Source organism: Cupriavidus laharis, assembly GCF_914271435.1.
In the GTDB taxonomy this organism is placed as follows: domain Bacteria; phylum Pseudomonadota; class Gammaproteobacteria; order Burkholderiales; family Burkholderiaceae; genus Cupriavidus; species Cupriavidus laharis.
Map to the genome: position 1 here is coordinate 55425 of NZ_CAJZAI010000008.1, position 57423 is coordinate 112847.

Sequence of the window (57423 nt, forward strand, 5' to 3'; positions counted from 1 at the left end):
GTACGTTCTGGATAAACGGGTACCGGGCCATCCATGTCGGCTCGCCATTCGGCGGTTACAAGCACAGCGGCTACGGGCGTACCAGCGGCATTGAAGCCCTCTACGAGTACACCCAGACCAAGAGCGTCTGGGTCCAGACTGCCGCTTCGTCAGTCACTGCGATTGGCCGCGCCTGACGGCGTAGATGAATATGCAACACACCGAGACTTTTGATTATGTGGTCATCGGCGCTGGCTCGTCCGGCGCCACCCTGGCCACCCGCCTGGCCGAACGCCATGCAGGCAAAGTCCTGCTGCTCGAGGCCGGCGCGCCGCGCCAGCGGGACTTCTGGGTCACCGTTCCGATCGGAGTCGCCAAGATTCTGCAGAACAGCAAATATGTCTGGCAGTTCTCCACGGAGCCGCAGCCGCAGCTCGCCAACCAGACCATCTACTGGCCCAGAGGGTGCATGCCCGGCGGCTCCAGTTCGGTCAACGGCATGATCTATGTGCGCGGTGAGCCTGCCGAGTTCGACCACTGGGCCAGCCTAGGCAATCGAGGATGGGACTATGTGTCCCTGCTGCTCTACTTCAGGCGGCTGGAGTCAGTGGCATTCGGCGAAGAGGCATACCGTGGCCGGAGCGGGCCGATCCAGGTGTCCTCCGTCTCGGGCGACGCGGCCGGATCGTGCTCGTCTTCTTTTCGCCCACTGCGCAATCTAAGGGCTGCATCCCGTCACGAATGCCACGGACGGGCCTGCCCCCTGCAATGCAGGAAGCAGTATGGTCGGGAGGAATATCCGGTTCAATGACGCCCGATCAGCGATCGTGTTCGAATAAACAGAACGCATATGCAGTTGCCGTGCCGGCGCACCAGGAGCCTTCGTGGTGCCCCGCATTCGAGGCAGGCTGCAAGGGATCCATTGAAAAACCCGGGCCGCGCGCTGGGCGACGGTCCCGGGTCTTTCCCGCGAGATCCAGATGGATCGAGTGTGCGGAACGATGTACAGGCTCCTGACGCGCGGCCTGTCGGTCGAGTACGGCTACGACAATGTCACCCCACGCGCTGCGCCTGCGCCCAGGCGAGGTCCGCCACGCGCGCGAAGCGCTCCCCCATCGCATGCGCCTCCGCGCTGGATGCCGTGCCGCGTGCCGCGCGCCCCTTGACTCCATGCAGAATCGCCGCGAAACGAAACATATTGAAGGCGATGTAGAAGTCCAGATTGCCGATGCCATCACGCCCGGTGCGGCGGCAATAAGCCTCGACGTACGCCGCCTCGTCCGGCAGGCCCGCCGCCGCCAGGTCCCGCCCCGCGATGCCACCCAGGATATCGGGCGGCATGCGGAACATCATGGCGTGGTAGGCGAAGTCGGCCAGCGGATCGCCCAGCGTCGACAGCTCCCAGTCCAGCACGGCCAGCACGCGCGGCTCGGTCGGATGGAAGATCAGGTTGTCGGCCCGGAAGTCGCCGTGGGTGATGGCAACGTCGTCAGTCGCGGGCAGATGCTTCGGCAGCCACTCGACCAGCCGGTCCATTGCCGGATGCCGGCCGGCCAGCTCGTCCTCGAGGTACTGCTTCGACCACCGCGCAACCTGCCGCGCGACATAGCCGCCCGCCTTGCCATAGTCCCCGAGCCCGATGGCCTGCGGATCGATCGTATGCAGGCTGGCCAGCGTCGCGTTCATCGCATCCATGTACGCGGCGCGGTCGTCGCGCGGCACATCGGCAAAGCCGGCATCCCAGAAGATGCGGCCTTCGACCAGATCCATCACGAAGAACCAGCTGCCGATCACCGAATCGTCGGTACAGAGTCCGTGTATGCGCGGAACAGCAAAGCCTGCCTGTCCCAGCGCCGCCATCACCCGGGCTTCGCGTTCGACCGCATGCGCACCTTTGAGCAGTTCGCCGGGCGGCTTGCGCCGCAGCACATAGCTGTGCCCCGGCGTGCGCAGCCGATAGGTCGGGTTGGACTGCCCGCCCTTGAACTGGTCGATCGTCAGCGGTCCGGCATAGCCCTCGACGTGCTGCGCCATCCAGCCCTCAAGCGCCGCCTGATCGAAGCGGTGCTGCTCGCGCACCGGCACCGTGCCGGCGAAATCGTGTGCCTCAGCCATGGCTCGCCTCGCCGTTCAGGGTCCTGCGCTTGATCATCTTCGCGAGCGACCACTTGTGGACTTCGGTCGGACCGTCATAGATGCGGAACGCGCGCACTTCGCGGAACACCTGTTCGACGATCGTGTCGCGCGACACGCCCGTCCCGCCCATGACCTGCACGCAGCGGTCGGCGACGCGATACACCGCCTCGGACACCGCCACCTTGGCCATCGAGCTCTCGTTGGTGCCGAGCACACCGCCATCGAGCACGCCCGCGCACCAGTCGATCATCAGTGCCGCCTGCTGCAGGTCGATCAGGTTCTCGGCCAGCATGAAGCCCACCGCTTCATGGTCGATCAGCAGCTTGCCGAAGGCCTTCCGCCGGGTTGCGTAGGCCGTGGCGATCTCATTGGCGCGCGTGGCGCAACCATGCCAGCGCATGCAATGCGAGAGTCGCGCCGGCGACAGCCGCACCTGCGCATAGCGGAAGCCTTCGTTGACTTCGCCAAGCACCTGGCTCGCCGGCACGCGCAGATTGTCGATGACGATCAGCGCATGGCCACCCGGCATCGAATTGTCGATAGTGTCGAGTACGCGTTCGATGCGGATGGCCGGGTTCGGCAAGTCCACCAGGAACATGGTCGACTGGACCTTGTCGTCGCTGCCCGTGCGCGCCATCACGATGCCGACCGCCGCACCTTCCGCGCCGGTAATGAACATCTTGCGGCCATTGATGACCCATTCGTCGCCCTGCCGCACGGCGATGGTCTGCAGCATCGACGGATCGGACCCGGCGCCGCCTTCTTCCGCCGGCTCAGTCATGAAGAAGGCCGAGCGCGCGTCGCCGCTCACGAGCTTGTCGAGGAACCGCCGCTTCTGTTCCGGCGTGGCGACCTTGCCAAGCAGGTACATGTTGCCTTCGTCGGGCGCCATCGTATTGACGGCAACGGGACCCAGCGGCGACAGCGCGGAGCGCTTGAGCACGGCGGCCGTTTCCAACTGCGTCAGGTGGCCACCGTCGGGGAGGATGTGCGGCGTCATGACGCCGGCTTTGCGTGCCTTGGCACGCAGTTCGCGCACCAGGTCCTCGGTCGGGCCGTGGCCGGCGTTGCGGGGATCGCGCTCGTAAGGCGCGACAACCTCGCGCACAAAGGCCTCGACGCGCTCGGCGATGGCCTTGCTTCGTTCAGTGGGACAGGGAGTGAACATGGAAGCTTGCCTCAAAGCGAATTGATGGAATGGCCGCCGTCGACAGGCAACACCGTGCCGGTCATGAAGTCGGACGCGTCCGAGGCCAGCAGCAGCAGCGCGCCGTCAAGCTGCCGCGGCTGCCCCAGCCGGCGCTGCGGGATGCGGCGGATCAGCGCCTGCCCGCTTTCGGTTTCAAAGAAGCTGCGGTTGATCTCGGTCTCGAAGTAACCCGGCGCGAGCGCATTGACGCGGATGCCATGTCGCGCCCACTCCAGCGCCAGCGAGCGCGTCAGGTGGATCAGGCCCGCCTTGGCGGCCGTATAGGCTGGCACCTGCTGGGCCACGCGCATGCCGAGGATCGACGCGATGTTGATGATGCTGCCGCCCGTATCGGTGTCGCGCATCATGCGCGCGGCGCGCTGGGCGACGCGCCATGCGCCGTTCAGGTTGGTGTCGATGACGCTCTGCCACTGCGCCTCGTTCACTTCCATCGCCGCCCCCGTGGTGGCGATGCCGGCACTGTTGACGACGATCTGCACCGGCCCAAGCTCTCGGTGTGCGGTTTCAAACGCGGCGTTGACCCAGGTGGGGTCCCTCACGTCAAGCGCCACCACGCACCCTTGCCCGCCTCGCCGGCGCAGTTCGGCCAGCACCGCCTCGCCTTCGCCCACGCGCCGCCCGGCCAACGCCACCTTGCAGCCCGCGCGCGACAGGGTCTTCGCGAAATGCAGCCCAAGCCCGCCGAAGGCGCCGGTCACCAGCGCCACCTTGCCCTCCAGATCGGCAAACGGGTTGAGGCCGCGACCATCGTGCTGGTTCATTGCCATGTCTCCTGTGTTCTCTGTTATCTCTGCTGTCTGTGCCGAAGCGCTGCTTACGCGGCCTTGACCATGTCCTCGACCACCTTCTTGGCATCACCGAACACCATCATGGTCTTGTCCATGTAGAACAGCTCGTTATCCAGGCCGGCATAGCCGGCGGCCATCGAGCGCTTGTTGACGATGATGGTCTTGGCCTTGAAGGCCTCCAGGATCGGCATGCCGGCGATGGGCGACTTCGGATCGGTCTTGGCCGCCGGGTTCACCACGTCGTTGGCACCGAGCACCAGCACCACGTCGGCCTGGCCGAACTCGCTGTTGATGTCTTCCATCTCGAAGACCTGGTCGTACGGCACCTCGGCTTCGGCCAGCAGCACGTTCATGTGGCCGGGCATGCGGCCCGCCACCGGGTGGATCGCATACTTCACCGTCACGCCCTTCTCGTTCAGCTTCTCAGTCAGTTCCTTCAACGCGTGCTGGGCGCGAGCTACCGCCAGGCCATAGCCGGGCACGATGATCACGGTCTCGGCGTTGCCCATCAGGAACGACGCGTCATCGGCAGAGCCCGATTTCACGTTGCGCTGGACTTGCGAACCGCCTGCGGCACTGGCTGCCGCATCGCTGCCGAAGCCACCCAGGATCACGTTGAAGAACGAACGGTTCATCGCCTTGCACATGATGTAAGAGAGGATGGCACCGGACGAGCCCACCAGCGAGCCGGCGATGATCAGCATCGGGTTGTTCAGCGAGAAGCCGATACCGGCCGCCGCCCAGCCCGAGTACGAGTTCAGCATCGACACCACCACCGGCATGTCGGCACCGCCGATCGGGATGATGATCAGCACGCCGAGCACGAAGGCAATGGCGAGCATGACCAGGAACGGCATCCATTCCTGCGTCATGAAGAACGCGACGCCGAAGCCGATCATGGCGATGGCAAGCGCCAGGTTCAGCATGTGCTGGCCAGCAAACACCACCGGCGCACCCTGGAACAGGCGGAACTTGTAGCGCCCGGCCAGCTTGCCGAAGGCGATCACCGAGCCCGAGAAGGTAATGGCGCCGACAAAGCAGCCGATGAACAGTTCGACGCGGTTGCCCATTGGAATCTCATGCGAGCCCGCCGGGGCGATGCCAAAAGCCGCAGGCTCCGCTACGGCAGCCACGGCGATGCACACCGCGGCCAGGCCGATCAGCGAGTGCATGGCGGCCACCAGTTCGGGCATCTTGGTCATCTCGACCTTCTTCGCCACGTAGGCGCCGATACCGCCGCCCACCACCAGCCCGGCGAGGATCAGCGACAGGCCGAAGCCCATCTCCGTACCGGCGCCACCGGCCGCAAGGAACTCATTTTTGAGCTTGGCAATCAGCGCCACCGTGGTGAGCGCCGCCACCGCCATGCCGATCATGCCGAAGGCATTGCCCTTGCGGGCCGAAGCCGGGTGCGAGAGGCCCTTCAATGCCTGGATGAAACAGACCGACGCACCCAGGTAGAACAGCGTCACCGTATTCATGGACAGGGCGTTCATCGCGGCATCTCCACCAGTTCGCCGCCGGCGCGCGCGGGCGTCTTTGCGGGCTGCGCCTTGGGCGCCTTCTTGCGGAACATCTCGAGCATACGCTGCGTGACGAGGAAGCCGCCGAACACATTGACCGCGGCCAGCGCCACGGCCAGCGTACCCATCGCGCGGCCCACGCCGCCTTCGGTCAGGCCGGCGGCGAGCATGGCGCCGACGATGATGATGGCCGAGATCGCGTTGGTTACCGCCATCAGCGGGGTATGCAGGGCGGGCGTTACCGTCCACACCACGTGGTAGCCCACGTAGATCGCCAGCACGAAGATGATCAGGTTGATCACCGTGTGGTTCACCATTTCCATGGATGTCTCCTTAGCCGGCCAGCGCCGCTTGTTCGCGCCGCGTCATCAGGCAGGCCGCGACGATGTCGTCTTCGAGGTTGAGCGTGAACTGGCCTTCCTTGTCGATGACCAGCTTGAGAAAGTCCAGTACGTTGCGGGCATACAGCGCCGAAGCGTCGGCCGCGACCATGCTGGCCAGGTTGGTATGACCGATCAGGATGACGCCATGGCGCTCGACCACCTCATCAGCCACGGTCAGCGGGCAGTTGCCGCCCTGCGCGGCGGCCAGGTCGACCACCACCGAGCCGGGCTTCATCTGCTGCACGGTGGCCTCGTGCAGCAACACCGGGGCCTTGCGGCCCGGGATCAGCGCGGTCGTAATGACAATGTCGGCCTGGATGGCGCGCTGGTGCACCAGTTCGGCCTGGCGCTTCATCCAGTCCGGCGGCATCGGGCGCGCATAGCCGCCCACACCCTGCGCGATCTCGCGTTCCTCGTCGGTGACGAACGGGACGTCCAGGAACTTGCCGCCGAGCGATTCGATCTGCTCCTTCACGGCCGGACGCACGTCCGAGGCCTCGATCACGGCACCGAGGCGCTTGGCCGTGGCGATCGCCTGCAGCCCGGCCACGCCGGCACCGAGGATCAGCACGCGCGCCGCCTTGACGGTGCCTGCCGCAGTCATCAGCATCGGCATGAAACGCTGGTAGTGATGGGCCGCGACCAGCACGGCCTTGTAGCCAGCGATATTGGCCTGGGACGACAGCACGTCCATGCTCTGCGCGCGCGTGGTGCGCGGCGCCGCTTCGAGCGCGAAGGCGGTGATGCCGGCAGCGCTCATGCGCGCGTTGTTCTCGGTATCGAACGGGTTGAGCATGCCAACCAGCACGGCGCCGGGCTTCATCTGCGCCAGCTCGTCGGTGTCGGGCGCGCGCACCTTGAGCACCAGCGGCGCGGCCAGCGCGTCGGCAGCGGTGCCGATGGTCGCGCCGGCCGCCTCATAAGCGCCGTCGGGCTGGCTGGCACGCAGGCCCGCGCCTGCCTGCACCACGATCTTGTGGCCTTGTGCGACGTATTTCTTGACTGTCTCCGGCGTTGCGGCGACGCGCGCCTCCCCCGCCCGAGTCTCAGTCGGGATGCCTATCTGCATGGTTCCATCTCCTGTGATCTGCTGCGCCAACCGGCATGGGGACGCTGCGCGCCGGGCACCGCCCGGGGCCCGTGGCGCTTGCGGTGCCGGTCGGGTCGTGCCGCTCAGCGGGGCACTTCGCCTTCGAGCGTCACGCGGTTGAGCACGCGCTCGGCATTGCCGTAGTCATGGACGGCGTAGTGCATGGTGCAGCGGTTGTCCCACATCACCACATCGCCTTCCTGCCACATGTGGCGGTAGACGTTGTCGGGGGTGACCGAATGCTCGTACAGGAAGTCGAGCAGCGGACGGCTTTCCGCTTCGGTCATGCCCTCGATGCACTCCGCGGTGTCCGGGTGGCCGACGTACAGCGCCTTGCGGCCGGTCTCCGGGTGCGTGCGCACGATCGGGTGCACGGCCGAAGGCACTTTGTCCGAGCCGGTCATCTTGGCCAGGCGCGCGCCGCTGAAGCGTGCGCGCAGGCCATCGATCAGCCGTTGCATTGCCGGCGACAGGCGCTCGTACGAGAGGTACTGGTTGCACCACATGGTGTCGCCACCGACCGGGATCGTGACGCCCGACAGGATCGAGATCTTCGGCGGCACCGCCGTGTAGATAGAATCCGAGTGCCAGGCCTCGGTCGAGGCAGTCTCCTTCGGGATCTTGGTGACCTGGAACAGCTCCGGGAATTCCGCCAGCCCCTTGAGCAACGGATTGCCCTGCACCGGCGTGCCCCACAGCCGGGCGAAGGCCACCTGGGCAGCCGGTTGCAGGAACTGCCCGCGGAACACCAGCATGCCGTGCTCCAGGAAGGCCTGGTGCAGGACCTTGAAGGTGGCGTCGTTGATCGGGTCGTTCAGGTTGACGCCGGTTACCGATGCCCCGACCGAACCGGTCAGCGGCTTGATTTCGATGGTCATGATGTCTCCTCTGTAGTCGGATGGATTCAGTCGACCAGCAGCACGATCTTGCCGACATGCTGGTCTTGCTTCATGTACGCATGCGCCGCGTGGATATCGGTCATGGCGAAGGTGCGGTCGATCGGCAGCCGCACACGGCCCGCGCGCAGGAACGGCAGCATGTCGCGCGCGCAGGCCTGGATGCAATCGAGCCGCTCCTGCTCGGTACGGGTACGGAACGTCACGCCGATCAGTTGCAGGCGCTTGAGCCACAACTGGGCCAGGTCGATCTGTGCCGTGGCCGACCCGAGCCGCGCGATGTTCACGAGCCTGCCCTTGACGGCAAGGCTCTTCATATTGGCTTCGAATACCGGGCCGCCGACCGTGTCGATGATCACGTCGACGCCCTTGTTGTCGGTCGCCGCCATGACCGCCTCGACCTGGTCGTCCTTCGACGAGTCGATGCCGACATCCACGCCGTACTGGCTGAGCTTGTCGAGCTTCGCCGCCGAGCGCGACGAGGCAATAACCGGCCTGGCACCCATCAGCGAAGCAATCTGGATGGTGGCCATGGCTACGCCGCCCGACGCGCCATTGACCAGCACCGACTCGCCTGGCTTGAGCTGGCCGTTCGTGACCAGCGCGTCATGCGCGGTGATGAACACGTTCGGAAACGCGGCAGCATCGATCCACGACATGCCGTCCGGCACGGCGATCAGCGCCATCGGGTTCGAAACGACATATTCCGCCTGGCAGCCCTTGCCGTGCCCCATGACGCGGTCGCCCTTGCGCCAGCCGTGCACGCCTTCGCCGACTTCGGCCACCTCACCCGCGAACTCGACGCCCGTGGTGATGGTATTGCCGGTACGCAACTCCTTCGCCTGGTTGATCTCACCGCGGTTCAGGCCTGAAGCCCGCACCCTGACCAGCACCTGGCCCGGCCCCGCGACGGGAACGGGAATATCCTGCACCTCGACCTTGCCGCCCTCCGGGCCCGGCACCACACGAATTGCCTTCACTATTGGCTCCTTCCTTGTTTCGTTCTATTCCTGGCTGACTCTGGCTGTCTCACGCACGGCCCAGCGCCGTCGCACGGATCAGCGAAAGCAGCGTCAGCGCGCGTTCGGCCGCGGCTTCCCCGCCGGGATGGTTACCCCGCACAAACGGGGCACGCGTGTCTTCGATGGCCGCCAGCGCGGCCAGCGGCTCTTCCGCCGCCACCGTCAGCCGCCGGAACTCATTGACGGTCAGCAGGTACGTATGGAAGACATCCTGCTTGGCCGGCGTGGTTCCCAGCTTGTGGAACAGCACGTTCAGCCAGTGCGTCCCGGCGAGCATCGCGGCCTCGATGGTCATCTCGTAGTCGGCCGGTTCGCATTTCTGCAGCGATGCCTCGATGCGGCGGGCAATCGCGATGTGTCCTTCAATGTCCATGTGCCCTCCCGTCCATTCGCTTCGCCAGCAAATCGAGGCAATGCCGCAGCGCCGTGTCGCAGCTGTGGGCAATGGCTTCCGTCGGCACCAGCCCCTCGCGCAGGCATGGGTCGCGGTAATGCTCGATGCGCTCCATGTCTTCCATCATCGCGCCGATGTCTGCAGGGACCGGCGCTTCCACCTTCGGGCGCCCGACATGCAGGACGTCGCCAAGCGGCCGGAACGCCGCCTGAAGCTTGCCGTCCGCCTGAGGCACCAGATAGACACCGGGCTGCGTGGCGAACATATCGTCATCCAGCGTGACCCCGGCCTGATGCAGTGCTGCATTGACCGCATGCGTGCCCGCTGTCATACCGGCCCAGAACCACAGCTCGAAATCCTGGAGCGGATCCAGGCGGTCGCGCAGTGCCTGAAGCTTCGCAATCTTTTCCAGGTGTGACACCACCTTCATGCCTGACTCCTCCTGTCGAATCACATCGGCGCAAAACTGCGGCGCCGTTGACATGACGATAGACATGGGCGAACCCGATGTCAACAACTTCTATATAGGACTTTCATCTAGGAGTAGTGGTTTTCTCGGGGGTATTCGCGATTCGCCTTGACTAAACACCGTTCAATTCCCTACATTGCATCTCAACATCTATACAGGAGTTGATCAATGCCACGAGCCATCGTACTGAACCCAACCGACAATGTGGCCACCCTGCTGGACGCCGGCCACGCCGGCGAAGCGTGCGCCCTGGAAGGCGAGCGATCAGGAAAGCTGGTCCTGCTCCAGGACGTGCCCTTCGGCCACAAGATTTGCATCACCGACACGCCCCCGGGCGTAGACATCGTCAAGTACGGCCAGGTAATCGGCCGCGCCAGCCACATGATCCTCGCCGGCGAACACATGCACGTTCACAACATCGAATCGGCGCGCGCGCGCGGCGACCTGCACAAGGGCTGACACATATGGCTACTACCTTCCTCGGATATCCGCGCGAAAACGGCGCGGTCGGCGTGCGCAACTGGGTCGCCGTCGTTTCGGTCATGGATAACTGCAACCCGGTGACGCGCACCATTGCGCGCACCGTGAGCGGCTGCATCCCGGTCACCACGCTGTTCGTGCGCGGCCAGTTCGGCGCGGATCTCGACTTCGCGTTCGAATCGCTGGCCGGCCTGGGCCGCAATCCCAATATCGCTTCGGTGCTGCTCGTGGGCCTGGAGCCTTCGTCCACGGAAGAAGTGGCGCGCCGCATCCAGGCCAGCGGCAAGCCGGTCGAACGCGTGCACCTGCAGCCCAACGGCACTGTCGACTGCATTGCCGAAGGCACGCGCAAGGCAGCCCGGCTGTCGCTGGCCGCGTCGCGCGCGCGCCGCGTGCCCTGCCCCGTGTCGTCGCTGGTGATTGGCGTGGAATGCGGCGGATCGGATACCACCTCGGGCCTGAGCTGCAATCCGGTCATCGGGCGCATGGCAGATATGGTCATCGCGGAAGGCGGCACGGTCATCATCTCGGAGACCTCGGAATTCATCGGCGCCGATCACCTGTTCGCCGAACGCGCTGCTGACGGCCGCGTGCGCGAAGCCTTTGTCACCGCGGTGCGCAATATGGAGAACCTGGCGATCTCGCGCGGCGTCGACATGCGCGAAGACCAGCCTTCGCCCGACAACAAGCGCGGCGGCCTCACCACGGTCGAGGAAAAAGCGCTGGGCGCCATGGCCAAGGCCGGCAGCACGCCGCTGGTGGGCGTGCTGCGCTACGGCGAGGCACCGCGCAAGCCAGGCCTGCATTTCATGGACGCGCCGGCCGCGGCAGTGGAAAATCTGACTGCACTTGCCGCCGGCGGGTGCCAGCTCACGTTCTTCGGCACCGGCGTGGGCAACCCGATCGGCAGCATGGTGGCACCGACCGTCAAGGTGTGCGGCAACGTCAATACGCTGCAGACCATGGCCGACAACATTGATTTCGACGTGAGCGGCGTCCTGCAGCACGGAGAGAAGATCTCCGACCTCGGCGAGCAGCTCTATGCCTATGCGATGGATATCGCATCGGGCACGCAGCTGACCAGCGAGGTGCTCGATGTCCGGGAGACCGCGATCAGTCGATTCGCACTGAGCCTCTGAGCAACCATGACCAAACTGAACAGCGTCTCCGACGCGATCATCCGCTCCATCGAATCCGGCGCACTGCGCGAGGGCGACCGCCTGCCGTCGGAAGGCGAGCTGGCCGCCATGCACGGCGTGAGCGTCGGCACCATTCAGAAAGCGCTGGTCCGGCTGACGCACTCGGGACTGATCACGCGCGAACAAGGCCGCGGCACGTTCGTGTCCGGCACGCGCGTGGCGCCCGCGGACGTGCGCTACCTGCGCTTTCGCGACGAAGACGGCAACGAACTGCCGTCCTACGTCCACGCGCGTTCGGTCAAGCGCCTCAAGAAGAAGGGGCCGTGGGCGGACTTCCTCGAAGGCGATGGCTATGTGCGCATCGAGCGCGTCATCAACGTCGGCGGCCGCTTTGACCTGTACAGCGAATTCTGGCTGCGCGAGGATGATTTCGCGCAACTGGGCGGGCTGGACCGCGAGGCGCTGGAGAAGAACCTGCGCGAGCTGATCGGCCAGCGCCTGTCGCTGCCGACGCTGCGCGTGGACCAGTGGATACGCTTCGGCCAGGCGCCGGCGGCGGCCGCCCGCGAGCTGGGGCTCGACGCCGACGCGCCTGCCTTCATCATGGAAATGCGCGGCTACACGCTGCGCGACCAGCCGCTCTATTACCAGTCGATCTACGCCGCGCCGTTCACCGAGCGGCTGATGATCGTGCGGGAGAAATCTTCATGACGACCCGATGCAATGTCCAAAGCCTGGAGCAATGGACGTCGGCCGTATTCGAATCGTGCGGCGTGGCGCCCGAGCATGCCGCCGGAGCTGCCACCGCGCTCGTGCGCAGTGAACTGCGCGGCTACAAGACGCACGGCATGACGCGGGTGCCGTCCTACGTGGACCGCCTGCGCGCCGGGGACTTCAACCTGCGCGCCACGATGTCGCACCGGGCCTTCGCCGGCGGCATCGTGCTGGACGCAGACGGCGCCATGGGCCAGGTCGCCGGGCCGCATGCGGTCCAGCTTGGGCTCGAAGCCCTGGAATCGAGCGCCTCGGTGCTCATCGCGGTGCAGTCGTGCGGCCACCTGGGCGCGCTGGGCATCCATGCACTGCTAGCGGCTGAAGCCGGCGCGTTCTGCATGGTCGGACAGCGCACCCCGCCGGTGCTCGGCATGGAAGGCTTCTCCGGCCCGGCCATCGGCCACAACCCCATCGCCTTCGGTTGCCCGCTGCCGGGCCAGGCACCGATCGTGTTCGATGTGGCGTGCAGTGTCGCCGCGCGCGGCCACATCCTGCTTGCCGCCCGCGAGGGCAAACCCATCCCCGAAGGCTGGGCGCTCGACGCCGACGGCCAGCCGACCACCGATGCGCAACGCGCGCTCGCCGGCTCGCTGCTGCCCACGGGCGGCCACAAGGGCATCGGCATCGCCATGATGGTGGAATGCCTGGCAGGCGCGCTGGCCGCCACGGCCGATTCGCTGTCGCCGGAACGCAACCAAGTCGGTAGCGGCGGCGCGGTTGGACGCCAGGGTGGCTTTGTCTGGCTGGTCAAGCCCGAGGCCTTCTCCGGCCAGGGCGTCTTCGCCGACTACATGGCGCAGTGGACCGGCAACTACCTGGCCGCCGGCGGCGGGGATGCAAGGCTCCCCGGCCACCGCGGCGACACGCTGGAACGCGAAGGCCGCGCACACGGCATCGCACTGCCTGATGCCATCGCCCGTGAACTGGGCGCGCTGGGCCAGCAACTGGGCATCCCGCTTCCAGTCCCGCTTTCGGCCTGATCCAACCGCACAGACATTGCAGATATCCGGGCTACCGGCAGACGCTGGCCGTCCCTACCCCATAAAACACACTGGCTGAATCCGCCCCATGAACGCTCCAATTCTCCCCGACGCGGCCCGGAAGGCCATGGAAGCCGTCTCGATCGACGACAAGTACGCGCTCGAAGCCGGCCGTGCCTACATGAGCGGCGTGCAGGCGCTGGTGCGTCTGCCGCTGCTGCAACGCCGGCGCGATGCCATGGCGGGCCACAACACCGCGGCCTTCATTTCCGGCTACCGCGGCTCGCCGCTCGGCAACTATGACCAGGCCATGTGGCAGGCGAAGAAATACCTCGCCGAGAACCACGTCGTGTTCAAGCCCGGCGTCAATGAAGAGCTTGGCGTCACGGCCGTGTGGGGATCGCAGCAGCTGGATTTCGATGCGGAAAGCAAGAAGTACGACGGCGTCTTCGGCATCTGGTACGGCAAAGGCCCCGGCGTCGATCGCAGCGGCGATGCACTGAAGCACGCCAACCTGGCCGGTACGTCGCGCCTGGGCGGCGTGATCGCGCTGGCCGGCGACGACCACGTATCCAAGAGCAGCACGCTGGCGCACCAGAGCGATCACACCTTCATGGCCTGCGGCCTGCCGGTGTTCTTCCCGTCGAATGTGCAGGACATCCTGGACCTGGGCGTGCATGCCTTCGCCATGAGCCGCTTCAGCGGCCTGTGGTCCGGCATGAAGACCGTGCAGGAAGTGGTGGAGTCCGGCTCGTCGGTCGTCACCGATTCGGACCGCGTGCGCATCCTGCTGCCGGAAGACTTCGCCATGCCCGAGGGCGGCCTGCATATCCGCTGGCCGGATGATCCGCTCGCCGCCGAGGCGCGCATGATGGAGTTCAAGTGGCCCGCGGCACTCGCCTATGTGCGCGCCAACCGCCTGAACCGCAACGTGGTGGAAGGCCCGAACGACCGCTTCGGCATCATCGCCAGCGGCAAGGCCTATAGCGATACGCGCCAGGCGCTGCTCGACCTGGGCCTCGATGACGCCACCTGCCGCGCGCTCGGCATCCGCGTCCACAAGGTCAGCGTGGTGTGGCCGCTCGAACCGCTCAGCGTGCGCGAATTCGCGCATGGCCTGCGCGAAGTGCTCGTCGTGGAGGAAAAGCGCCCACTCATCGAACAGCAGCTCAAGGACGAGCTGTACCACTACCCCGAGCAGGCCCGCCCGGCCGTGTTCGGCAAGTACCACCACACCGAAGGCGTGGGCGGCGAATGGAGCCACCCGCGACCGGCCGAAGACTGGCTGCTGCGCGGCAAGGCCGACCTGTCGCCAGCGCTGGTCGCCAAGGCCATCGCGCAGCGCCTCAAGGCACTGGGCGTGCCCGCCGACGTGGCCGCGCGTATGGACGTGCGCCTGAAGGAAATCGAAGCCAAGGAACGCGCCACCGCGCAGGGCGATTCGCGCGCCGCCGACCGCCTGCCGTGGTTCTGCCCGGGCTGCCCGCACAACACCAGCACCAAGGTGCCGGAAGGCTCCGTCGCGACCGCCGGCATTGGCTGCCACGGCATGGTGGTGTGGATGGACCGCTCGACCACGTCGTGGTCGCAGATGGGCGGCGAAGGCGTGCACTGGATGGGCCAGTCGGACTTCAGCAAGCGCAAGCACATGTTCGCCAACCTGGGCGACGGCACATACAACCACTCCGGCCTGCTGGCCGTGCGCCAGTCGATCCACGCCGGCGTGAACATGACCTACAAGATCCTGTTCAACAGCGCCGTGGCCATGACCGGCGGCCAGCCGGTGGACGGGCAGCTCGACGTACCCGCCATGTCGCGCGAACTGGCCGCCGAAGGCGCGCGCCAGATCGTCGTGGTCACGGACGAGCCGGAGAAGTACAAGGGCGTCGCCAACCTGGCAACGGGTGTCACCGTGCGCCACCGCGACGAACTCGATGCCGTGCAGCGCGAACTGCGTGAAGTGAGCGGCGTCACGGCGATCATCTACGACCAGACCTGCGCGACCAAGAAGCGCCGCGAACGCAAGCGCGGCACCATGGTCGATCCCGACAAGCGCGTGGTCATCAACGAGCTGGTGTGCGAAGGCTGCGGCGACTGCTCGGTGGAAAGCAATTGCCTGGCCGTGCAGCCGGTGGAAACCGAGTTCGGCCGCAAACGCAAGGTGAACCAGGACACCTGCAACAAGGACTTCTCGTGCACCAAGGGCTTCTGCCCGAGCTTCGTCACCGTGGAAGGTGGCAAGCTCAGGAAGCCTTCGACGGGCGGCAAGAGCCAGTCGGTACCGACCGACATCCCGCTGCCTGCACTTCCGGAAGCGGCGCGTATCGTCGTGGCGGGCATCGGCGGCACCGGCATCGTGACCATCGGCGGCGTGCTGGGCATGGCCGCGCACCTCGAAGGCAAGGGCGTGATCACGCAGGACGCCACCGGCATGGCGCAGATGGGTGGTTCCACCTGGAGCCACATCCAGATCGCCGCGAGCCCCGATGCGCTGCACGCCAGCCGCGTGGACATGGCCATGGCAGACCTGGTGATCGCATGCGACACGGTAGTGGCGGCCAGCAAGGCAACGATAGCCGCCATGTCGCCGCAGCGCACCTACGTCGTGCTCAACAGCCATGTGACTCCGACCGCCGCCTTTGTACGCAACCCGGACTGGGATCCGCAGACCGAGGAAGCCGTCGGCCGCATTGCACAAGCTGTCGGCAACGGCCAAGTCGGCAGCTTCGATGCCGAACAGGTGGCGAAGCAGGTGATGGGCCAGTCGATCTACGCGAACCTGATGATGCTCGGCTACGCATGGCAGAAGGGCCGCGTGCCGCTGTCGCACGATGCGCTCATGCGCGCTATCGAACTCAACGGCGTGCAGGTCGACAGCAACAAGGCTGCATTTGAATGGGGCCGCATGTGCGCGCACGACATGTCGCGCGTACCGATGCGCGCCGCCAATGCACAGGTGATCCAGTTCGTGCGCAAGCCGTCGCTCGATGACCTGCGCGCCCGCCACGTCGAGTTCCTGACCGGCTATCAGAACCGCGCCTACGCCGCTCAGTACGAGGAATTCATCGACCGCGTCAAGATTGCCGAGTCGGTCACGGGTGGCACGCGCCTCACCGACGCCGTGGCGCGCTCGCTGTTCAAGCTGATGGCCTACAAGGACGAGTACGAAGTGGCCCGCCTGCACACCGACGCCGCATTCCGCAAGCAGATCGAGTCGATGTTCGAAGGCAACTTCCGCCTGGTGCACCACTTGGCGCCGCCGCTGTTCGCCAGGACGAACCAGGACGGCGAGCCGGTCAAGGCGGCCTATGGCCCCTGGGTGCGCAAGGCGTTCGCGGTGCTGGCCCGCTTCAAGGGCCTGCGCGGCACCGCGCTCGACCCGTTCGGCTATACCGCCGAACGCAGGGAAGAGCGCGCGCTGATCGCGGAATACCGCGACTGCGTCGAGGCGCTGCTGCCGAGGCTTTCCGCACAGAACCTGGCGCTGGCGCTCGAGATCGCGCGGCTGCCGATGGACATCCGCGGCTATGGCCACGTCAAGGCACGCAACCTCGCTGCCACCCGCGCGCGCCGGGAACGATTGATGGCGCAGTGGGAAAGCAGCGACGTCCGCAACGACAGGATGAAGCCGACCGTGGCGGCCTGAACCAATCTGGTGTAGCAAGGCCCCCGCTGCACGGCGGCAGGGGCCGCTCAACGACAACGAGGAGACAAGTCATGAAATCCGTACTGCACCGCGTCGGCCATACCCTGGGCGCCGTTGCGCTCGCCGCCTGTGCCGCCAGCGCCCTGGCCCAGGGCGGCTACCCGAACCACCCAGTCCGCATCATCGTGCCTTGGCCGGCCGGCGGCGGCGTCGATACCGTCACACGCACCGTAGCCGAAAAGATGACGGCGAGCCTGGGCCAGCAGTTCGTGGTCGACAACCGTCCCGGCGCGACCGGCAATATTGGCGCCGGCCTGGGGGCCAAGGCGGCGCCCGATGGCTACACGCTGCTGGTCGCCAGCGCACCGATGGCCATCAACGCGAGCCTGCACAAGAACCTGCCGTTTGACCTGGGCAAGGACTTCGCGCCGCTCGGGCTGATGGCGAGTTCGCCTTACATGCTGGTGGTCAATCCCTCCATCGCAGGCTCGGTCAAGGAACTCGTCGCCCGTGCGAAGGCCGAGCCCGGCAAGCTCAGCTACGCGTCGGTGGGACCTGGCACGCAGCAGAACGTGGTCTGCGAGGTCTTCAAGGAGATGGCCGGCGTCAATATCGTCCACGCGCCTTACAAGGGCGGTCCGCAGGCGCTCACCGACATGGTCGGCGGCCATATCCACATGATGTTCCACGGCGTGCCGGCGGTGATGCCGTTCGTGAAGGGCGGCCAGCTCAAGGGCATTGCCGTGGCAAGCAAGCAGCGCCTGCCCCTGTTCCCGGATGTCCCGACCATGGCGGAGGCGGGCTTCCCCGGCATCGAGGCGAGCGAATGGTACGGGCTCGTGGCCCCGGCCGGCACGCCCAAGGAGATCGTTGCGCTGCTGGGCAAGGAGATCGAGAAAGCGCTCAATGCGCCAGGCGTGCGCCAGCAGTTGGTCAGCCAGGGATATGAACCGGCCAGCAGCAGCTCGCCTGACCAGTTCGCGACCTTCATGGCCGCCGAGCAGAAGAGATGGGCGCTGGCCATCAAGCAGACGGGATTCCACCTGGAATAAGCCTCCGCAACGCAACCCGGCCCGGACGAGATGCCGCGGCCGGACCCGGCACCCCCGCCCCGTGATCCGCGAGCCCAGTGGCCGCGAACGTCAAAAACATTACCTCAGGCAAGGCGCGGCCTCCGAAAGGGGCCCGCCACGCCAGGAGACAAGCCATGCCCATTGATCCGACCACCATGGTGGCACCGTCCCACCCTCCGGTCGCCGCCCGGGACGCCGGCCAGCACAAACCCATGTCGAAGGCATCGGCCATTACGGCCATCACCATCGGCGGCGCGCTGGAGCTGTATGACTCCGGCGTCTACAACTTCTTCGCCACGCTGATCATTCCGCTCTACTTTCCCGTGGGCAACCCGCTCGGCCAGTTGCTGCTGTCCTTCGGCACCTTCGGCGCGGGCTACCTGATGCGCCCGCTCGGCGGCCTGGTGATCGGTGCCTATGCCGACCGCTACGGCCGCAAGCCCGCGGTGCTGCTGTCGATGTGGCTGATGGCCTTCAGCGCACTGATCCTGGTGGTAACGCCGCCGTACGTGCAGCTCGGCATCATGGCCCCGATCCTGATGATCGTGGCGCGGCTCGTGCAGGGCTTCGCGATCGGCGGCGAGATGGGCTCGGCCACCGCGATGCTGATGGAGTATGCGGACGAACGCTCGCGTGGCTTCTACACCAGTTGGCAGACCGCCAGCCAGGGTATTGCCGCTGTCTTTGCCGCGCTAGTGGCGCTCGCGCTCAGCCATTCCCTGAGCCCGGATGCGCTGGAGCACTGGGGCTGGCGCGTCGCATTCCTGATCGGAATCCTGGTGATTCCTGTCGGCCAGGTCATTCGTCGCCGCCTGGAAGAAACGCTGGAGCCGCCCGCCCGCAAGAAGGCAGCCGCCGGTGGCTGGCAACTGATGCGGCAGCACTGGCACGAACTGGTGGCCAGCGTGCTGCTGATGACCGGCCTGGCCGCCGCGGTGCACCTGATCGCCTACTACCTGCCCAACTACGCCGCCTTCCAGCTCAACATCCCGCGTGGCGACGCGGTCTGGGCAGGCTTTGTCGCCGCGGCCATGATGGTGGTCTTCGGCCCCATCGCCGGCTGGATGAGCGACCGGTTCGGGCGCCGCACCATCGTGTTGTGGTCGCGCGTGGCGCTGCTGATCATGGCGTACCCGGCCTTCGTCCTGATCAATGCCTTCCCCTCCCTGACCTGCCTGCTGGTGGTGGTCGGCTGCCTGGCCATCCCGATGGCGATGACCTCGCCCGCCACGCTGGTGCTGGTCAGCGAGGTGCTGCCCCAGCGCATGCGCGCCACCGGCATGGCGGTGACCTACTACGTGGCCATCGCGGTATTCGGCGGCTTCGCCCAGCTGTTCTCGACCGTGCTCATCCACATGACAGGCAGTCCGAATGCGCCGGCGTTCTACCTGATCGGCTGCGGCCTGGTCTCGCTGATCGGACTGGCGATGGTGCCCGAGACGCTTGGCCGGCGACTGTCGTGAGCAGGCAACGCTTCTGCGCGGCTCCATGCGGCAATAGCCTGTCGCTCGGCAACAGCTAGCTGCTTGGCACCGGGCAAAGCAACATGATCGGCGTAGCCGTGGGGGTGCGACACAAGTTCTGATCCGCCGGACTGAGGGGCGCCGCCGGGTCATCGGGTCGCCGGTAGAATTCCTGCTTTGACCGCCGGGCAGCGCGCCCGGCACACGCCGGACCCGTACGTGCCCTTCATCCTGCTCGGCCTTGCCGTTATCGGTGCCCTGATCTACGGGTACGTCCGTCTCTACCATGCCGTCGCCGGCGCATTCGGCACCCTTGCCGGCGCCGGCGCCGTCGCTCTCGCCGCGGCGCTGCTGGCCGCACTGGTCGCCGACGGCGTGCGGCGCTGGCGCGCCATCCATGGCGTGCGCATCCAGGGCGAGCGCATCCTGTCGCTCGATGGCACGTGGGGCAGCCTGCGCGTCGATGCGGAGCGCAAGCTCGGCATGGTGGCGCTTGGCGACGCGCAATCGCGCTTCATCTTCGCCGACATCGCCGGCGCTGAGCCAGTCTTGAAAGCCGGCGCCTGGGCACTGGCCCTGCGGCTCGAACACAATGCCCGGCCGCTCTGGCAAATCCCCATGCCCACGCGCACCCACGCGCGGCGCTGGGCGAAGATCCTCGCTCTCGCAGCGCAGCAAAAGCTCTGACGAAGACCGGCGCGGCCAGCCCATAACGGCACTGAAGCAAAGAGAAGCACCAGCATCCCCTCCCTGCAAAACCACTGGCCTGCAGCGCCAACTCCGTTTAAGATTGCGCGATTATCGAACAAATCAAGCTGCAATGGAGACTACCCGCCCCCTTGGTATTGGCCAGGCCCAGGCCGATACCGTCCGAGTTGCCCGCCACCAGGCCGACCTGCTCGGCAGCTTTTCCGGCGACCCGAACTTCATGTTGTCGCTCGCGCGCGGCCTGACCGTGCTCGAAGCGTTTTCCGAACGCAAGCGCCCGCTCACGATCTCGCAGGTGGCGCAGCGCACGCAGCTGTCGCGTGCATCGGTGCGCCGCTGCCTGTACACGCTCGAGCAGCTCGGCTACGTGAGCCAGCAGGACGGGCAGTTTGCGCTGCGCCCGCGCGTGCTGCACCTGGGGCATGCGTATTTCTCGTCCACGTCGATGGTCTCGCTGTCGCAGCCGATCCTCGACAACCTGAGCGCGCGCATCCACGAGACCTGTACGCTCGCCATCCTGGACGGCACCGACATCCTCTACCTGGTGCGCTCGGAAGTGCAGCGCGTCGTCAACTACTCGCTCGGCATGGGCAGCCGGCTGCCGGCCTATTGCACGTCCAATGGCCGCCTGCTGCTCGCGCACCAGCCGGCGTCGGTGCTCGACGGCTTCTTCGAGCATGCCGACCTGCGCCCGCGCACGCTGCAGACCAAGGTGTCGCGACAGGAACTGGAGAGCTGCTTCGAGCGGGCCAGGGAACTGGACTACGTGATCGTCGATGAAGAACTCGAACCGGGCCTGCGCGCGATGGCGGTGCCGGTACGCTCGGCCGCCGGCATCGTGCTGGCGGGCATCAGCGTGAGCGTGCGCGCAGCCAAGGTGACGGAGGCGGAGATGGTGACGCGGCTGCTGCCGCCGATGCGCGAAGCCGCCGCGGCCATCGGCCGCCTCATCACGTCCTGATCACGGCTTGAACAGCCTGGCCGGGCTCAGCATGGCCTCGGTCAGGCCGAAATCCGCGATCCGCTGCGGCAGCGGCCGGCCCTGTGCCAGCGCGGCGCAGGCTTCGCCCATGGCGGCCGAGGTCTGGATGCCGTAGCCGCCCTGCGCCGCCACCCAGAAGAACCCTTCCGCCTGCGGATCGAAGCCGCCGACGAGATCACCATCGGCCACGAAAGAACGCAGCCCGGCCCAGGTGCGGGCGGGACGGCGGATCGACAGCGTGGTCATCGCCTCGATGTTGTGGATGCCCGTGGCGATATCCAGCTCCTCGGGTTGCACATCGTGCGGTGCGACCGGGTCCGCGTTGGCCGGCGAGCCCAGCAGCATGCCGGCGTCGGGCTTTACGTACCAGGTCTCGTCGAAGCCGTAGAACATCGGCCAGCGCGACACATCCATGCCTGCCGGCGGCGCAAAGACAAAGGCGGAGCGCCGGCAAGGCTGCAGGCCGATGGCCCGCACGCCGGCCATGGCGGCGACCGTATCGCACCACGCGCCTGCGGCGTTGATGAGCACCGGAGCGTTATAGTCGCCATGGCCCGCACGTACGTGCCAGCGGCCGTTGCGCCGTTCGATGGCGGTCGCTTCGGCATCGCACACCAGCGTGCCGCCATGCTGGCGCAAGCCGCGCAGGTAGCCCTGGTGCAGGGTGTTGACGTCGATGTCGGCGGCATCGGGCTCCAGCACCGCGCCGAGCACCTTCCCGGGGCGCAGCACCGGCACGCACGCACAGGCCGCGGCGCGGTCCAGCCGCTGTGCCCGCGCGCCAAGCGCGCGCAGCACTTCCCAGTGTTCATCGAGCTGGTCCTGTTCGCCCGGCAGCGCGAGCATCATGGCGCCGCGCGGCGACAACGCGGGATGGCCGGCAAACCCGCTGGCCTGCACCGCGTCGAAAAAGGCGCGGCTGGCCATGGTCAGGCCGCGCACCTGCGGCGTGCCGTAGCTTTCGAGATAGAGCGCGGCCGAGCGGCCGGTAGCGTGGTAGCCAGGCTGCGCCTCGCGCTCGAGCACGATGACACGGCCGGCCGGCGCCAGCCAGTAGGCCAGCGAGGCGCCGGCAATGCCGCCGCCAATGATCAGGTAGTCCGCCGCCATGGCGCCGGCAGCCTGTGTGCCCGCCGGGGCCGAACCGCTCTGGGTCATGTTCACGCTCCTTGTCGTCATGGCACCGTAAGCGCGGTGCCGGGACATGAGCGGGGAATGTAGCGTAAACCGCCGTGCTTCAGCCGCGGAGCGCAAGCTCCAGCGAGAACACCAGACGCTGCAGGAAGTTCTCCATGCGGCCGTCCGGGTTGACGAAGGCGCAGCCGTAGTGGTGGATCGCGCTGTCGTCATTGCCGACCAGCCAGTGGCCCACGACCTGGAGGTCGATATCGAGCTTGCCAAGCTCGCGGAAATCCAGCCGGCAGCGGCTCACCGTGGTGCCGACCGGCAGCCGGTCCTCGCCCACGGTCTTGGAGCGCAGGCCAACGCCGGACAGCGACAGGTCGGCGATGTCGAGCGCCAGCACGCTGTTGTCCGGGCTGCGGATCTCGCAACGATAGCCCTTGGTCATCAGCGTGCGCGCGCGGAAATGCCGGCGGCGCTGGAAGTGATAGAGCTTCTCGGGAAACGCCGCGACGAAGGCCGGGCCGCCCTCGTGGCGCGTGGCCGACGGGCGGCCGGCCACGAAGTTGACCGGCACGCCGCGGAGCAGGCCCGAGAACGCATTCTCGTCCGATGTCATCAGCGACTGGCGCTCGGCATCGGCATTGCACCAGTCGAAGATGAACGTCCGGTTGACCGGGTCCATGTGCAGGATCGAGGTCACGAACTGATGGCCGGTACGCGTGCGCACCGTGATCAGGCACTTCTGCCAGGACAGGTCGCGCAGCACCGTGCCGATCTGCGATGTATGGGTGAGCCGGTAGCGCTCGTCCGGCTGCGCCGCGCCTGCCTCCGCATCGATATCGTCTTGCGGGCCGGATCCGGCTTGGGTGGCGTCGGAGGAATCTTGGAGGCTCATGGAATCACGCAACATCAGAATGGCAGCGCACCGCACGCAGCGAGAAGGGCGTCGGGCCAGGATCGGCTTGCGGCCGAGCGCCGCATATTAAGGGGACGCTGCATTCGACGGCAAGACTCATGGCATGGGCTTCGGCATTCTGTGGCAAAACTTGAGCACAGACTTCCGGGGGGTAGCGTTTGAGCCGCTTTCGCGCTGCGGCGCGCGGTTCGCGTCACGCAGAAACGGGTACGCTGGCCGTTGTGGGCGCGTCGTCGGGAGCGATGAGGGGCCAGGTTCCTGTCACAGCGTGCGTCGCGCCCTGTTGATCCAGGCGGCTCTCGAACAGCACGAAGCGATGCGCCTGCCAGGGCGGCACGGCAAGCTCGCGGTGCGCGGCCACCCAGTCGCGCAGCAAGGCATCAGGTACCGTGGGACGGCAGCGCGCGAGTGTCAGGTGCGCGCGGAAATGCCGTCGTTCAGGCGCGATGCCTGCGGATTTCAGCGCATCGGTCACGGCCGCGTAGAGCGCATCGAGCGCCAGGCAAGGCGCGAGGCCGGCCCACAGCACGCTGCCCTGCTGGCCGCGGAAACGGCCGGCGCCTGCCACGCGCAGTGTGAATTCCTCTGCGCGTATGGTGTCGAGCGCGGCAGTGATGCGGCCGGCCTGCTCCGCATCGCACTCCCCCAGGAAGCGCAAGGTCAGATGCACCTGCGCCACCGGAGTGGGGCGAATGCCGCTCGCGGCCGGCACAAGTCCCACCAGATGCGCCGCGACCGCGCGCGGCGATTCCACGGCAATGAACAGGCGGTCCACGCTGGCTGCGCTGTCGCGCCTAGGCGAACGCGAGTGCGGACTGCTGCATGATCGGCAGGCGTGCCGCCGCCGCGTGGCCTTCGAGCCGGAGCAGCGCGCGCTTGCGGTCGGTGCCACCCGCGTAGCCGGTCAGGTCCCCGCCCGCGCCGAGTACGCGATGGCACGGCACGATCACCGACAGCGGATTGCGCCCCACCGCACCGCCGACTGCGCGGGCGTGGCCAGGCGGCAAACCGAGCTGTCCGGCCAGTTCACCGTAGGACAGGGTCTCTCCGAACGGAATGGCGCGCAGCGCCTCCCACACTCGCGTCTGGAAGCCGGTGCCGAGCAGCCGCAGCGGCACCGCGAACGTTTCGAGCGATCCGTCGAAGTAGGCCGCGATCTGCGCGGCCGCAGCGTCGAACACGCGCGCGGCGCTTTCGGGCACGGCCCCGGGCACGGCGCCGTGCGGATAGTACTTCTGCCCTTCGAAATAGACGCCCGTCAGGAAGCCGCCATCCGCGCGCAGCAGCATGGCGCCGAGCGGGCTGTCGATCAGTCGGTAGCTGGTCATGTCGTCACCTCGATATCGTTATCGCAATTGGCAGGCATCACGTCGGCCAAAGGTACCACTGCGCCGTCGCCCTGCGCTTTCATCGCTTCATAGCGATGCCACAGGTGGATGGCAGCGTACGCGCGCCACGGTGCCCACTGCGCGGTGCGGGCCTGCATGGCACGCGCCGTGTTCACGCCGAGCACTTTGCGCAGCGCATAGTCGGTGCCCGGGAACGCATCGGGCCAGCCGAGCGCGCGCATGGCGACGTATTGCGCCGTCCAGTCGCCGATCCCGTCGACTTCGCGCAGCGCGGCCACGGCCTGTTCGGGCGCCGTATGCGGCTCCAGCAGCAACGCACCGCTGGCGACGCGCTGCGCGAGCGCGCGCAGCGTGCGCGCCTTGCCCGGCGACACGCCGGCCGCAGCCATGGCCGCGTCGGACAAGGCGGCCAGCGCCGCGGCCGACGGAAAACAGTGCTGCAGCGGCGCGTACCCGTCGATGGGCATGGCCGGGGCCGGCAAGGCATCGCCCGCCGCCTGCGCGAGCCGCGCCAGGATGCGCCGCGCCTGCACCACCGAAATCACCTGGCCGATCACGGCGCGCACCGCGATCTCGAAACCATCGACACTGCCCGGCAGGCGCATGCCCGGCACATCGCCGGCCAGCTCGCCGAGGTGGCGGTCGACAATATCGGGCCGGCAGCCGAGGTCGCACAGCCGGCGCACCTTGCCCAGCGCCTGCGGGATCACGCGCGCGAGCGAGGCCGACAGGGTCACGCGCAGCACCAGCCGCGCGGGCACATGGTCGATGCGCACCCAGCCGCGATGCACGACGCCGCCGCCCTCCACCGCGAGCGTGCGGGCATAGGCGCCGTCATGGCCCTGCTCGATGCCATCCACCGCGCGCACTGCGAGGAAGCCGAGCAGCGCGTCCCATGCGAAGGGCGGCCGGTAGCCCAGCTCGAATACCAGCCGGTCGGCCACGCCGTCCGACGCCCGCTTGCGCAATGCCATGGGCGTCAGGCCGTAGCGCGTGCGCAGCACGTCGTTGAAGCGGCGCACACTGCCGAAGCCCGCGGCCAGCGCCACTTCGGTCACGGGCAGCGCGGTGTCGGTCAGCAGCCGCTTGGCCAGCAGCAGGCGCTGCGTCTGCACGTACTCCAACACCGACACGCCGAACTGCGCCGTGAACAGACGGTGCAGGTGCCGTTCGGTCACGCCGATGCGGGCGGCCAGCGCGGCCACGCCGGCATCGGCCATGAAGCCTTCGTCGATCAGCGTGGCGGCGGCCTGTGCGAGGCGGCCCGAGATATCGGCCAGCCCGTGGCCGGGCGCGAGTTCGGGGCGACAGCGCAGGCATGGACGGAAGCCATGCTTCTCGGCAGCCGCGGCGCTTTCGTAGAAGGTGCAGTTCTCGCGCTTCGGGGTACGCACCGCGCACACGGGCCGGCAGTAAATGCCCGTCGACGACACGCCGACGAAGAATCGGCCGTCGAAGCGCCGGTCGTGCGAGGCCACGGCCTTGTAGCAGGTGTCGGGATCGAGTTCCATGCAGTCATGCTACCGCTTCACGCGCGCATGCACCCGCTGAATTCGGACATTCCCCTGTGGCCGGCGACCGTGCATTGGAGCACAGTTAGCATAACGGAGTACGGCTAGAATCACCTGCCTTCGTTGCCTCCCGGAGACCCCATGCGCCCTGCCACCCCGCTTCCGCTGACCTGCTCGCTCGCCCTTGCGGGCCTGTTGTGGATTGGCTTGCCAGGCGCCGCAGCCGCCGCTCCGGCCAGCACTGTCCAGGCAAGTGCAAGCGCGGTCGAGGTCACCTCGGTCGAGGGCATCACCGAGTACCGGCTGCCCAACGGCCTGCGCATCGTGCTGGCGCCCGATGCGGCCAAGCCGACCACCACGGTCAACATGACCTACCTGGTGGGTAGCCGCCGCGAAAACTACGGCGAAACCGGCATGGCGCACCTGCTCGAACACTTGCTGTTCAAGGGCACGCCTTCGCTGCCGGGCAAGGGCATCCCGACCGAGTTCGCGCGGCGCGGCATGTCTTCCAACGGCACCACGGCGCAGGACCGCACCAACTACTTCGAGACCTTCACCGCGAGCGACGACAACCTGGACTGGGCGCTGCGCATGGAGGCCGACCGCATGGTCAACAGTTTCGTCTCGCGCGCCGACCTGGACAGCGAGATGACGGTGGTGCGCAACGAGATGGAGATGGGCGAGAACAGCCCCGCGCGCATGCTGATCCAGCAGATGATGTCCGCCTCGTTCCGCTGGCACAACTATGGCAAGGCACCGATCGGCGCGCGCAGCGATGTCGAACAGGTCAGCATCGACAACCTGCGCGCGTTCTACCGCCGCTACTACCAGCCCGACAACGCGGTGCTGGTGGTAGCCGGCAAGTTCGATCCGGCCTGGACGCTCGCGCGCATTGAGCGCTATTTCGGCCCGATCGCGCGCCCGGCGCGCGTGCTGCCGCCCGAGCATACCGTGGAGCCGCCGCAGGAAGGCGCGCGCGAACTGGTCGTAATGCGGCCCGGCGACAGCGGGCTGGTGGCGGCGCAGTACCACGTCAGTGCCGGCGCACACCCCGACACGACGGCGTTGTCGATGCTGACCATCATCCTCGGCGACACGCCGGGCGGGCGCCTGTACAAGGCACTCGTGGAACAGAAGAAGGCCACCTCGGTCGGCACCTCGTTCAGTGCAATGAAGGATCCGGGTACGCTACTCTTCATGGCCGAAACCGCGAAGGACCAGCCGATGGCGGCGGCGCGCGCGGCGCTGCTCACGCAGGTCGAAGGCTTTGCCGAGGCGCCGGTCACGCAGGACGAGCTCGAACGCGCGCGCGTACGCATGCGCAACGCCTACGAGCACTACATGAACGACCCGGGCGCACTCGGCATTGCGCTGTCGGAAGCCATCGCCAAGGGCGACTGGCGCCTGTTCCTGATCGCCCGCGACCGCATCGAGACCGTGACGCTCGAAGACGTGCAGCGCGTCGCGCTCAACTACTTCCAGGCGTCGAACCGTACGGTGGGGCTGTTCGTGCCGCAGGACAAGCCGCTGCGCGCGCAGATTCCCGCGGCACCTGACGTGGCCGAGCAGGTACGTGGCTACCAGGGCAAGCCCGCGCTGGCCGCCGTACCGGCATTTGATCCGAGCCCGGCCAATATCGAGGCCCACACCCGGCGCCAGACCCTGGCCAACGGCATGCAGCTGGCGCTGCTGCCCAAACCCACGCGCGGCGGCGTGGTCAACGGCACGCTGATTGTGCGCATGGGCGACCTGCAAAGCCTGCAGGGCCTGACGACCGTGGGCGGCCTGACCGCATCGATGCTCAAGCGCGGTGCGGGCACCATGGATCGCTTGCAGATCGCCGACCGCATCGAGGCCTTGCGCGCACGCGTGTCGGTTTCGGGCAGCGCCGAGCGCGTGGTCGTGAGCTTCGAGACGCGGCGCGAGCAACTGCCCGCGCTGCTCGCGCTGCTGCGCGACCTGCTGCGAGCGCCGACCTTTCCCGAAGCGGAGTTCGAAACGCTGCGCAGCACGACTCTTGCCGATATCGAGAGCGTGCGGCGGCAGCCCGGCGTGATGGCCTCCGATGCGCTGGGCCGCCATGGCGACCCCTATCCCGTCGGCGACCCGCGCCACGCGGCCACCTTCGATGAAAGCATCGCCGCGCTCAAGGCCGCCACGCTGGAACAGGTGCGGGATTTCCACGCACGCTTCTATGGTACCGACCATGCGCAGCTCGGCCTTGTCGGCGACTTCGATGCCGATGCCGCCGCCGCCCAGGCCGGCGAACTGTTCGGCGACTGGCGTGCACAGCAGCCCTTTGCGCGGGTGGAAAGACCCTTCGTCGCGATTACGCCGGCCGATTTCACGCTGGCCACGCCGGGCAAGGCCAATGCGGTCTACCTCGCGGCCGAACCGATTGACCTGGTCAGCGACCACCCCGACTACGCGCTGATGCTGATCGCCAACCGCGTGTTCGGCGGCGGCACGCTGCGCAGCCGCCTGGCCGACCGCCTGCGGCAGAAAGAAGGGCTCAGCTACGGCGCATCGAGCTGGGTGAATGTGGGCGCACTGGACCGCGCCGGCCGCTTCGGCCTGCAGGCGCAGTACGCGCCGCAGAACCTGGCGCGCCTGCAGCGTGCCGTAGCCGAGGAGCTGGAGCGTTTCGTGCGCGAGGGCGTCAATGCCGCGGAGCTGTCCGAAGCGGTCAGCGGCATCCTGCAGCAGGGCATGGTCAGCCGCAGCAGCGACGGCGCGCTGGCCGGCGCGCTGGCCAACCAGCTCTACCTCGGCCGCACCATGGCCTACACCGAGGAACTGGAAGCACGCCTGCGCGCAGCCACGCCCGAAGCGGTGAATGCGGCGATCCGCAAGTACGTGCACCCAACCGGGCTGTCGCAGGTCTACGCGGGCGATTTCAGTGCCGTGCCGGCGCTGGATGGTGGTGCCGCGGGCGAGGCGCCTGCGGCACGTCCGTAGACGCTGTCACGCAAGCGAAAAGGAGCCGGGCCAGAATGGCCCGACGCGCCGGCTTCCGGGCGCCAGAACCGGGCACGCCCCTTGCCGTGCCCTGGCGTTGACTGTATATTCGTACAGTATAAGTAGAGACAAGAGGTGTGGATGTCAAACGTGCGGGCTGGCAGCAAGGCAGAAGCGCTCCGGCTTCTCGCCACGGAAGGTGTGCTGGCGCTGGAGCTGGACTACGAGACCGGATGGCAGGACGCCGTCGAACTCGGCAGGCTCGGGGAAAAGCGCGGCATCAAGGTACAGTATCGCGGCCAGGAAAGCGTCGCCGTACGCTCGCGCGAAGCGTTGGTCGAGGGCCTGGCCAAACCCAAGAAGACGTTCAGGCAACGCAACCTGTATTGCCAGTTCGATCTCGGCGCGCTGACGGACCACGAACTGCTCGATCTCGAAGCCCGGGCCACGCGGCTTGGCGACTACATCCTCGCCGGACACCTGCTGCGGGACGTGGACAGCGTCTGGCCGGCGGACTGAGGCGCCCGGCGCCGGCGCAAACGGTCCCAGGACAACAGACATGCCGCCGGTTGGCGGCATGTTCCCTTCACTTTCACTCAGTGCCAGACACGCGCTGCGTTGGCCCAGCGCGCGGCCGCTGACTGCACCATCGCACTGTCGGCCGCCTCTCGCGCATCAGTCGCCCACATGGTTGCCGCTCGTTGCATCGCGGTGTGCCACAACACCGCCGACACCAGCGTCTTGCAGTCGCGGCGCGCGCCATGGGCGAGTGCCAGCAGACGCTCATAGCCGTCGATCACGATCAGCCGGTCTCCGGCCTGCGGACGCATTTCCAGCGCATACAGGTGGTCGCATTCGCAATGCATGCGCCCGCCGCTCACGGCCACCACGATCGCCCCGGGCAGGGCAATGCCGCTGTCATGCACGTCTTCGCGCAGACGCTCCAGGTGAGCGTGCGCACGCGGGTCGCGCGCTGCCGCCAGGTCGCCGGGCATGGCGCTGAGCGCCATCAGTTCGGCCGGCGACACCGCCAGCGTATAAGCCGGAAAGTCCGGCCGGTAGGTAGCCACCACGGCGCGCAGGCGGCGCGTGCCGCGGCCATCCGGAAGGCTGCCCATGTCGCGCCCCGCTGCCGTGGCTGCCATCAGTCGCGCAGCAGTTGCTTGGCAATGATCAGCTGCTGGATCTGCGTGGTGCCTTCGTACAAGCGCAGCAGGCGCACGTCGCGATAGAAGCGCTCGGCCTTGTATTCGGCAATGTAGCCCGCGCCGCCATGGATCTGCACCGCGCGGTCAGCCACGCGGCCCACCATTTCGGTACAGAACATCTTGGTGCACGAAGCCAGCATGCTGACTTCGGGGTCGCTCTTGCCGGCCGGCTTGGCGTCATAGCGCTGCGCGCAATCGCGCACCATCGACAGGCCCGCGTACAGCTCGGCCTGGCTGTCGGCCAGCATGGCCTGGATCAGCTGGAAGTCGCCGATCGGCTTGCCAAACTGCTTGCGCTCCTTGGCATAGGCCACCGCGTCGGTGATCAGGCGGTGCGCCATGCCGCAGGCCAGCGCCGAGATATGCAGGCGACCGCGGTCGAGCACTTTCATCGCCGTCTTGAAGCCCACGCCGGGCACGCCGCCGATGATGTTGGCGGCCGGCACGCGCACGTTTTCCAGCACCACGTCGCAGGTCTTGGTCCCGCGCTGGCCCATCTTCTTGTCCGGCTTGCCCAGCGAGATACCCGGGGTGTCGGCCGGCACGATGAACGACGAGATGCCCGATGCACCCGAGCCGCCCGTGCGTGCCATCAGCGTGAAGGCGCCGGCACGCGGGGCGTTGGTGATGAAGCGCTTGGTGCCGTTGATGACGTAGTGGTCGCCGTCGAGCTCCGCCTTGGTCTGCAGCGATGCGGCATCGGAACCGGCATTCGGCTCGGTCAGCGCGAACGAGATGATCAGCTCGCCGCTGGCGATCTTCGGCAGGTAGGCCTGCTTCTGTTCTTCGGTGCCATCCATCAGGATGCCTTGCGAGCCGATGCCGACGTTGGTGCCGAATACCGAACGGAACGCGAACGCGGTGTGGCCCAGGTCGTACACCACGTCACATTCCTGCGACATCGACAGGCCGATGCCGCCGTAGTTTTCGGGAATGGAGATGCCGAACAGGCCCATTTCCTTCATGTCGGCAACGATGTCCGCCGGCACGTCGTCGATCTCTTCGAGCGTGTCTTCGGCCGGCTTCAGGCGTTCGTCGATGAAGCGCTGCACCGAGGCGCGCAGCAGGGCAAAGGATTCTTGGTCAAGGGCCATGGTGGTTCTCCGGTCAAGCCAGTTCGACTGTATGGGCGCAATGGTACGCGCGCCATTTGGTTTGACAATCCATTCGATATTGGACAGAAGCGTCAATAAATTTTGACATTCAGCCGCCTGTGACCGCCAGCAGTCCCGCCATGCCAATAGTCAGCGCGGCGAGCGCATCGCCGGCAATCATCCCGCCGCCGACGAGCGACGTGGTGCTCATGTCTTCCGGCAGGGACCGGCTCGGCCGTCGTGCGCCGAACCGCTCCGTCAGGCTTGCCACGACGCCCCCCGCCGCCATCCAGGCCGCGGCGGGCAGGTTGACGAATCCGCCGAACGACGAGGCATAGGGTGAAGGCAGGAGGACGGCGTCCAGCGCGAAATCGACCGCCTTGCCCGCTCTGCCGGACTGCGCGAACCGCAGATACCCGGCATGCGCCCGCAGCGCCTTGCGCAGCACTTCCGTCACAAGGCCAATTGCCACCCCGATGATCACGGCAAGGTGCTGGTAGCCGCGCGCCTCGGCCAGCCCGCGCAGTATGCCGACGATCTTGTAGGTCATCGCGGAGGTCCAGCGCGCCGGCTGCTGGTCGGCCGTGAGCGTGGTCTGGTCCAGCGCCAGCACCGGGTACGCCTGCATGAACAGCCGCGCCAGCGCCACGGCAAGCAACGCGCCGACGATGATCCCCGCCACCTGGTAGCCGAACTGCACCATGCGGCGGCTGCCGAGGCGCCAGCCGGTGGAGCGGTCCTGCTGCATGTCGCAGGCCTCGGCGGTGGACACCAGCAGCACGGTCGCGGCGATCAGGCCGACATGCGGTGCGCGCAGCCCGGCCGCCGCCATCAGGATCACGCACAGCACGAACGCCGACGAGATCGGGTTCTGGTCCACCATGCCTACCGAAATGCCGTTCACGAGCGCGAATACCAGCACCAGCATCACCGCCATGAGCTGGTAACCCACCGGCTGCCCGAACCAGGCTACGCCCGCTGCCACCACCGCCGCGCCCCACAGCAGCACCCATGCCGCCACCCAGCGCATGCCGGGCCCGTCGGCTTGCGGCGTCGCGGGCGCCGGGCCGGCCCGCCACTGCCGTCCCGCACGCACCAGCAGCAGCGAGACATCCACCAACGCGGCGCCCACGATCATGCCCAGCGCGATCAGGAAGGTGATCTTGCGAAACGGCTCGCCCGGCGCCAGCCAGCCGATCGAGACGAAAGTCGGAGTCATGGCCCAGCCCGCCAGGCCGCCCGTCAATGCCGCAATGCCGATGCGCGCGCCGACAATCATCCCGGCCCCGAAGGTCGAAGCCGACACATCGAGCGCCGCCAGCGGCGCCAGCCTGGCCACCCAGAGGCCGCTTGCCAGCCCGACCGCCATGCCGCCAGCCAGGCGCGACACCGAGCGGCGCAATAGCAGCGGATCGGTCAGTGCCCGAAGGATATTGGCCACCGCCAGGCCGGACGGAAAGGTCAGCTGCATGCGGTCCACCAGCAGCGGCGTGTACAGCATGCCGACGCCGACACCGTACATGCCGATGCACAGCATGTACGCCACGAGCTGCCATAGCGGCGGCTGTGCCAGGCCCAGCCAGCGCATCGCCTGGATCACCACGGCCATGCCGCCCATGCCGGCCACCGACGCCGCCGCCGTCTGGATGTAGTTGGCGCCGTGCCGGCCCGGCGCACCGTAGCCGCAGGTCACCACCGAGCCGAGGATGCCGGCCAGCACCTGCCCGCCCACGAAGAAGCCGAGCGAGAAGTTCATGTATGCCGCGGCGATCCCGCCCAGCGGCCCAAGCACCAGCATGCCCGCCGCACCGAGCAGCAGGTGATATTGCCAACTCCCGGGCGCGGGCAGCCAGTGCAGGCGTGGAGCGGCTTCTGAAGGAACCGAAGGCATGGCGGGCGGTGGATAAGATGCCGGACAAGGTGCCGGACAAGTGCTTCAGGCAAAGCATAGGCGAGAGACCGGCAGGCGAACGAAAACCTACGGGGTTTACACTAGTTTCGTGCGCAACTATCTTGTCGATATAGTTGCGCAAGAAACTACATTGCAGAGGTTGTCCATGCCAGACCTTTCCTCCCCCGCCTCCACGGCATTGCCCGCACCACCCGCAGTCGAATCCCGGCCGTGGCCGTCTTCCGTCCCGGTGCTGATTGCCGGCGGCGGCCCGGTAGGTCTCGCGCTGAGCGCCCTGCTCGCTCGGCAAGGCATCGCTTCACTGGTGGTGGAGGCCGATGACGGCTACTGCGCGGGCAGCCGCGCCATTTGCATGTCGCGCCGCTCGCTGGAAATACTCGGCTGGGTGGGTGCCGACCAGGCCACCGCCGACAAGGGCCTGCCCTGGGTCGGCGGGCGCAGCTACTACCGCGATGCCGAGGTGCTGCATTTCCAGATGCCGAGCGAACCCGGCGAACGCTTCGCGCCGATGGTCAATATCCAGCAGTACTACCTGGAGGCCTTCGCCCACCAGGCCGCACTGGCCTGCGGGCCGCTCGCCGACGTGCGCTTCGGTGCGCGCGTAACGGCCGTGCGCCAGGATGCCGACGGCGTCAGCGTGGAGATCGAGACCGCGCAGGGCACACGCCAGGTCCGTTCCCAGTGGCTGGTGGCCTGCGACGGCGGCCGCAGCACCGTGCGCGAACAACTCGGCCTGCGCATGGAAGGTACGCAATACGAAGGCCGCTACGTCATCGTCGATATCGTGCAGAAAACGCACCGCGACGTGGAGCGGCTGGCCTGGTTCGACCCGCCGTCCAATCCCGGTTCGACCATCCTGATGCACCGTCAGCCCGACGACGTCTGGCGCATCGACTACCAGATCCGCGACGACGAGAATCCGGTCGACGCCGTCAAGCCCGAGAACGTGCTGCCGCGCGTGCAGAGCCACCTCGACATGATCGGCGAGACCGAGCCGTGGGAACCGCTGTGGATCTCGATCTACAACGCCAAGTGCCTGACGCTGGACGCGTACCGGCACGGCCGCGTGCTGTTCGCCGGCGACGCCGCGCACCTGGTGCCGATCTTCGGCGTGCGCGGCCTCAATTCCGGGCTCGATGATGCCGGCAACCTGGCCTGGAAGCTTGCGTGGGTCATCAAGGGGCGCGCTGATGCCGGCCTGCTCGATTCCTACTCCACCGAGCGCGTGCACGCCACGCGGCAGAACATCGCCTACGGCGCCAAGAGCACGGAGTTCATGGCACCGCCCAATTTCGCGTTCGACCTGATGCGCGAGGCCACGCTGCGGCTGGCGCTCGATGAACCCTCGGTACGCTCGCTGATCAACCCGCGACAGTCGGCGCCGATCGCGTATACGGGCTCTGCCCTGAACGGCCCGTCGGATTTCGGCAACGACTGCCCCGGCGCCGCGCCCGGCATGCCCGCGCCGGAAGCACGCGTGAACGGTGGACACCTGACCGCCTGCTTCGGCCGGGTCTTCACGTTGCTGTGGTTCGGCAATGGCAATGGCGATACCACACCGGCCGATCTGACGGCCTTTGCGGAGGCGCATGCCACGGGCCTGCAGCTTCGCGTGGTCGTTCCCGCCGGCAGCACACTGCCGAACGGAGCACTGGCCGATACCGATGGCCATGCCTTCGCGCGCTACGGCGCGCAGGCCGGCACGCTTTACGTGATCCGTCCGGACGGCTATGTGCTCGCGCGCTGGCGCGCGCCGCAAACGGAGCAAGTCTGCGCCGTCCTCGCCCCCCTCCTGCAAACCCCCGCTGACGGAGCCCGCCATGCAAGCTGAAGAACTCGACCTCGCCTACACCCGCCTCTGCGAAGCCGTGGCCGGCGTCGGCCAGGACAAGGCGCCACTGCTGCTCGCCATGGTCTGCCTGGGCCTGATGAGCCGCCAGGAAGCACTGCCCCCCGTGCTCGCCCTGATCGAAACAGCCGAGGCGCGGGTGTAAAGTTCCGCTTCCCTGCAAAGATCCGATATGAAAGCCCTGCCCCGCCTGGACCAGTTCCTGACCTACCGCCTGCACCAGGTCAACAAGCTCAGCGACAAGGACAGCGCCTACGCCTATCTCGAGCAATGCGGCCTGCTGCTCAGCGAAGGCCGCTGCCTGGCCGCCATCGGTGCGTTCGCGCCGCTGTCGGTCAACGCGCTCGCGCAGAAGGCCAACCTGACCAAGGGACAGGCGAGCCGCTCCGCGCAGGCGCTGGTGGATCGCGGCCTGGTCAGCAAGTCAGCAAGCGAGGCCGACGGGCGCGGCGTGGTGCTGGAACTGACGCCGCAGGGCAAGCCGCTCTACCGGCAGGCCATCGCAATGATTGCCCGGCGCAACGATGAGATCTTTGGCTGCCTGAGCGCGGAAGAGCAGGCACTGTTGGGCAGCTTGCTCGACAGGCTGGTTGCCCACGCCGCGCGTGACGATCAGTCCGCGGACGCTTAACGCCTCAACCCGTCCACGTGCGCGCGCGCCGTTTCGCGCCGCGCGGCCTCGGCCACCTCATTGCTCACCACCGTCTGCCCGATCGGCGCCAGCGCGATGCCGGCCAGCTTCAGGTGCTGGATCGCGAACGGAATGCCGATGATGGTCACGAAGCAGGCGATGGCCGACATCACGTGGCCAATCGCCAGCCAGATGCCGGCAAAGAGGAACCACAGCACATTGCCCACTATGCCCAGCGCACCGGTGCCGATGTCGTCGCGCTGGTTCAGTTCGCGCCGGCTGATCGCCTGCTTGCCGAACGGAAAGAACGTGAAGCTGCCGATCACGAAGCAGGCCTTGCCCCATGGAATGCCGACGATCGAGCAGAAGGCCAGCAGTCCCGCGAGCCACCAGGCCAGGCCCATGAAGACGCCGCCAAGGATGAACCAGAGGAAATTGCCGATCGCGCGCATGCGGGGATTCCGGGAGTGAAGGACAGCACGATGATACGCGCCGGCAAGAGCGTACCCATTTCTGCGTGCCAGGAAAAAGCGGCCAGACACCGGGAATTCTTGCCACCAATGACTGCGTCGGACAGCGCAAACGCCGCCCGTCCCTGACGCGGGGCACCTCGAAAGCGTACCCGTTTCTGCGTGCGTACCTGTTTCTGCGTACACGGGTCGTGGCCAGGCGTACCCGTTTCTGCGTGGCGGCCAGTGCCGCAGCGGCGATGGAATGTGGTTCTTCGCCGAATTGGGGGGCCGGGGGAGGATTGGGGTGGCGTGCTTGGCGGGCGCTGCTGTTTCGCCGGCGCAGCCGGCGACCTACTTTTGTCCGAGCGACAAAAGTAGGCAAAAGCGCGTTGGTATGACTCCCCGCGTCAATAGGGTGGGACAGGGCGTACGAACGAACCCGGATTACGGAGTGGTCCCTGCTAACAGCGATATCGCATGGACGCCTACGGCTGCGCTGCGCGCATTCAGTAGTCTGGGCGCGAAGGTCTAACCCGAACCACGCAGTAGTAGCGATGCGCTTGGCGCATGTGCCATGCGCGAGGTAACGAAGATCCAGATCCGTAGCGCCAGCAGGCTTGATGAGATCGCACCCAGACTATTGAGCTTTCCCTATTTCACGACAACATCAAAGCAACCACCGTCATTCCCGCGAAGGCGGGAATCCAGCGTCTTACAAGTCCCCCGAAGGGGGACAAAAGTCACTGGGTCCCCGCCTGCGCGGGGACGACGAATATTTTGCGTTGTCATGAATTCTGGAAACATCAATAGGACGTGCGCGCAGCGCAGCCGTAGGCGTCCCACCGATGACGCTGTTGGAACGCTGTACCCGAGTCCAACTTGGGGATCGTACAAAAGCCGGTTCACGTCAGGCACAGGTTCTGACTCACTATGCGTAGCAGGGTCGAACGATTACCACGTCTCGCGAGACCAACGCCGCTCGAACCATAGAAGCGCACCGTTGATGGCCAGCCGCCAGGCGACGCGTTCTTTGGTTACTTTCTGTCGCTCGGACAGAAAGTGACTCGCCGGCTACGCCGGCGAAACAGCGGCGCCCGCCAAGCACGACACCCCAATCCTCCCCCCGCGTCTACGCGGCAGGAAATGTCACGCGCACACGCAAGCCCGGACCCGCGTCCTCGAGCGCCACGCGGGCGCCGTGCGACTGCGCGATCTCGGCGACGATGGCCAGGCCCAGCCCGCTGCCGCCGGTCGGCGCATCGGGCAGGCGGTAGAAGCGGTCGAACACGCGTCCGCGCTCCACTGCGGGAATGCCCGGCCCGTTGTCGCTGACCACCAGCTCCACCTCGCCGCCGCCCGGTGCCTGCCTGACCAGGATGTCGACGCGGCTGCCGCGCGGAATGTACGCCAGCGCATTGTCGATCAGGTTGGTCAACAGGATGCGCAGGGCATCGGCATCGCCATGTATGCGGGCTGCCGGGACGCTGTCGGCATCCATCCCCAGGTCAATTTCGCGGTCGAGCGCAGCCTGGGCCATATCCGCCAGCACGCCGGCGGCAAGCGCCGGCAGGTCCACCGGCTCGTGCGGGAACGTAACCGCGCCTGGCTCCTGGCGCGCCAGCGTCAGCAACTGCGCCACCAGGTGGGTCAGACGTTCCAGACCCTGGCGCAGGTTGCGGACCGCCTCGCGCCGGGCCTGCGGATCATCGGCACGCTCCACCAGCTGCGCCTGCAGCTGCAGCGCCGTCAGCGGCGTGCGCAGCGCGTGCGCGGCATCGGCCACGAATGCGCGCTGGGTATCGAGCGCATGCGACAGGCGCGCCAGCAGCTGGTTGAGCGCGTCGCTGAGCGGCGCGATCTCGTCCGGCATCTGGCGCATAGCCAGCGGCGCGAGCGAGCTGGCATCGCGCGCGCGCACTTCGGTGGCGATCTCGCGCAAGGGCTGCAGCCCGCGCCCCACTGCCATCCACACCAGCCAGGCCAGCAGCGGCAGCAGGAGCAGCAGCGGCGCGACGGTACGCAGCGCCATGCGTGCCGCAAGCGTACGCCGCGCACTCATGGGCTGCGCGATCTGCACCACCGCCGGCCCGAGCTGCATGCTGTAGAGCCGCCATTCGCCTTCGGCAGTGGTGACGTTGGAGAAGCCCAGCTCCGCGCGTGCCGGCAGCGCGGGATGCGCGTGCGAGAGGTACAGGCTGCGGCCGGAGCCGTCCCAGATATGGATGACCACGTCCTCGTCGGCGTGCAGCAGGTCGGTGCCGGCGCCGCCCTCCATGAAGAACGGCGGTGCCACCGGGTCGGCGAACTGGCTCGGCAGGGCCGCCGCGACCTGCTTCATCTGGTAATCGAAGAGCGCGTTGGCTTCCTGCCGGGCCTGGCCGTAGATCAGCCCGGTCGCGATGGCGATGCCGGCGAGCAGCCCGGCGGCCAGCCACCACAGCAGGGTTCGCTGGATCGAGCGCATCAGTCGCCTGGCTCCTCTTCGAGCCGGGGCACGACATAGCCAACGCCGCGGATATTGCGGATCAGCGCGGCGCCGAACTTCTTGCGCAGGGCGTGGATATAGACCTCCACCGTGTTGCTTCCCACCTCGTCGTCCCAGCTGTACAGGCGCTCCTGCAACTGCGCCACCGACCAGACCTTGCCCGGGCGTGCCATCAGCGCCGACAGCAGCGAAAATTCGCGCGCGGACAGGTGCACCGGCTCGCCGTTCTGCGTCACTTCACGCGTGGCCGGGTTCAGCGAAATGGCGCCATAGCTGAGGACCGGCTCGGCCCGGCCTTCGGCACGGCGCGCCAGGGCGTGCATGCGCGCGGCCAGCTCCTGCAGGTCGAACGGCTTGACGAGGTAATCGTCCGCCCCCGCATTGAGCCCCGCCACACGATCCGCCACGGCGTCGCGCGCGGTCAGGATCAGCACGGGCGTGGACACACCGCGCGCACGCAGGGTGCGCAGCACATCAAGGCCCGAGCGGCGCGGCAGTCCGAGGTCGAGCAGGACCAGGTCATAGCAGGCCCCTTCACCCGGTCCGCCCACCTGCGTGGCGGCGGCCAGGCCGGCCTCGCCATCCTGGACCCAGTCCACGGCAAACCCTTCCTGGCGCAGTGCGAGCTTCACGCTGTCGCCGATCATGGCATCGTCTTCCACCAGCAACACGCGCATGTCTTATCCGATATGTGGCCGGCCGTGATGCAGCGTATCCGCCAACGCTCGCGCCAGGCCCGGCAGCGCGGGGTAGCTGGCGGTGATCACGTACACCGGCAGCTTGTCGAGATAGCCCTGCATGCGGCCCTTGGCGACGAAGCGCGCGTTGAACGTGGACGCTTGCAGCGCCGGCACGAAGCGCGGCAGGATGCCGCCGCCCAGGTAGACGCCGCCGCGCGCGCCCAGCACCAGCGCCACGTCCGCCGCAACCGAGCCGAGCAGGCCGAAGAACACCGCCATGGTGCGCTCGCAAAGCGGATCGTGGCGCTCGAAGGCACCCTTCGTCACCTGTTCCGGCGTCAGCGGCGCGTCCGGGGGCGTACCCGTTTCTGCGGACAGCGCGGCATGGATATGCGACAGGCCCATGCCCGACAGCAGCCGCTCCGCCGACACGCGCCCGAGCGTACGGTGCGCAGCTTGCCAGGCGATCCACTCGTCGTCGGTCACGGGCATCAGCTCGATATGGCCGCCCTCTCCCGCCAGCGCCACCGCGATACCGGCGGTAGACGGCACCAGCCCCGACACGCCGAGCCCGGTGCCGGGCCCTACCAGCGCGCGCGGCGCGGTGGCCACCGCTTCGCCGGGCCGTACCTGCGCAAGGTCGTTTGGGCCAAGGTAAGGCAAGGCCAGCGCCAGCGACGTGAAGTCATTGATGGCCACCAGCGTCTGCAGCCCCACCGCTTGCCGCGTGGCCTCGATCGAAAAAGCCCAGTCGTGGTTGGTCAGCCGCACCCGGTCGCCCGTGACCGGGTTGGCAAGGCCAATGGCCGCATGGCGCGGCAGCGTGGCGCCGGCCGCGCGCAGCCCGTCGAGGTAGTGGCGCATGGCCGCTTCCAGCGAGGGATGGTCGGCCACCTTCAGCGCGGTCACCGTGCCGACCTTCATCGGCGCGGTTTCCAGCGCGAAACGCACGTTGGTACCGCCCACATCGGCAAGCAGGCGCGGGTAGGAAGTGTCAGCGGACACGGCGGAAGCAGTCATGGCATCGCTCACGCACGGAAGATATCAAACCCGCGCCGCTGGTTGGCCAGCACCAGGCTGACCGGCAGGGCTGGCGTGGGACCCTGCTTCGCACGGTCCAGCACTTCGGCCTTGGCCGCGCCTGCGACCGCGAGAAAGACCCGCTCGGCTGCCAGCAGCGCGGCGAGGTTCAGCGTCACGCGGGCATGCGGTGCGACCGAGGGATGCGTGACCAGATAGCCCGCCCTGGGATCGCTCAGCGCGGTCTGCAGTTCGGGCGCATCCGGGAACAGCGAGGCAGTGTGCCCATCCTCGCCCATGCCGAGAACCACCACATCGGGTTGCCGGTAGGCCTGGTTCAGGCGCGCCACCGCGCGCGACGGCTCGGCGGCCTCTTCGGCGTCGGCGATCAGCGGCACGAAGGCGGCACTGGCCGCGGCCTCGCGCAGCAGGTGCGCGCGCACGAGCGCACCATTGCTGTCGGGATGGTCAGGCGGCACCGCCCGCTCGTCGACCAGCGTGATGGTCACCGCTTCCCAGCGCACGGGCCGGTAGCGCAGGCGCTCGAACATCGCCACCGGCGAGCGCCCGCCCGACACCGCGAGCACGGCCCAGCCGTTGACGCCGATCGCCAGGTCCAGCGCGTGGCCGATGGAAATCGCCAGCGCCTCGGCCTGGTCCATCAACGTTGGATGCTCGAACTCGCGCATGGCGGTGTCCCCTGTCAGGCTTCCTCATGCCACAGCGCATCGTCGCGCGACATCAGCGCCGACGACGCGGCCGGGCCCCATGTGCCCGCTGTATACGGCTTGGGCGGCACGTTGCTCTCTTCCCACGTATCGAGGATCGGCTCGACCCAGCGCCAGGCCTGCACCTGCTCGTCACGCCGCACGAACAGGCCCAGCCGGCCGCGGATCACGTCCAGCAACAGCCGTTCGTAAGCGCCGGCGCGGCGCACCTTGAACGAGTTGGCGAAATCGAGATCGAGCGAGGTCGGCGTCAGCTCCAGCGTGTCGCCGGGCTGCTTGACCAGGAAGTACAGCCGGATGCTCTCTTCCGGCTGCAATTGGATCACCAGCCGGTTCTGCGGCGACAGCGTCAGCGGGCGTGGAAAGATGGCATGCGGTACATCGCGGAAGTGGATCACGATCTCGGCCACGCGCGACTGCATGCGCTTGCCGGTGCGCAGGTAGAACGGCACGCCTTCCCAGCGCCAGTTGGCGATCTCGGCCTTGATCGCGACGAAGGTCTCGGTACGGCTGTCCGCGGCGATGCCCTTCTCGTCGAGGTACCCCGGTACCGGCTTGCCGCCGATGGCCCCGGCACGGTACTGCCCGCGCACGGTCTTCTCGGCCACCGCCTGCGGCGTGATCGGCTTGAGCGCCTTGAGGATCTTGATCTTCTCGTCGCGGATCGCGTCTTCCGACAGGCTGCTGGGCGGCTCCATGGCCACCATGCACAGCAGCTGCAGCAGGTGGTTCTGCACCATGTCGCGCAGTGCGCCGGTGCGGTCGTAGAAATCGCCGCGCGTCTCGACGCCAAGCTCCTCGGCAATGGTGATCTGCACGTCCTGCACCCACTCGCGCCGCCAGAGCGGTTCGAACAGCGCGTTGCCGAAGCGGATCGCCATCAGGTTCTGCACCGACTCCTTGCCGAGGTAGTGATCGATGCGATAGATCTGGTCCTCGGCAAAGAACTTCGCCACTGCGGCGTTGATGGCTTCGGACGACTCAAGGTCGTGCCCCAGCGGCTTTTCCAGCACGATGCGCACATTGGGCGTATTCAGGCCGGTGCGCGCGAGCTGTTCGCAGATCGGCACGAACAGGTTCGGCGCCGTGGCCAGGTAGCACACCACCACTTCGGGACGGCGCGACAGCACCTTTTCGGCAAGCGCGTCGAAGTGCGCGGGCTCGCGTGCATCGGCCTGCACGTAGCAGATGCGGGCCAGGAACGCAGCCCACGACTCGGGCGGCGCATGCGCCAGGCCGGGGCGCACGTCCCGCTCGAGCGAGGCGAGGTAATCGTCCTGGCTCAGCGGCTGGCTGCCGGTGGCAAGGATGCGCGCACGCGGGTGCAGCAGCCCCGCATGATGGGCGTCGAAAAGAGACGGCAACAGCTTGCGCCGCGCCAGGTCGCCGGTGCCGCCGAACAGCACCATGTCGAAATCAGGCATGCTCACCGTGAGCTCCTTGGATGAGGATGGCGGTCAGAACGCGCCGCGCGCATGCGCGGCACCTGCCCGATACGGCCGCATGGATTGAGTGTCCGGACGCGGCACATAAGTTCCGGCCAGTTTACGTGAGTCGCCACCGCTTGGCGAGGCGCGCAGGCCACAGGGCGTACCCGTTTCTGCGTGCCATCGGCCAGACCTGGCCAGCGTGCAACGTGCCGCGAAGTGCGCTAGGCTGGAAGCAACCCCGCAGGAGAAAACCTATGCCACGTCACCCAGTGCTCGAACGGGTCACGGCCCGCATCGTCTCGCGCAGCGGCCCTTCCCGCCAGGCCTACCTCGACCGCACCCGCGCCATGGCGGGCCACAAGGTCGAGCGTGCCCAGCTTTCCTGTACCAACCTGGCGCACGCCATGGCGGCCATGCCGGACGCCGCCAAGATCCGGCTCAAGGCTGACGAACGGCCGAATCTTGCGATTGTCTCTGCCTACAACGACATGCTCTCGGCGCATCAGCCGCTCGCAGCCTTCCCGCAATGGATCAAGGAGGCCGCGCTGGAGGCCGGCGGCACCGCGCAGTTCGCCGGCGGCACGCCAGCCATGTGCGACGGCGTGACCCAGGGGCAGGATGGCATGGACCTGTCGCTGTTCTCGCGCGATGTGATCGCGCTGGCCACGGCAGTTGCGCTGTCGCACCAGATGTTCGACGGCGCGCTGTACCTGGGCGTATGCGACAAGATCGTGCCGGGGCTGGTGATGGGCGCCTTGTCGTTCGGCCACCTGCCCGCGGTGTTCGTTCCGGGTGGCCCGATGACCACCGGCATGAGCAACGACGAAAAGGCGCACGTGCGCCAGCTGTATGCCGAAGGCAAGATCGGCCGCAAGGAACTGCTCGAAGCCGAGACGCGCTCCTATCATGGCCCTGGCACCTGCACCTTCTACGGCACCGCCAACTCCAACCAGATGCTGATGGAGATGATGGGCCTGCATCTGCCGGGCACCGCCTTCATCAACCCGAACACGCCGCTGCGCGAGGCGCTCACGCGCGAATCGGCACGGCAGGCACTGCGGCTCGTGCATGGCGGTGAACGCTATACGCCCGTTGCCGACGTGCTGGACGAGCACGCCTTCGTCAACGGCATCGTCGGCCTGCTGGCCACGGGCGGCTCGACCAACCATACGCTGCACCTGATCGCCATGGCGCGCGTGGCCGGCATCGTGCTGACGTGGGACGATTTCGACGAACTGTCGGCGGCGGTGCCGCTGCTCGCACGCGTCTACCCGAACGGCAAGGCCGACGTAAACCAGTTCCAGGCTGCGGGCGGGCTGCCGGTGGTGATCCGGGGGCTGCTCGAGCTGGGCCTGCTGCATGACGACGTCATCACGGTAGTCGGCCGCGGGCTGGAAGCCTACACGCGCGAGCCGGTGCTGCGCGACGGCAAGCTCGAATGGACCGAGGGGCCGAAGGCCACGCTTGACGACACCATCGTGCGCGGTTCGGCACAGCCGTTCGCGCCGGACGGCGGCATCAAGCTGCTGGATGGCAGGCTCGGGCGCGCCGTCATCAAGACCTCGGCGGTGAAGCCCGAGCACCGGGTGGTGGAAGCGCCCGCCATCGTGTTCGAGCGCCAGGACGATGTGATCGCCGCGTTCAAGCGCGGCGAACTGGAGCGCGATTTCGTCGCGGTGCTGCCGTGGCAGGGGCCGGCGTCATGCGGCATGCCTGAGTTGCACAAGCTCACGCCGACGCTGACGGTGCTGCAGGACCGCGGCTTCCACGTGGCCCTTGTGACCGACGGGCGCATGTCGGGCGCGTCGGGCAAGGTGCCCGCGGCCATCCACGTCTGTCCGGAAGCCCTGAACGGCGGCGGTATCGCGCGCGTGCGCACCGGCGACATGATGCGCGTCGACGCGCCTGCCGGCGTGCTGACCGTGCTCGTGCCCGACGCCGAGTGGGACGCGCGCGCGCCCGCACGTCCGGACCTCAGCACCAACCGTCATGGCGTCGGACGCGACCTGTTCGCGACCTTCCGCCGCCACGTCAGCGAGGCCGAAGCCGGGGCCTGCACGCTGTTCGCGGATGAAGAGGTGCGCGACTAGCCCGCCCGCCGCAGCGGATTCGCGCGCGGATCGGGTGTCGCAGTGGGCGGCGTGGAGCCGGACGCGGACCGGGGCGCCATGTCCGGGTCCGGCATGCGGACCTCCTGGATCGGCACGGCAATCTTGCAGCCGGCGTCCTCGAGCACATGCTTGATGCGCTCATAGAACGCGTATCGCACCGCCCAGTAGTCGCCGCTGGCGGTCCAGCAGCGCAGGTTCAGCGTGATGCCCTGCTGCGTGTAGTTGACCACCATCGCCTCCGGCTTCGGCTCGGGCAGCAGGCGCGGCTCTTCCGACAGCATCTTGCGCAGCGCGTCGAGCCCCTTGTGCATGTCGCTGCCGAAAGCCACGGTGGTCTCAATGTCCATGCGGCGCGTCGGGTTCTCGCTGTAGTTGGTGATGGCGCTGCCCCACAGCTTGCCGTTCGGCACGCGCAGGCAGACACCGTCGGCCGTGGTCAGTTCGGTCATGAACAGGCCGGTTTCGCGCACCGTGCCGGCCACGCCCTGCGCGTCGATGTACTGCCCCACGCGGAACGGACGCAGCAATACCAGCATGATGCCGGCGGCAATATTCTGCAGCGTGCCCTGCAGCGCCAGCCCGATCGCGAGGCCGGCGGCGCCGAGCATGGCGATGATGCTGGCGGTCTGCACGCCGAACTGCGACAGCACCAGCACGATGGTCAGCACCCGGATCATCCACTGGAACGCGTTGGCGAGCAGCGGCCGCATGGTCTCGTCCACGTGGGTGCGGCCCAGCGCGCGCTGCACCGCGGCGGCGGCGCGCGCCGACAGCCACCAGCCCGCGATCAGGATCAGCACGGCGGCAATGCAGTTCATGCCCTGTTGCACGGCAAGCTGCGCCAGGTAGTTCCAGGCGGTCTCGATCTTGTCGGGGGCGATATTCCAGTTCATGAGAAGCGGCTCCTGGTTGTGGGGCGTACCCGTTTCTGCGTGTGCAAGCTGGTGGGCAGCGCGGCGCGAACATCACCACGAAGCCTCGTATCCGTCGCTCAATCGCACCGTCATGTCGGACATTCACCGACAAATGGTGCAATTGTGCGAATTTGTGCTGCTTTTCAGAGGACAAGCGGGAAGGAAATTGGTTTCCGGCCGCTGCAGCGGCCGGCATGCCGGATCAGCGCGCGCGGGCGGCGCGCCATGCGCCGGGCGTGATGCCGAACGCGGAGCGGAAGCGGTTGTTGAAGTGGCTCGCCGAAGCGAAGCCGGCGCGTACCGCCACCTCGTGCAATGGCAGGCGCGGGTCGCCGAGCAGGCGTAGTGCGCGCTCGAGCCGCGCGCGCAGGATCCATGCATGCGGCGGCATGCCGAAGCTCACGCGGAACATCCGCGCGAAGTGGTATTCGGACAGGCCCGCCAGCGCGGCCAGCTCGCCGAGCGTCGGGTTCTGCTCCGGACAGGCCTCGATCCACTCGCGCACCGTGCGGCGCGCCGTGGCGGACAGGCCGCCACGCCAGTCGGCGCCGTGCCGGTGCGCGGCATGGCTGAGCAGCAGGTGAGTGACGGCGTCATGGGCAAGCGCGTTGCCGGCCATGCGCGCATCGGGCGTCTGCCAGTCGAGCGTGGCCAGGCGCTGGCCGAGCCCGAACAGGTACGGGTCCTGCGCGAACGTCAGGTCGCGCAACTGCAGGCCGCGCGGCTCGCGGTCCAGCAGCCGGACGCAGTGCCAGGCCACATACCCGGGGTCGAAGTAGAGGTGCAGGAAACGCTGTGTGCCGCCGACGTGCCAGCGCGAATCATGGTCCGCGGGCAGCACGCAGAGGCGGCCGGGAGCACCGAGGTTGCCGGGCTGGTCGAGCCGATATGTGGAGTGGCCGCCTTCGAGGTATACCGAGAGCGTGTGGTGCCCCGGCTGCGCGTAGGCCGTGTCGTCATGCCGGTTGCGCCACAACGCCAGGCCCAGTCCGTCGCCAAGCGCGGCAGCGCGTTCCAGCGACGCGCGCGAGCCCGTCAGCGCGTTGAACACCGCATGGTGTCGCAACGGATCGGAGCCGGTGTGGAGGCTGGTGTCAGGGGCGGCCATGCGCGTCACGAAAAGATCCGGTGACTATACGCGATCGCCGCAAGCGTTGCCCGGCGGCGCCACGGGTGCCACGGGTACCACGCAGAAATGGGTACGCCCGCGCGTGGGCGCTCAGGCTGAGTGGTCGTGCAGGCGGTCGCGATGGGTCAGTGCAGGGAACAGGCGCATCCACAGCACCACGACCAGCAAGGTGCCCACGCCACCGAGGAGCACCGCGCCGACCGGGCCCAGCAACGCCGCCGTCACGCCGGACTCGAACTCGCCCAGCTGGTTGGACGCGCCAATAAAGACCGAGTTGACGGCGCCGACGCGGCCGCGCATGTCGTCGGGCGTATCGAGCTGGACCAGCGTCGAGCGCACCACCACGCTGATCATGTCGGACGCGCCGAGCACCACCAGCGCGGCCATTGACAGGGGCAGCCAGTGCGACACGCCGAACACCAGCGTAGCCGCGCCAAACAGCGCCACGGCTCCGAACATCACCTTGCCCGCGCGCCGGTTGAGCGGATGCCGGGCCAGCCACAGCGCGGTAACCAGCGCGCCGATGGCCGGCGACGAACGCAGCAGCCCCAGCCCCCACGGGCCGGTGTGCAGGATGTCGCGCGCATAGATTGGCAGCAGTGCCGTCGCGCCGCCGAGCAGCACCGCGAACAGGTCCAGCGAGATCGCGCCGAGCAGCACCGGCCGGCTGCGGATGTAGCCAAATCCCGCGAACAGGGTCTTCATGCTCACCGGCGCGGTCAACCGCTGCACAGGCTGGCGCAGCGTCAGTCCGCTGACCAGGACAGCGGCGATCGCGAACAGCGTGGCGCTCAGCGCATACACCACGCCCGGCCCCGCCACATAGGCAAAGCCGCCGATGGCCGGCCCGATGATGATGGCCGCCTGTCCGGCCGAACTGGCCAGCGCCACCGCACGCGGCAACTGGCGCGGCGTCACCACGCTCGGCAGCAGGGCCTGCAGCGTCGGCGTTTCGAACGCGCGCGTCGCACCGATCAGCGCGACGAACACGAAGATATGCTCGGGGTTGATCCAGCCAGAGAGACTCGCCACCGCCATCGCCACAGCGATCAGCGCTTCGAGCGCCTGGCACGTACGGACGATGCGCCGCCGGTCGAAGCGATCCGCCACGTGGCCGGACATCAGGATCAGCGCCACCGACGGCAGGAACTGCACCAGTCCCACCAGGCCGAGCATGAACGCGTCGCGCGTCAGGTCATACATCTGCCACCCGACCGCCACCGTAAAGATCTGGTAGCCGATGGTGGTGCACAGGCGCGCAAACCAGAAACGGCGGAACGAGGCATCGCCGAAAACGCTGTCGGACGCTTCGGCAGTGGTGGCGGCAGGGGAAGACATGGGTGGGAATGCAGTGGCGGCTTGCCGGTCAGGACGACGGCTGGCGAGCCCTATCGCCTGCATGCGCGCCAACCGGCTGTCGCGGGCGGCCCGCCAGGACAAAGAACGCTATTGTACGGGGCATGCAACATTTCGTGCATACACCTGCCGACATTCGCACACTACGTCGAATGGCGTCTCATCCAGTCCGCTCCATGTCTCTACATCGAAGGCGTGAATATGAGGCCAAGAGCACCCGTAAGACAAAACGGCCCGCATTGTTGCGGGCCGTGTTTTGCATTGGAGAGGTCTTGCCTCAGACGATCTCGCGCGTCTCCAGGAACTGCACGTTGGGGAACTTCTCCTGCGTGAGCCGCAGGTTGACCATGCTGGGCGCCAGGTAGACGTGGTCGCCGGCACCGTCGAGCGCGACGTTGTGGCCGGCCTTGGCGATCAGCTTCTCGATCTCGGCCGGCTCGCCCTTGAGCCAGCGCGCGGTCGCGCATTCATGCGATTCGAAGATGGCATCGACACCGTACTCGTGCTCGAGCCGGTGCGCCACCACGTCGAACTGCAGGATACCGACCGCGCCGAGCACGAGGTCGTTGGATACGAGCGGGCGAAACATCTGGGTGGCGCCTTCTTCGGCGAGCTGCTGCAAACCCTTCTGCAACTGCTTGACCTTGAGCGGGTTGTTCAGCCGCGCGCGGCGGAAGAATTCCGGTGCGAACGACGGGATGCCCGTGAACTTGAGCGGCTCGCCCTCGGTGAAGACATCGCCCAGGCGGATGGTGCCATGGTTCGGCACGCCGATGATGTCGCCGGCGTAGGCTTCTTCCGTGGTGTTGCGGTCCTGCGCCATGAACGTGATGGCGTTGTTGATGGCCACGGTCTTGCCCTGCGACACATGCAGCAGTTTCATGCCGCGTTCGAAGCGGCCCGAGCACACGCGCACGAACGCAATGCGGTCGCGGTGGCGCGGATCCATATTGGCCTGGATCTTGAACACGAAGCCGGTGAACCTGGGCTCCTGCGGCTCCACTACGCGCGTTTCGGTGTTGCGCGCGAGCGGCGGCGGCGACAGTTCGCACAGCGCATCGAGCAGCGACTGCACGCCGAAATTATTGATGGCGGAACCGAAGTAAACCGGCGTCTGCTTGCCTGCCAGGAACGCTTCCTTGTCGAAGGTGTGCGAAGCGCCGCGCACCAGTTCGATCTCGAGACGCAGTTCATCGGCCTGGCTGCCGAGGATGCGATCGAGCTCCGGGTTGTCCAGCCCGTCGAGGATGGCCGCGGTGCCCTTGTCGCCGCGCGGATCGAACAGCTGCACCTTGTCGTCGATCAGGTGGTATACGCCGCGGAAGGCCTTGCCCATGCCGATCGGCCAGGTCATCGGCGCGCACTGAATCTGCAGCACGTCCTCGATCTCGTCTAGCAGTTCGATTGGCGAGCGGCCCTCGCGGTCGAGCTTGTTGATGAAGGTGAGGATGGGCGTATCGCGCAGGCGGCAGACGTTGAGCAGCTTGATGGTCTGCGCCTCCACGCCGTTGACGGAGTCGATCACCATCACGGCCGAGTCGACCGCGGTCAGCGTGCGGTAGGTGTCTTCCGAGAAGTCCTCGTGGCCCGGCGTGTCGAGCAGGTTGACGATGTTCTCCTCGGCCTTGCCGCCGGCCCCGTCGGCCGCCCCGCGGCGGTACGGGAACTGCATCACCGACGAGGTCACGGAAATGCCGCGCTGCTTTTCCAGCTCCATCCAGTCCGAGGTTGCGTGGCGGTCGGCCTTGCGCGCGCGCACTTCGCCGGCCACCTGGATCGCGCCGCCGAACCACAGCAGCTTCTCTGTCAGCGTGGTCTTGCCCGCGTCAGGGTGGGAGATGATGGCAAAGGTGCGTCGACGCGCAATTTCGGAAACGAGCGAGCTCACGGCAGCGGATAGGGATCGGGAGGATTGCAAAGCCCGGCATGCGGGGGCCGGCCGGGCAACGGCAGGAACCGCAGGCAGGCGGTCGGGCCGGCACTGCGGGCACGCACGAAAGGGAATGGGGCGCTATTTTACCGGTTCGCCGCCCGGCCCGGGAAACGCATCCGCCTGCTGGCCGCGCAGGCTGCCGAACTGCAGCGCGTACTGGCGCGTCAGCTCCGCACCGAAGAAGAATATCTGTGCGGAGTAATACACCCAGAGCATCAGCGCCACGACCGAGCCGGCCGCGCCGTAGGACGACGCCACCGCGCTGTTGCCCAGGTAAATGCCGATCAGGCGCTTGCCGACCGAGAACAGCAGCGCCGTGATGACCGCACCCATGGTGACATCGCGCCAGGCAATGCGCGCATTGGGCAGCATCTTGAAGATCACGGCGAACAGCGCGGTCACCACCGCGAACGAAAACAGCGTGGAGAGCACATCCGCCACCGGCGCGAACCAGGACTGGGTCCACAACTGTCCCCAGAAGCGGTCCACCACGGCCAGCGCCGCATTCACGATCAGCGAGACGAGCAGCATGAACGCCAGCACCAGCACCAGGCTGAACGACAGCAGGCGCGAGCGCAGCAACTGCTGCCAGCCTGCGGTGGCCGGTACCGGCACATGCCAGATATCGTCCAGGCTGCTCTTGAGCTCGGCGAAGGCGCTGGTGGCGCCGACAAAGAGGATGCCGGTGGCAATGGTGGCGGCCAGGCCGCTGCCGCCCGCGCGGTGCGTGGCGGCCAGGATGCCCTGGATGGCACTGGCACCCTGCTCGCCCACCAGGCCTTCGAGCTGCGCGAAGATCTCGCCGCGCGCGGCCTCGGCGCCGAAGAAGATGCCGGCGATCGAGATCACCAGCACCAGTATCGGGGCCAGCGAAAACAGCATATAGAAGGACAGCGCGGCACCCTTGCTGGCCGCGCGGTGGGCGAACCACGACTGCACGGCAGCCGTGACCACCCGGACCGTGCGCATGCCGGTATGGCGGTCGGGCAGGAAGCGCCTCATCCCTGCATACTGTCGGGACGCACGACCCCGAGGGGGATGGTCCCGTTTATCGGACAGGTTGTGTTCTTCAGCCGCCATGCTCGGGAGACCTTCGCAACGCCACGGACAGAACGCGGCGTCCGCGGCTTGCCTTTTGCCTGGCACAGCGGACGCGGCACCTGCGTTCATGATACTGCGCATCGGCACCGGGCGCCGCGCCCGGCAATGCAGAGGCGACCTGCTACAGTAAGACAAGGCACGCCTGCCAGCGCCTGTGACGCGGCGCCTGCGCCGCAAGTACTGCGAAAGGAGGCACTGTGACCCGCACAATCCCGGGGCGGCCCCTGGCCGCCATCCTGTTGCTCGGACTGAGCCTGCTGGCATGTGGCGGCTGCGAGCGCAGCCAGCCCGGCCCCAAACCCATCTCCGGCGCAGCTGCCAGCGGCGCCAGCCAATCCTCGGCCCCGGCACAACAACCAGCCCCGGCACGCTGAGCCTGCTCGCCCGGACGACGCGGCAAGGCGCTCCCCGGCGTACCCGTTTCTGCGTACCAAGCATTCCGGCGGCATGTGGCCGAAGCGTGGCCCGTGTATCAGCCCTGCAACCGTGCGGGAACCGCGGTACTGAAGCCGTACCGGCGCGCAATGCCGCGTAGGACGGGCATCTCGGCATGCAAGTCTTACGCACGCTGGCCATGGCGGCGCGTAATACCAGCTGCCGGCGTTGCAGCCGCGTAACCGATTCGTCAGCAGCCGTGGCGCGGGCGAGCCAGGAGGCCCTCGCATCCGCCTGAAAGCCGCATGAAACAAGCGTTTGCGGCCATTGGCACACTTGTCGCTCTCTGTCTGACAGGGAGTAGTAAGAATCAATGACGTGCGATACGCAAGGAATGCAGGAGGAGCCCTAGACATGCGTCATCCGCCAGCACGCATGACGGCACGCCGGCGCTCGCACCGGTTGGCGGGACCGCCGCCGTCTGTCATGGATCTGTTGTCGTCGCCGCTGCTGCCGTATCCGCGTGTGCCTGTGCGGCCCGCATCGCCTTGTGCGCTGTGGAGCCGGGCGCTTGCGGTGTCGGCATACCGGCGCCGGATGGGACACTAGACCAGGCCACGGCGCACGGGCAACCGGCGCCACAGGCCAGCAGGAATTTGTGCTCCGTCCCCCGGCGGGCACTTTTTTCCACCAAGGGAGGAGCCACCCATGAAAGCCGGATACCTTGCCGCCGCCCTGGCTCTGTTCTCGACCAGCGCCGCCGCGGCCAGCTATGCCTATTTCGACCGGCCCGACAACGCCAGCGCCAACTCCCATGCCGCCGTGAGCAACGATATCTATGTGCGCGGCTTTGGCTGGGCGTGGGGCGAATTGCAGTTCAAGCAGGACCCGGGCGCCGCGACGCCGAGCGAGCGGCAGGCACGCGATGGCCTGGACCGCCGCGACGCGGTGCCCGGCCGCCACAACGACGGCGGCGGTAATGCGCAGCCGCGCAACACGCGCGGCAAGATCAGCATGAACCTGGCGGCCACCCCGTCCACCGGGACGGAAGCTTCCGGGCCGGGCCGCCAGCTATACGCGCCGGCCACCACCGTTGTGCGCTGACGTGCCGCAAGGCACGGGGAAGGGGGAACCGGCGAGCGGACGTCGCCGGTTCCCCCTTCCCTGGAGCGCCTGAGGCCCACGACCTGTCCCCGCGGCCCGCTGCGCTGTGGGTTCCAGCGCTACTCGCCTGCGGCCGGCTGCGTTTCCACGCGGATGTTGTGCTTGTGCATGAGCCGGTATAGCGTTACGCGCGATACATTCAGCTCGCGCGCGGCCGGCACGACGTGGAAGCCGTGGCTGGCCATGACGCTGCGGATCGCCTCGCGCTCGGCCTCTTCGCGGATGGCGTCGAGCGTCTTGCGCGGCAGTTCCGTTCCGCCATGCAGCTGCAGGTCATCCGCCGTGATCTTGCGGTTGTCGGTCATCACGATGGCACGCCGCACCCGGTTGATCAGCTCGCGCACATTGCCCGGCCAGGCATACTGCATCATCGCCTGCGTGGCGCACGGAGAGAATCCGCGGATACGCCGGTGGGCTTCGTGCCCGTGCTCGGCCAGCACGGCATTGGCCAGCAGCAGGATGTCCTCGCCGCGCTCGCGCAGCGCCGGGATCGTCAGCGTCAGCACGCACAGCCGGTGGAATAGGTCCGAGCGGAAGCGGCCATCGGTCTGCGCCACGACCAGATCCACGTGAGTGGCCGAGATGATGCGCAGGTCCAGCGGAATGGACTGGTGTCCGCCCAGACGGGTGATGGTGCCCTGCTGCAGGAAGCGCAACAGCGCCACCTGGCTTTCGAGCGGCAGGTCGCCGATTTCATCGAGGAACAGCGTGCCGCCCTGCGCCTGCTCGATCCAGCCGATCTTGCGCTGGTTCGCGCCGGTGAAGGCGCCCTTCTCGTAGCCGAACAGTTCCGACTGCACCAGGTGCGACGGAATCGCACCGCAGTTGATAGCGACGAACGGTCCCTTGCGCCGGCTCGAAGCTTCGTGGATGGCCTGGGCAGCGAGTTCCTTGCCAGTGCCCGATTCGCCGGAAATGAACACCGGCGCATCGTTGTGCGCGACCTTGGCCAGCGAGCGGAACATTGCGCGCATGGCCGCGCACTCGCCGATCATGGTTCCGTGCGGCGCCATCTCGGTGGTGCGGCCTTGATGCAGGCAGGCCATGCCATGGGCATGCTTGAGTGTGTAGAGCAGTTCGTCGTACGAGAACGGCGTACGCACGTAGTCGACGCAGTAGTCGCGGATCAGGCGGCGCACGCGCTGGTCCGCAAGCCGCGCATCGGTGGTGATCGCCACCCACATCACGTGCAGGTGCTGCAGGCCCTGCTCCAGTTGCGCGAGTTCGGCATCGCTGTATTCGTCCTGCAGGTCGATCACGCCGGCCATGGGCGCGCTCCCGCGCACGATGCGCTCCAGGTCGCGCACCTGCTGGATGCGGCGCACGTCCCAGCCCGGCCCGAACTGGGCGGGGGTAAAACCAAAATCCTCATGACGCGACACGACCACGACCTGCGCAGCGCGTGCCGGCGCCTTGCACAGTCGGTCCATAACGATCTCCCGGACGTTGGGCTTATTGTTCATCCCGGTTTCCCACCGCACCAGCTCCGGCCCTCCCGGTCGGTGCTGCCGCCGCGGGCTCGACGTCGGTATCACGAACTGGACTGACTGCGCGCTTGCTCGTCCATGACAGCGAGCGGATCGGTGCCAAGATGCAACGCTTCCTGAAGGCGGCGGCGCACGGCATCCCGCTCGCGCATCAGTTCGACGCGCGGCGCCTCGGGTGTCTGCCCGGAATACTGGTAGTAAAGGGCCTTGTAGGTCTGCTGGCTCAGGATCCATTCCTGCAGCAGTTCGCGCTGGCGGACAAGTTCGGCTTCAAGCAGCCGATGGCGCCGCAGCAGGTTCTCGACGGCCTGGCGCGCGTTCGCAGTCAGCTCGCCCTCCTCGAGCAGTGCGGTCACGCCGGACACCGCCGCGCCGTCATGGCGGATCTTGCGGGTCGCTGATTCACCTGCGGCTTCTCCCAGTACAGCCCAGGTGCGATGCATGGAACGACTAGCGGGCTCGCTGATGGGCCCGATGGGTCGCCGGATTTCTCCTGCGGTCATGATCTGATCCCCGTTGTACAACACCCCCGGCACTACACGTTCGCGTTTACCACTTTTCTGTCTTGAATTTATTGTCTGCGTGGCGCACGTGTATCCGCACGCTCTGCGCTATCTCTTCGTGGTGGCGATGCCGTATTGCAATACGGTCTGATCGGATATGTCCCACGACAGGCGGACTTGCCGAAGCTGTTTCACGGCGCTCATGCGCGCCTTGCCCGGATGAACCGGAGTCAAGAAGGGGCGCGTTGATGCGCCCCTCCCTCTTTGCCACGCCTATAGTTCAGTGCATTTGCAGCGGTTTGTCCAGCCCCGAGTGGGGGATGTCCGACCAAACTCATGCCGGACTCATCCTTTGGGATGAGGCTCGCGGAAAGCGCCTCACCCTCCTCATCCGTAAGGCTGGCGTGCTTCTGCGGCAATGTGCTGCGGCGCATCTGGCCCGCAGAAACGGGTACGCTCGGCTTCACCGCTCACGCAGAAACAGGTACGCCGCGGGGCCGCGGCACACTACCGGGACAGGGATTGGCGGCTACCCGCATGGTGTCAGTGGCCAGGCAGATAGTAGAACTTGAAGATAAACACGGCCGCAATGATCCACACCATTGTCGGCACGTTACGGGCCCGCCCGGTCAGCAGTTTGAGCACCGCGTAGGCGATGAAGCCGAATGCCACGCCATTGGCGACGGAGTATGTAAACGGCATGCCGAGCGCCGTCAGCACGGCAGGCACCACTTCGGTCACGTCATTCCAGTCAAGGTCGAGCAATTCGCGCAACATCAGGCAGGACACATAGAGCAGCGCTGGCGCGGTGGCATAGCCGGGTACCGTGCCGGCCAGCGGCGCGATGAACAGGCAGGCCAGGAACAGGACCGCGACCGTCACCGCGGTGAGCCCGGTGCGTCCGCCGGCCTGCACGCCCGATGCGCTTTCGATATAGGCCGTGGTCGACGACGTGCCCAGGAACGAGCCCGCCATGATGGCCGTGCTGTCCGCCATCAGCGCCTTGTTGAGGCGATCCATCCGGCCGGCCCTGAGAAGACCTGCGCGATTGGCCACGCCCATCAGCGTGCCGGTGGCATCGAACAGCTCCACCAGGAAGAAGACCAGCACCACGTTGACGATGCCGATCGACAGCGCCCCGGAGATATCGAGCTTGAACAGGGTCGGACTGATCGACGGCGGCGCGGAGAACACCCCGTGGAATATATTGCCGGCAAAGATGAAGCTCAGTACCGTGGTCAGCAGGATACCGATCAGGATGGCACCCTTCACCTTCAGCTGGTCCAGCGAAACAATGACGAAGAAGCCGATGATCGCGAGCACCGCGGTCGGCTGGTGCAGGTCGCCGATGGTCACGAGCGTGGCCGGGCTGGCGGTGACAATGCCCGCGTTCTTGAGGGCGATGATGGCCAGGAACAGGCCGATGCCCGCCGTGATCGCCAAGCGAATCGAATGCGGAATGCCATTGACGATCATCTCGCGCACCCGGAACAACGTCACCAGCAGGAACAGGCACCCGGAGATGAATACGGCGCCAAGCGCCGCCTGCCATGGGAAGCCCATGCCCTTCACCACGGTGTAGGCGAAGTAGGCATTCAGGCCCATGCCTGGCGCCATGGCGATCGGGTAGTTGGCATAGAAGCCCATGATCAGCGTACCGATCGCAGCAGCCACGCAGGTGGCCACAAACACCGCGTCCTTGGGCATGCCGGCGTCACCAAGGATCGTAGGGTTGACGAAAATGATGTACGCCATCGTGAGAAACGTGGTCATCCCCGCAAGCATTTCTGTGCGGACATCCGTCTTGTGTTCCGACAGCTTGAAAACGCGCTCCAGCAGGGAAGGCGTTGGCTGGCTTGCGGCGGGGCCGCCCGCCTTGGAAGCGGGCTCCGGTATCGACATGGGAAATCTCCTGGCTGTCTATCGTTGTGGCATCGGCGCGCAGCTCGCGCAAAGTGGCCGCAAGGGCCGGGCCTCTTGCGCCGTGACTCGGGCATGCCCGGCCCGCAGGCTGCGGCAAGCGTACTCTGGTGCAGATCGGCGGCTCAGGTGTCGGAGCCGACGCATGAACGATATGCAAAAGGCGTGATGATCCCACAGCGCCGGAATGTGATGCCAGCCCCGGCTACGGGGCACTCCCGGCTTGACGGTAACATCGAACCCCCGTATAAATCGCCCTAGATTCAAGCGACGAGGCAACAGTTCATTCGTTAGCCACCGTCTGGTACTTCGGTTGTCCATGGTGTCCTTTCCTTGAGTTCCGTGTGAAATGGCGTGTGCGCCATTCGCTTCTTTTTATTTTTTCTGGAAAGCAAATCATGCAAACCGGTATCGTCAAATGGTTCAACGACGCCAAGGGCTTCGGCTTCATCAAGCCGGACGCAGGCGGTGACGACCTCTTCGCCCACTTCTCGGAAATCCGCGCTGACGGCTTCAAGTCGCTGCAGGAAAACCAGCGCGTGTCGTTCGAAGTCAAGAACGGCCCGAAGGGTCTGCAAGCCGCGAACATCACCCCGCTGTAAGCAGGCACGCGGCGCGTCGTACGCGCCACGACAGGAAACCCGCCTACTGAGGCGGGTTTTTTTACGCCCTGCCGCGGCACGCGCCGCTCCCACGGCCTGATTTGCCCATCTCCTCCCGGTCCGGGCTGGCCGGAATCCCCCGTCCCTCCTTCCTGATGCCCGTATGCGAACGGCTTTCGCACGCAGAAACGGGTACGCAGTCCACCTCCCGCTCCGGACCCGCCCTGCTCTGCCATATCGCGGCGCACAACGCAGAAATGGGTACGCGCCTTTGGGTCGCCATCCGCAGAAATAGGTACGCAACCAGGCCAAGCTGACTGGATGCACCTTCCCGCGCACGCAGAA

General features: G+C 67.1%; 49 protein-coding genes and 2 pseudogenes (1 of these 51 cut by a window edge). 19 read left to right on the forward strand and 32 right to left on the reverse strand.

Annotated features, from left to right (window positions below; all coding sequences use genetic code 11):
* Positions 1–176, forward strand: a pseudogene (locus tag LDO29_RS16925) (aldehyde dehydrogenase family protein) (its annotated part extends 830 nt beyond the left edge of the window); the annotation flags it as partial.
* Between the two features lie 8 nt (positions 177–184).
* Positions 185–682 (forward strand): annotated as a pseudogene (locus tag LDO29_RS16930) (GMC family oxidoreductase N-terminal domain-containing protein); the annotation flags it as partial.
* A 350-nt stretch (positions 683–1032) separates the two neighbouring features.
* Here LDO29_RS16930 and LDO29_RS16935 read toward each other — a convergent pair.
* The 10 genes from LDO29_RS16935 to LDO29_RS16980 form a co-directional block, all read right to left on the reverse strand.
* Entirely contained in the window at positions 1033–2094 is a 1062-nt protein-coding gene (locus LDO29_RS16935) for a phosphotransferase (RefSeq protein WP_224080953.1), read from the reverse strand.
* Positions 2087–3283: an acyl-CoA dehydrogenase family protein gene (locus LDO29_RS16940; protein WP_224080954.1), complete on the reverse strand. Its 1197-nt coding sequence runs from the start codon at positions 3281–3283 to the stop codon at positions 2087–2089. The genes LDO29_RS16935 and LDO29_RS16940 overlap by 8 nt, the downstream gene beginning before the upstream one ends.
* Positions 3284–3294: 11 nt before the next feature.
* Positions 3295–4086, reverse strand: coding sequence for an SDR family NAD(P)-dependent oxidoreductase (locus tag LDO29_RS16945; RefSeq protein ID WP_224080955.1), 792 nt, complete (start codon positions 4084–4086; stop codon positions 3295–3297).
* 53 nt (positions 4087–4139) lie between these two features.
* Complete coding sequence (locus LDO29_RS16950; RefSeq protein WP_224080956.1) at positions 4140–5609, reverse strand: NAD(P)(+) transhydrogenase (Re/Si-specific) subunit beta; 1470 nt, start codon at positions 5607–5609, stop codon at positions 4140–4142.
* Positions 5606–5959, reverse strand: coding sequence for an NAD(P) transhydrogenase subunit alpha (locus tag LDO29_RS16955; protein ID WP_224080957.1), 354 nt, complete (start codon positions 5957–5959; stop codon positions 5606–5608). Before LDO29_RS16955 ends, LDO29_RS16950 begins: the two co-directional genes overlap by 4 nt.
* A gap of 10 nt (positions 5960–5969) precedes the next feature.
* Positions 5970–7088 (reverse strand): Re/Si-specific NAD(P)(+) transhydrogenase subunit alpha, encoded by a 1119-nt coding sequence (locus LDO29_RS16960; protein ID WP_224080958.1) that lies wholly within the window; start codon positions 7086–7088, stop codon positions 5970–5972.
* Between the two features lie 104 nt (positions 7089–7192).
* On the reverse strand, positions 7193–7987 hold the full coding sequence (locus LDO29_RS16965; protein ID WP_224080959.1) for a TauD/TfdA dioxygenase family protein: 795 nt from the start codon (positions 7985–7987) through the stop codon (positions 7193–7195).
* Between the two features lie 26 nt (positions 7988–8013).
* Positions 8014–8985: a zinc-binding dehydrogenase gene (locus LDO29_RS16970; protein ID WP_224080960.1), complete on the reverse strand. Its 972-nt coding sequence runs from the start codon at positions 8983–8985 to the stop codon at positions 8014–8016.
* Positions 8986–9034: 49 nt separating this feature from the next.
* Positions 9035–9400, reverse strand: coding sequence for a hypothetical protein (locus tag LDO29_RS16975; protein ID WP_224080961.1), 366 nt, complete (start codon positions 9398–9400; stop codon positions 9035–9037).
* Positions 9390–9851, reverse strand: a complete 462-nt coding sequence (locus LDO29_RS16980; RefSeq protein WP_224080962.1) for a hypothetical protein — start codon at positions 9849–9851, stop codon at positions 9390–9392. Before LDO29_RS16980 ends, LDO29_RS16975 begins: the two co-directional genes overlap by 11 nt.
* Positions 9852–10058: 207 nt before the next feature.
* Here LDO29_RS16980 and LDO29_RS16985 point away from each other — a divergent pair, with 207 nt between their 5' ends.
* From LDO29_RS16985 to LDO29_RS17025, 9 genes are all read left to right on the forward strand, one after another.
* On the forward strand, positions 10059–10349 hold the full coding sequence (locus LDO29_RS16985; protein WP_224080963.1) for a UxaA family hydrolase: 291 nt from the start codon (positions 10059–10061) through the stop codon (positions 10347–10349).
* Positions 10350–10354: 5 nt separating this feature from the next.
* Positions 10355–11509, forward strand: a complete 1155-nt coding sequence (locus LDO29_RS16990; RefSeq protein ID WP_224080964.1) for a UxaA family hydrolase — start codon at positions 10355–10357, stop codon at positions 11507–11509.
* A gap of 6 nt (positions 11510–11515) precedes the next feature.
* Entirely contained in the window at positions 11516–12220 is a 705-nt protein-coding gene (locus tag LDO29_RS16995; protein WP_224080965.1) for a GntR family transcriptional regulator, read from the forward strand.
* Positions 12217–13263 carry an Ldh family oxidoreductase gene (locus LDO29_RS17000; protein ID WP_224080966.1) on the forward strand — a complete coding sequence of 349 codons (1047 nt, stop codon included), beginning with the start codon at positions 12217–12219 and terminating at the stop codon, positions 13261–13263. Before LDO29_RS16995 ends, LDO29_RS17000 begins: the two co-directional genes overlap by 4 nt.
* Positions 13264–13351: 88 nt before the next feature.
* On the forward strand, positions 13352–16909 hold the full coding sequence (locus tag LDO29_RS17005) for an indolepyruvate ferredoxin oxidoreductase family protein (protein WP_224080967.1): 3558 nt from the start codon (positions 13352–13354) through the stop codon (positions 16907–16909).
* 71 nt (positions 16910–16980) lie between these two features.
* A complete protein-coding gene (locus LDO29_RS17010) occupies positions 16981–17961 on the forward strand; it encodes a tripartite tricarboxylate transporter substrate binding protein (protein WP_224080968.1) in 981 nt (326 codons plus the stop codon).
* Positions 17962–18116: 155 nt separating this feature from the next.
* On the forward strand, positions 18117–19445 hold the full coding sequence (locus LDO29_RS17015; RefSeq protein WP_224080969.1) for an MFS transporter: 1329 nt from the start codon (positions 18117–18119) through the stop codon (positions 19443–19445).
* A gap of 219 nt (positions 19446–19664) precedes the next feature.
* Positions 19665–20132 (forward strand): hypothetical protein, encoded by a 468-nt coding sequence (locus LDO29_RS17020; RefSeq protein WP_224080970.1) that lies wholly within the window; start codon positions 19665–19667, stop codon positions 20130–20132.
* Positions 20133–20265: 133 nt separating this feature from the next.
* On the forward strand, positions 20266–21114 hold the full coding sequence (locus tag LDO29_RS17025; RefSeq protein WP_224080971.1) for an IclR family transcriptional regulator domain-containing protein: 849 nt from the start codon (positions 20266–20268) through the stop codon (positions 21112–21114).
* On the opposite strand, the gene LDO29_RS17030 is transcribed toward LDO29_RS17025, so the two are convergent.
* From LDO29_RS17030 to LDO29_RS17050, 5 genes are all read right to left on the reverse strand, one after another.
* Positions 21115–22293: an NAD(P)/FAD-dependent oxidoreductase gene (locus tag LDO29_RS17030; protein WP_290369586.1), complete on the reverse strand. Its 1179-nt coding sequence runs from the start codon at positions 22291–22293 to the stop codon at positions 21115–21117. It lies immediately after the preceding gene.
* 79 nt (positions 22294–22372) lie between these two features.
* Entirely contained in the window at positions 22373–23155 is a 783-nt protein-coding gene (locus tag LDO29_RS17035) for a flagellar brake protein (protein ID WP_224080972.1), read from the reverse strand.
* A gap of 214 nt (positions 23156–23369) precedes the next feature.
* The gene (gene thpR / locus LDO29_RS17040) at positions 23370–23951 is read right to left on the reverse strand and encodes an RNA 2',3'-cyclic phosphodiesterase (RefSeq protein WP_224080973.1); all 582 of its coding nucleotides are present in this window, start codon (positions 23949–23951) and stop codon (positions 23370–23372) included.
* Between the two features lie 19 nt (positions 23952–23970).
* Entirely contained in the window at positions 23971–24504 is a 534-nt protein-coding gene (locus tag LDO29_RS17045; protein WP_224080974.1) for a methylated-DNA--[protein]-cysteine S-methyltransferase, read from the reverse strand.
* Positions 24501–26036: an AlkA N-terminal domain-containing protein gene (locus LDO29_RS17050; protein WP_224080975.1), complete on the reverse strand. Its 1536-nt coding sequence runs from the start codon at positions 26034–26036 to the stop codon at positions 24501–24503. Before LDO29_RS17050 ends, LDO29_RS17045 begins: the two co-directional genes overlap by 4 nt.
* A 141-nt stretch (positions 26037–26177) precedes the next feature.
* On the opposite strand from LDO29_RS17050, the gene LDO29_RS17055 reads away from it, so the two are divergent.
* Both LDO29_RS17055 and LDO29_RS17060 read left to right on the forward strand, forming a co-directional pair.
* Complete coding sequence (locus tag LDO29_RS17055; protein ID WP_224080976.1) at positions 26178–28994, forward strand: M16 family metallopeptidase; 2817 nt, start codon at positions 26178–26180, stop codon at positions 28992–28994.
* Between the two features lie 141 nt (positions 28995–29135).
* On the forward strand, positions 29136–29513 hold the full coding sequence (locus LDO29_RS17060; RefSeq protein WP_224080977.1) for a PHA-granule associated protein 4: 378 nt from the start codon (positions 29136–29138) through the stop codon (positions 29511–29513).
* 77 nt (positions 29514–29590) lie between these two features.
* On the opposite strand, the gene LDO29_RS17065 is transcribed toward LDO29_RS17060, so the two are convergent.
* The 3 genes from LDO29_RS17065 to LDO29_RS17075 all read right to left on the reverse strand — a co-directional run bounded on the left by LDO29_RS17065 (position 29591) and on the right by LDO29_RS17075 (position 33187).
* Positions 29591–30139: a hypothetical protein gene (locus LDO29_RS17065; protein WP_224080978.1), complete on the reverse strand. Its 549-nt coding sequence runs from the start codon at positions 30137–30139 to the stop codon at positions 29591–29593.
* Positions 30139–31296, reverse strand: coding sequence for an acyl-CoA dehydrogenase family protein (locus tag LDO29_RS17070; RefSeq protein WP_224080979.1), 1158 nt, complete (start codon positions 31294–31296; stop codon positions 30139–30141). The genes LDO29_RS17065 and LDO29_RS17070 overlap by 1 nt, the downstream gene beginning before the upstream one ends.
* A gap of 109 nt (positions 31297–31405) precedes the next feature.
* Complete coding sequence (locus tag LDO29_RS17075) at positions 31406–33187, reverse strand: OPT/YSL family transporter (RefSeq protein ID WP_224080980.1); 1782 nt, start codon at positions 33185–33187, stop codon at positions 31406–31408.
* A gap of 166 nt (positions 33188–33353) precedes the next feature.
* Here LDO29_RS17075 and LDO29_RS17080 point away from each other — a divergent pair, with 166 nt between their 5' ends.
* Genes LDO29_RS17080 through LDO29_RS17090 form a run of 3 tightly spaced genes read left to right on the forward strand, consistent with a single transcriptional unit; the run spans position 33354 to position 35688 of the window.
* The gene (locus LDO29_RS17080; protein ID WP_224080981.1) at positions 33354–35039 is read left to right on the forward strand and encodes an FAD-dependent oxidoreductase; all 1686 of its coding nucleotides are present in this window, start codon (positions 33354–33356) and stop codon (positions 35037–35039) included.
* Positions 35029–35202: a hypothetical protein gene (locus LDO29_RS17085; protein WP_224080982.1), complete on the forward strand. Its 174-nt coding sequence runs from the start codon at positions 35029–35031 to the stop codon at positions 35200–35202. Before LDO29_RS17080 ends, LDO29_RS17085 begins: the two co-directional genes overlap by 11 nt.
* A gap of 27 nt (positions 35203–35229) precedes the next feature.
* Positions 35230–35688 carry a MarR family winged helix-turn-helix transcriptional regulator gene (locus LDO29_RS17090; RefSeq protein ID WP_224080983.1) on the forward strand — a complete coding sequence of 153 codons (459 nt, stop codon included), beginning with the start codon at positions 35230–35232 and terminating at the stop codon, positions 35686–35688.
* On the opposite strand, the gene LDO29_RS17095 is transcribed toward LDO29_RS17090, so the two are convergent.
* The 6 genes from LDO29_RS17095 to zwf all read right to left on the reverse strand — a co-directional run bounded on the left by LDO29_RS17095 (position 35685) and on the right by zwf (position 42477).
* Entirely contained in the window at positions 35685–36140 is a 456-nt protein-coding gene (locus LDO29_RS17095; protein WP_224080984.1) for a YccF domain-containing protein, read from the reverse strand. The two genes, LDO29_RS17090 and LDO29_RS17095, sit on opposite strands and share 4 nt — an antisense overlap.
* Before the next feature lie 1129 nt (positions 36141–37269).
* Complete coding sequence (locus tag LDO29_RS17100; RefSeq protein WP_224080985.1) at positions 37270–38604, reverse strand: sensor histidine kinase; 1335 nt, start codon at positions 38602–38604, stop codon at positions 37270–37272.
* Positions 38604–39302: a response regulator gene (locus LDO29_RS17105; RefSeq protein ID WP_224080986.1), complete on the reverse strand. Its 699-nt coding sequence runs from the start codon at positions 39300–39302 to the stop codon at positions 38604–38606. Before LDO29_RS17105 ends, LDO29_RS17100 begins: the two co-directional genes overlap by 1 nt.
* Positions 39303–39305: 3 nt before the next feature.
* Positions 39306–40325: a glucokinase gene (locus LDO29_RS17110; RefSeq protein WP_224080987.1), complete on the reverse strand. Its 1020-nt coding sequence runs from the start codon at positions 40323–40325 to the stop codon at positions 39306–39308.
* A gap of 8 nt (positions 40326–40333) precedes the next feature.
* Positions 40334–41014 (reverse strand): 6-phosphogluconolactonase, encoded by a 681-nt coding sequence (gene pgl / locus LDO29_RS17115; protein ID WP_224080988.1) that lies wholly within the window; start codon positions 41012–41014, stop codon positions 40334–40336.
* A gap of 14 nt (positions 41015–41028) precedes the next feature.
* Positions 41029–42477: a glucose-6-phosphate dehydrogenase gene (gene zwf / locus LDO29_RS17120; RefSeq protein WP_224081137.1), complete on the reverse strand. Its 1449-nt coding sequence runs from the start codon at positions 42475–42477 to the stop codon at positions 41029–41031.
* 260 nt (positions 42478–42737) lie between these two features.
* Between zwf and edd the strand changes: the two genes are divergently transcribed.
* A complete protein-coding gene (edd, locus tag LDO29_RS17125) occupies positions 42738–44573 on the forward strand; it encodes a phosphogluconate dehydratase (RefSeq protein ID WP_224080989.1) in 1836 nt (611 codons plus the stop codon).
* On the opposite strand, the gene LDO29_RS17130 is transcribed toward edd, so the two are convergent.
* The 5 genes from LDO29_RS17130 to LDO29_RS17150 all read right to left on the reverse strand — a co-directional run bounded on the left by LDO29_RS17130 (position 44570) and on the right by LDO29_RS17150 (position 50928).
* Positions 44570–45487 (reverse strand): mechanosensitive ion channel family protein, encoded by a 918-nt coding sequence (locus LDO29_RS17130; RefSeq protein ID WP_224080990.1) that lies wholly within the window; start codon positions 45485–45487, stop codon positions 44570–44572. The genes edd and LDO29_RS17130 overlap by 4 nt on opposite strands.
* Before the next feature lie 223 nt (positions 45488–45710).
* Positions 45711–46616, reverse strand: coding sequence for a helix-turn-helix transcriptional regulator (locus LDO29_RS17135; protein WP_224080991.1), 906 nt, complete (start codon positions 46614–46616; stop codon positions 45711–45713).
* Between the two features lie 111 nt (positions 46617–46727).
* Positions 46728–47975 (reverse strand): MFS transporter, encoded by a 1248-nt coding sequence (locus LDO29_RS17140; protein ID WP_224080992.1) that lies wholly within the window; start codon positions 47973–47975, stop codon positions 46728–46730.
* A gap of 295 nt (positions 47976–48270) precedes the next feature.
* Positions 48271–49881: a peptide chain release factor 3 gene (locus LDO29_RS17145; RefSeq protein WP_224080993.1), complete on the reverse strand. Its 1611-nt coding sequence runs from the start codon at positions 49879–49881 to the stop codon at positions 48271–48273.
* Between the two features lie 123 nt (positions 49882–50004).
* Positions 50005–50928, reverse strand: coding sequence for a YihY/virulence factor BrkB family protein (locus LDO29_RS17150; RefSeq protein WP_224080994.1), 924 nt, complete (start codon positions 50926–50928; stop codon positions 50005–50007).
* Positions 50929–52110: 1182 nt separating this feature from the next.
* On the opposite strand from LDO29_RS17150, the gene LDO29_RS17155 reads away from it, so the two are divergent.
* The gene (locus tag LDO29_RS17155) at positions 52111–52506 is read left to right on the forward strand and encodes a hypothetical protein (RefSeq protein WP_224080995.1); all 396 of its coding nucleotides are present in this window, start codon (positions 52111–52113) and stop codon (positions 52504–52506) included.
* 119 nt (positions 52507–52625) lie between these two features.
* On the opposite strand, the gene LDO29_RS17160 is transcribed toward LDO29_RS17155, so the two are convergent.
* The 3 genes from LDO29_RS17160 to LDO29_RS17170 form a co-directional block, all read right to left on the reverse strand.
* A complete protein-coding gene (locus LDO29_RS17160; RefSeq protein ID WP_224081138.1) occupies positions 52626–53996 on the reverse strand; it encodes a sigma-54-dependent transcriptional regulator in 1371 nt (456 codons plus the stop codon).
* A 101-nt stretch (positions 53997–54097) separates the two neighbouring features.
* Positions 54098–54556, reverse strand: coding sequence for a hypothetical protein (locus tag LDO29_RS17165; protein WP_224080996.1), 459 nt, complete (start codon positions 54554–54556; stop codon positions 54098–54100).
* Between the two features lie 543 nt (positions 54557–55099).
* Positions 55100–56458, reverse strand: a complete 1359-nt coding sequence (locus LDO29_RS17170) for an NCS2 family permease (protein ID WP_224080997.1) — start codon at positions 56456–56458, stop codon at positions 55100–55102.
* A gap of 416 nt (positions 56459–56874) precedes the next feature.
* Between LDO29_RS17170 and LDO29_RS17175 the strand changes: the two genes are divergently transcribed.
* Entirely contained in the window at positions 56875–57078 is a 204-nt protein-coding gene (locus LDO29_RS17175) for a cold-shock protein (RefSeq protein ID WP_017228340.1), read from the forward strand.
* Positions 57079–57423 lie beyond the last annotated feature (345 nt).

What these genes read in the sequence shown, in the direction of transcription:
- LDO29_RS16935 (WP_224080953.1), bottom strand. Translation starts at nt 2,094, where the DNA reads ATGGCTGAGGCACACGATTTCGCCGGCACGGTGCCGGTGCGCGAGCAG.
- LDO29_RS16940 (WP_224080954.1), bottom strand. Translation starts at nt 3,283, where the DNA reads ATGTTCACTCCCTGTCCCACTGAACGAAGCAAGGCCATCGCCGAGCGC.
- LDO29_RS16945 (WP_224080955.1), bottom strand. Translation starts at nt 4,086, where the DNA reads ATGAACCAGCACGATGGTCGCGGCCTCAACCCGTTTGCCGATCTGGAG.
- LDO29_RS16950 (WP_224080956.1), bottom strand. Translation starts at nt 5,609, where the DNA reads ATGAACGCCCTGTCCATGAATACGGTGACGCTGTTCTACCTGGGTGCG.
- LDO29_RS16955 (WP_224080957.1), bottom strand. Translation starts at nt 5,959, where the DNA reads ATGGAAATGGTGAACCACACGGTGATCAACCTGATCATCTTCGTGCTG.
- LDO29_RS16960 (WP_224080958.1), bottom strand. Translation starts at nt 7,088, where the DNA reads ATGCAGATAGGCATCCCGACTGAGACTCGGGCGGGGGAGGCGCGCGTC.
- LDO29_RS16965 (WP_224080959.1), bottom strand. Translation starts at nt 7,987, where the DNA reads ATGACCATCGAAATCAAGCCGCTGACCGGTTCGGTCGGGGCATCGGTA.
- LDO29_RS16975 (WP_224080961.1), bottom strand. Translation starts at nt 9,400, where the DNA reads ATGGACATTGAAGGACACATCGCGATTGCCCGCCGCATCGAGGCATCG.
- LDO29_RS16980 (WP_224080962.1), bottom strand. Translation starts at nt 9,851, where the DNA reads ATGAAGGTGGTGTCACACCTGGAAAAGATTGCGAAGCTTCAGGCACTG.
- LDO29_RS16985 (WP_224080963.1), top strand. Translation starts at nt 10,059, where the DNA reads ATGCCACGAGCCATCGTACTGAACCCAACCGACAATGTGGCCACCCTG.
- LDO29_RS16990 (WP_224080964.1), top strand. Translation starts at nt 10,355, where the DNA reads ATGGCTACTACCTTCCTCGGATATCCGCGCGAAAACGGCGCGGTCGGC.
- LDO29_RS16995 (WP_224080965.1), top strand. Translation starts at nt 11,516, where the DNA reads ATGACCAAACTGAACAGCGTCTCCGACGCGATCATCCGCTCCATCGAA.
- LDO29_RS17000 (WP_224080966.1), top strand. Translation starts at nt 12,217, where the DNA reads ATGACGACCCGATGCAATGTCCAAAGCCTGGAGCAATGGACGTCGGCC.
- LDO29_RS17005 (WP_224080967.1), top strand. Translation starts at nt 13,352, where the DNA reads ATGAACGCTCCAATTCTCCCCGACGCGGCCCGGAAGGCCATGGAAGCC.
- LDO29_RS17010 (WP_224080968.1), top strand. Translation starts at nt 16,981, where the DNA reads ATGAAATCCGTACTGCACCGCGTCGGCCATACCCTGGGCGCCGTTGCG.
- LDO29_RS17015 (WP_224080969.1), top strand. Translation starts at nt 18,117, where the DNA reads ATGCCCATTGATCCGACCACCATGGTGGCACCGTCCCACCCTCCGGTC.
- LDO29_RS17025 (WP_224080971.1), top strand. Translation starts at nt 20,266, where the DNA reads ATGGAGACTACCCGCCCCCTTGGTATTGGCCAGGCCCAGGCCGATACC.
- LDO29_RS17030 (WP_290369586.1), bottom strand. Translation starts at nt 22,293, where the DNA reads ATGACCCAGAGCGGTTCGGCCCCGGCGGGCACACAGGCTGCCGGCGCC.
- LDO29_RS17035 (WP_224080972.1), bottom strand. Translation starts at nt 23,155, where the DNA reads ATGAGCCTCCAAGATTCCTCCGACGCCACCCAAGCCGGATCCGGCCCG.
- LDO29_RS17045 (WP_224080974.1), bottom strand. Translation starts at nt 24,504, where the DNA reads ATGACCAGCTACCGACTGATCGACAGCCCGCTCGGCGCCATGCTGCTG.
- LDO29_RS17050 (WP_224080975.1), bottom strand. Translation starts at nt 26,036, where the DNA reads ATGGAACTCGATCCCGACACCTGCTACAAGGCCGTGGCCTCGCACGAC.
- LDO29_RS17055 (WP_224080976.1), top strand. Translation starts at nt 26,178, where the DNA reads ATGCGCCCTGCCACCCCGCTTCCGCTGACCTGCTCGCTCGCCCTTGCG.
- LDO29_RS17060 (WP_224080977.1), top strand. Translation starts at nt 29,136, where the DNA reads ATGTCAAACGTGCGGGCTGGCAGCAAGGCAGAAGCGCTCCGGCTTCTC.
- LDO29_RS17065 (WP_224080978.1), bottom strand. Translation starts at nt 30,139, where the DNA reads ATGGCAGCCACGGCAGCGGGGCGCGACATGGGCAGCCTTCCGGATGGC.
- LDO29_RS17070 (WP_224080979.1), bottom strand. Translation starts at nt 31,296, where the DNA reads ATGGCCCTTGACCAAGAATCCTTTGCCCTGCTGCGCGCCTCGGTGCAG.
- LDO29_RS17075 (WP_224080980.1), bottom strand. Translation starts at nt 33,187, where the DNA reads ATGCCTTCGGTTCCTTCAGAAGCCGCTCCACGCCTGCACTGGCTGCCC.
- LDO29_RS17080 (WP_224080981.1), top strand. Translation starts at nt 33,354, where the DNA reads ATGCCAGACCTTTCCTCCCCCGCCTCCACGGCATTGCCCGCACCACCC.
- LDO29_RS17085 (WP_224080982.1), top strand. Translation starts at nt 35,029, where the DNA reads ATGCAAGCTGAAGAACTCGACCTCGCCTACACCCGCCTCTGCGAAGCC.
- LDO29_RS17090 (WP_224080983.1), top strand. Translation starts at nt 35,230, where the DNA reads ATGAAAGCCCTGCCCCGCCTGGACCAGTTCCTGACCTACCGCCTGCAC.
- LDO29_RS17095 (WP_224080984.1), bottom strand. Translation starts at nt 36,140, where the DNA reads ATGCGCGCGATCGGCAATTTCCTCTGGTTCATCCTTGGCGGCGTCTTC.
- LDO29_RS17100 (WP_224080985.1), bottom strand. Translation starts at nt 38,604, where the DNA reads ATGCGCTCGATCCAGCGAACCCTGCTGTGGTGGCTGGCCGCCGGGCTG.
- LDO29_RS17105 (WP_224080986.1), bottom strand. Translation starts at nt 39,302, where the DNA reads ATGCGCGTGTTGCTGGTGGAAGACGATGCCATGATCGGCGACAGCGTG.
- LDO29_RS17110 (WP_224080987.1), bottom strand. Translation starts at nt 40,325, where the DNA reads ATGACTGCTTCCGCCGTGTCCGCTGACACTTCCTACCCGCGCCTGCTT.
- pgl (WP_224080988.1), bottom strand. Translation starts at nt 41,014, where the DNA reads ATGCGCGAGTTCGAGCATCCAACGTTGATGGACCAGGCCGAGGCGCTG.
- zwf (WP_224081137.1), bottom strand. Translation starts at nt 42,477, where the DNA reads ATGCCTGATTTCGACATGGTGCTGTTCGGCGGCACCGGCGACCTGGCG.
- edd (WP_224080989.1), top strand. Translation starts at nt 42,738, where the DNA reads ATGCCACGTCACCCAGTGCTCGAACGGGTCACGGCCCGCATCGTCTCG.
- LDO29_RS17130 (WP_224080990.1), bottom strand. Translation starts at nt 45,487, where the DNA reads ATGAACTGGAATATCGCCCCCGACAAGATCGAGACCGCCTGGAACTAC.
- LDO29_RS17135 (WP_224080991.1), bottom strand. Translation starts at nt 46,616, where the DNA reads ATGGCCGCCCCTGACACCAGCCTCCACACCGGCTCCGATCCGTTGCGA.
- LDO29_RS17140 (WP_224080992.1), bottom strand. Translation starts at nt 47,975, where the DNA reads ATGTCTTCCCCTGCCGCCACCACTGCCGAAGCGTCCGACAGCGTTTTC.
- LDO29_RS17150 (WP_224080994.1), bottom strand. Translation starts at nt 50,928, where the DNA reads ATGAGGCGCTTCCTGCCCGACCGCCATACCGGCATGCGCACGGTCCGG.
- LDO29_RS17155 (WP_224080995.1), top strand. Translation starts at nt 52,111, where the DNA reads ATGAAAGCCGGATACCTTGCCGCCGCCCTGGCTCTGTTCTCGACCAGC.
- LDO29_RS17160 (WP_224081138.1), bottom strand. Translation starts at nt 53,996, where the DNA reads ATGGACCGACTGTGCAAGGCGCCGGCACGCGCTGCGCAGGTCGTGGTC.
- LDO29_RS17165 (WP_224080996.1), bottom strand. Translation starts at nt 54,556, where the DNA reads ATGACCGCAGGAGAAATCCGGCGACCCATCGGGCCCATCAGCGAGCCC.
- LDO29_RS17170 (WP_224080997.1), bottom strand. Translation starts at nt 56,458, where the DNA reads ATGTCGATACCGGAGCCCGCTTCCAAGGCGGGCGGCCCCGCCGCAAGC.
- LDO29_RS17175 (WP_017228340.1), top strand. Translation starts at nt 56,875, where the DNA reads ATGCAAACCGGTATCGTCAAATGGTTCAACGACGCCAAGGGCTTCGGC.